Source organism: Nocardia uniformis NBRC 13702 (assembly GCF_001613345.1).
Lineage (GTDB): Bacteria > Actinomycetota > Actinomycetes > Mycobacteriales > Mycobacteriaceae > Nocardia > Nocardia uniformis.
This window is the reverse complement of record NZ_BDCE01000066.1, coordinates 56,205-113,875: the sequence shown is the minus strand read 5'-3', so window position 1 is coordinate 113,875 and position 57,671 is coordinate 56,205. Positions and strand designations below refer to the sequence as shown.

Here is a 57,671-nt window from a genome sequence, read left to right as displayed (position 1 = left end):
TGAAGAAGCGACGGTTCCCGGAGATCGAGTGATGGCTTTCGCGTATCACGTTGTGGCCGCCGCGGCCATGCTCTACGCGATGAGCGGCCATGGCGGGGACCATCTGCACGTTGGCCCCGCTCCGGGCCCAACGCTCGTCCTAGCCGGGCTGTTCACGTTCGATGCGCTCGCCATGGCCCTCCCCACATCGAGAAGGGCACTGCGGCACGTCTTTCCGCACCCGATCGGCACCGCAACCTCCGCGGCGGTCCTGCCACATGTGGTGATGGACCTCGGTACGGCCTACATGCTCATCGCCGCTGTCGCATGAACTCCGTCAACTGACGTCGAGGACGATTTTGCCTCGGGCGCGGCCCTTCTGGCTCAGGCTCAACGCCTCGGCTGCCTCCGCGAGCGGGAGAACCGTGTCGACCGGAACGGTCAGCTTCCCGGCGTCCGCGAGGTCGGCGAGAGCCGTCAGGTCGGCGGCGTCGGGGCGGACCCACACCACGTGGGCACCCTTGGCACGGGCCTCACCATCGGCGATGGAAGCGACGCGGGTCCGGTCGCGCAGTAGTTCCTGGGAGACGTCGATGACGCCGCTCCCAGCGAAGTCCACTGCCGCATCGACGCCTTCGGGAGCCAACGCGCGCACGCGATCACCGAGACCGTCGCCGTAGGTGACCGGTTCGGCACCGAGCGAACGCAGGAAATCATGATTGCGCTCGCTGGCGGTGCCGATTACTCGCGCACCCTGGGCGACCGCGATCTGCACGGCGAGCGAGCCGACACCGCCGGACGCGCCATGCACCAGCACCGTCTCGCCCGAAGCCAATCCGACGCGCTGCAACGACCGATATGCGGTGAGCCCGGCAAGCGGCAATCCCGCCGCCTGCTGCCAGCTCAGCGATGCGGGCTTGCGGGCCAGGGTCCGGGCCGGCGCGGAGACGAATTCGGCATAGGTCCCGTGCTGCACCTCATCGCGCCGCACATACCCCATCACCTCGTCGCCGACCTGGAATTCGGGGACGTCCTCACCCAGCTTCTCGACCACGCCCGCCACATCCCAGCCCGGAACGAGCGGGAAGTGGACGTACATGATCGGGTCGAGGTATCCGGCGAGCACCTTCCAGTCGACGGGATTGACACCCGCCGCCTTCACTCGGATCAGTACCTGGTCCGGCCCGACCTTGGGTTCGGGGAGTTCGCCCAGTTCGAGGCTGCCGGGATCGCCGTAGCTGTTCGCAATGATCGCCTTCACGGTGTGCCCCAACGCGCGATGAGCGTCGAATAATTCCGTCGGGTGAGTGTGCTCACTGCCGGACCTCCGTCATCGGCACCGGCCGCAGCTCGCGCCGCGACAGTTCACACGCCTCGGCGATATAGAACGCCTCGAGTGCCTCGGTCGGCGGGCAGGGGTTGTCCAGGCTACCGTCGACCACCGCCACGAAAGCGGCGAGCTCCTCGGTGTAGGCGCGCCGGAACCGATCCATGAATCCGGGATACGCGGGCAGCGGTGACGGTGGGTAATCCGGTTCCACCGAGTGCAGCGGCGCTCGTTCATCCAGTCCCACAATGGCATTGCCCGCCGACCCGAGCAGTTCGAGTCGCACGTCGTATCCCGCCCCGTTGTATCGAGTCAGCGACACCGTGGCGAGCGCCCCGTCATCCAAGCGCAGCACCACGGCTGCGGTGTCCACATCACCGGCATCGACGAAGAACCGATCCCCGCGATTGGCACCCACCGCGTACACCTCGGTCACCTCCCGCCCGGTCACCCATCGAATAATGTCGAAATCGTGGACGCCGCAATCACGGAAGATCCCCCCGGAGCGCGGAATGTAATCGGCGGGCGGCGGCGTCGGATCGAGGGTGGTGGCCCGCAAAGTGTGCAGCCACCCGAGTTCCCCGGAGGCGACGGCGCTGCGGGCCGCCCGATACCCGGCGTCGAAGCGCCGCTGAAAACCGATCTGCACCGGTACGGGCGATCCCGTCAGGTGCTCGATCACCGCCAGCGTGCCCGTGATGTCGGCGGCGATCGGCTTCTCACAGAACACCGGAAGCCCACGGTCGACAGCCGCTCGAATGAGTTCCGGATGCGAGTCGGTGGCGGTGGTGACCACCAATCCCGCGATGTCGGCGGCGAGCAGACTCTCGATATCCGGGGCGAACTCGACGCCCAGCTTGCGCGCCGCCTCCCGGGCCCGTTCGGCATCGGCATCGGCCACGATCACCGATTCGACACCCGGAAGCGTTTTCAATGTTTCGGCGTGTGAGGTGCCGATGCGGCCGGTCCCGGCCAGTCCCACTCGGATGGGGGTCATGGTTCTCCTGGTTTCAGCTACGAGGTACGGCCGTCGTAGAGCGGACGACCAGCGAGGGTTCGACGCGAGTGCGCACCGGTTCGGTCCGGCCCTCGCGCAATCGTTCGGCGAGCGCTTCCATCGCCAATCGACCGATCCGGGTGCGTGGTTGGTCGATGGTGGTCAGCGCGACCCGCCGCAGCGCGGCTAGCGAGGTGTTGTCATAGCCGACCACCGACACCTCGTCGGGCACACGCAGTCCGGCTTCCTCCAGCGCCGATATCGCGCCGAAGGCGTTGAAATCGTTACCGCAGACCAGCGCGGTGGGAAAGGTGCTGGGGGAGAAGATATTCAATAGTTTGCGCACCGCCGCCGCACCCGCCGCGTCGGTGTGTTCACTGGGTATCACCATCGGCTCGAGGCCGTGCCGCTCCATAGCGCCGGTATAGCCCTTGCGTCGCGGTCCGGCCGCGAAGGCGGCCCCACCGTCGAAATGCACGATCCGCTGATGCCCCAGCGACGCCAGGTGATCCACCGCCAGCGCCGCACCGGTTTCACCGTCGTCATTGACGGTATCCACGCCCGAAATGCTGGAACTCCGCGATACCAGCACGATCGGACACCGCCCCGCCGCATCCCGAATGGCGGCGGCCGGGAGGACGGGGGAGAGCAGGATGATCCCGCCCGGCCGAAACGACAGCAGACTTTCCAAGGCCGCCCGTTCCCGTACGGCACTGCGCCGCCCGGTATTGAGAATCAGTTCGAGCCCGGCCTCCTGCGAGGCCGCATCCATCCCCTCCACCACATCCGCGAAGAAGGCATTGCGCAGATCCGACACCATCACGCCGACAATGTTGGATGTTCGGCTGGCCAGCGATCGAGCCAGGAAATGCGGTTGGTAGCCAAGCTCTTTGGCGGCTTCGAGGACAGCGCGGCGGCGGTGTTCGCTCACCTTCGGGGAGTCTCGCATGACGAGTGAGACCAAGGCGCGGGAGACGCCCGCTCGGGCGGCAACGTCCTCCATCGTCGGTCGCGTCATCATCCCCTCCGTGCTTGGTTCGGCTGTGAGGCACGTTACTGCTTCGCGACCTGCCAATCAATAGAGCGCTCTAATCGGACGATTTCGTAATGTCCGAAAGATGCAATCGCCCAGGGAAAGGCGGTATTTCAAGGCATTTCGTGATCATCCACGCGGCGGAGGGTTCTTGACACGCACGTGATCCAGATTACATAGTTGGAGCGCTCCAACGCGCCGGGCCGCCACTGCGACGACCGCGACGCGATGACTACGACAGGTCCGAGGAAGTTCCGATGACCGATTCGCTTCACCCGCTGCGCATCGCCGCGGCACCGATCTCCTGGGGCGTCTGCGAAGTGCCCGGTTGGGGGCACGTTCTCGATGCGCCGACCGTCCTCGCCGAAATGGCCGCCCTCGGTATCACCGCGACCGAATTCGGTCCGCCCGACTACCTACCCGCCGATCCGCTCGAGACGCGCGAGATGCTCGCGGAACACGGGCTGACCGCCATCGGCGGATTCCTCGCCCTGGCTCTACACCGGGATACCGATCGGGCGCTGACCATGGCCCGCGAGGTGGCGGCGCGCTATGCGAAGGCCGGCGCCGAGGTGCTGATCCTCGCCGCCGCCACCGGGCTGGACGGTTACGACACCCGCCCGGCGCTCACCGACCCCGAGTGGCGCACCCTCGTCAACACCGCCGCGGCCATCGCGGCCATTGCCGCCGAGTACGGCCTGCGCACCACCCTGCATCCGCACGTCGGCACCCACGTGGAGTCCGAACCGGAGGTCGAACGCTTCCTCGCCGACTCCGATCTCACCCTCTGCCTCGATACCGGCCACCTGCTCATCGGCGGCACCGATCCGGTTCGCCTGGCGAAAAGCCATCCCGACCGCATCGGCCACCTTCACCTCAAGGATGTCCGACGTGAACTCGCCGACCAAGTTCGCAGCGGCACACTGGAATACAGCGAAGCCGTACGGCAGGGCCTGTACGTTGCCCTGGGCGAAGGCGATGTCGATATCGACACGCTGGTCCGCGATATCCACCGCGCCGGGTACCGCGGCTGGTATGTGATCGAGCAGGACACGGCGCTGCGGCCGGGCGATACCGCGAGGACGCCGAGCCGTGACGCCGAACGCAGCCTGCGGTACCTGGCGGCCATCGGCTCCGCCCTATCTGCCGCACGGATATAGGTGGAAATGAGGACGACGATGTCTGCAGCACTTCGATCGCGGCCGACCGGAGCACGCCGCATGCGCTGGCGCTGGCTGCCCCTATCGGCGGCGGCGGTGGCGGTACTCGCCGCGTGCACCGGCCCCGGCGCGCAGAATACGGAGAGCACCCGGGCGCCCGTCGAGGTGGGCACCCTCGAATCGGTCGCCTTCGTCACGCACGGCTCACCCGGCGACGCCTTCTGGAACGTCGTGAAGAATGGTGCGGAGGCCGCGGGCGACAAGCTCGGCGTACGAGTCGGATACAACTCCTCCGGCGATCCGAGCCAGCAGGCCAAGCTCATCGACAACGCGGTCGCGCAGCGTGTGGACGGCCTGGTGGTGTCCATGGCGAATCCGGACGCACTGCGGGAATCCGTCGAGAAGGCTGTGGCGGCGGGCATTCCGGTGGTGACCATCAATTCCGGAGAGGCCGAGAGCGCCACCTATGGTGCCATCGGTCATGTCGGGCAGAGCGAACGTCTCGCCGGTGAGTCCGCTGGCACTCGTCTGAAGGATGCCGGAAAGACCAAGATGCTGTGCGTCATTCACGAGGCGGGCAATATCGGCGCGAACGAGCGTTGTGCCGGCGCCACCCAGGGCTTCGGCAATGCCGCGACCCTACAGGTGGATATCAATAACCCGACCGACGCGCAGGCCCGGATCCGGGGTGCGCTGGAGGCCGACCGTTCCATCGATGCGGTGCTGACCCTGAACTCGCAGATCGCCGCGCGCGCGGTCGACGCCGTACGGGAGGCGCGATCGAATGCCGCGATAGCCACCTTCGACCTCAATGCCGATGTGGTGGAAGCGATTACGGCGGGAAGCCTGCTGTTCGCCGTCGATCAGCAGCAGTACACGCAGGGCTACCTACCGGTGGTAATGCTGCAGCTGTACAGGTCGAACCTCAATTCCGTCGGCGGTGGACGTCCGGTGCAGACGGGTCCGGCCTTCGTGGACAAGACCAATGTCGACGCCATTGGCGGCCTCGTCGCCCAGGGCACGCGGTGAGTTCGGGTCAGGAGAATGAAATGACTGTTGTGACAAAGGAACCCACGCCACCCGCGAGTCAGCCGGAATACCTGCCGTCGCTGCGACAGCGGCTCATCGTCCGCCCCGAGCTCGGCGCGGCAATCGGTGCGCTGGTGGTATTCGTCTTCTTCTCGACGATTACCAACGAGTTCCTGAGCCCCGCCGGTGTGGCGAACTGGCTCGATGACGCCTCCACACTGGGCATTATGGCCATCGCGGTGGCGCTGCTCATGATCGGCGGCGAATTCGACCTGTCCGCCGGTGTGATGACGGCGTCGACGGCACTGGTCACCGCCCTGCTGGCGGTCCAGCTCGGCTGGAACGTCTGGTTCGCGCTCGCCGCGTCGCTGGTCTTCGCATTGGCGGTGGGCGCGCTCAACGGCTGGGTCGTCATGCGCACCGGGTTGCCGAGCTTCATCGTCACCCTCGGCACCTTCCTGGCACTGCAGGGCCTGAATCTCGGTGTGACGCGGCTGGTCACCGGCACCGTGCAGGTGTCGGGTATGCGCAGTGCCGACGGGTACGAGTCCGCCGGTTGGGTTTTCGCCTCCACCACCGATATCGGTGACGCCCACATCCAAGCGTCGGTGATCTGGTGGATCGTGCTCACCGCCATCGCCGCACTCGTATTGATGCGCACCAGGTTCGGCAACTGGGTTTTCGCGGTCGGCGGATCGATGCCCAGTGCCCGCGCCGTCGGCGTCCCGGCCATGCGCACCAAGATCCTGCTGTTCATGACCACCGCGTTCGCCGCCTGGGTGGTGGGTGCGTGCACGCTGCTGCGCTTCACCAGTGTGCAGGCGAATCAGGGTGTGGGACTGGAGTTTCAGTACATTATCGCCGCGGTGGTGGGCGGTTGCCTGCTGACCGGCGGCTTCGGCTCGGTGGTGGGCGCGGCCATCGGTGCACTCATCTTCGGTATGGCCCGCCAGGGCATTGTCTACGCCAATTGGAACAGCGACTGGTTCATGTTGTTCCTCGGCATCCTGCTGCTGGCAGCCGTACTCGTCAATAACGCGTTCAAGAAGCAGGCGGAAAGGGTACGCCGATGACCACCCCACTGATCGAAGCCGTCGACCTCGGTAAGAGCTACGGCGGCGTCGTCGCCCTGCGCGATGTGTCCACCGTGGTGCGTGGTGGGGAGGTCACCTGCGTTCTCGGCGACAACGGCGCGGGCAAATCCACCCTCATCAAAATTCTGGCCGGAGTTCATCAGCACGACACCGGCGAGCTGCGCATCGAGGGGGAGTCGGTCCGATTCGCCTCTCCGCGTGAGGCTTTGGACCGAGGGATCGCGACCGTGTACCAAGATCTCGCCGTGGTGCCGCTGATGAGCGTGTGGCGCAATTTCGTCCTCGGTTCCGAGCCCACGCGGCGGTACGGGCCGCTGCGGCTGCTGGACCGGAACAGGGCGCGCGAGATCACCCGAAAAGCCCTCGACGATATGGGAATCGACATTCGAGACCTGGAACAGCCGGTGGGCACACTGTCCGGCGGTCAGCGACAGTGTGTCGCCATCGCCCGCGCCGTGCACTACGGGGCGAAGGTGCTCATTCTCGACGAGCCCACCGCCGCACTCGGGGTAAAGCAGGCGGGGATCGTGCTGCGATATGTGGTGCAGGCGCGCGACCGGGGCCTGGGGGTAGTGCTCATTACGCACAACCCGCACCACGCCTATCCGGTGGGCAATCGCTTCCTGCTGCTCAAACGCGGTGCGATGCTCGGAGCCTACGACAAATCCGAAATCGACGTCTCGGAGCTCACCAGGCAGATGTCGGGCGGTGCGGAACTCGAAGCGCTGCAACACGAATTGGATCGGGTGGTGTCCCCGTGACCGGGCTGGAGGTGCTCACCGTCGGACGGGTCGGCGTCGACCTGTATCCGGAGCAGAGCGGGGTACCCCTCGCCGAGGTGCGCACCTTCGCAAAATTCCTCGGCGGTACGGCCACCAATGTGGCGGTCGCGGCGTCACGGCTGGGTCGCCGGGCGGCGGTGCTCACCAAGGTGGGGCCGGACGGATTCGGCGACTACGTGCGCACCGCGCTGGAAGGATTCGGCGTATCGGCGCGCTACGTGTCGACCGCGCCCGAGCTGCTCACCCCCGTGGTGTTCTGCGAACTGAATCCACCCGCCGACCCACCGCTGCTGTTCTATCGGGCACCCATCGCACCGGATCTGACGCTGACCGAGGATGAGATCCCCTGGGAGGTGGTGGATTCCGTTCCGGTGCTCTGGGTCACCGGCACCGGCGTCAGTGCCGAGCCGGGGCGCTCGACGCAGCGCGAGGTACTGCGCCGACGTGCGCGGCGCGGTCACACCGTGCTCGATCTCGACTACCGGCCCATGTTCTGGCCCGACGAATCCACCGCCCGGACCGAAATCGAGTGGATGCTCGATCACGTGAATGTGGTGGTGGGCAATCGCACCGAGGTCCGGGTGGCGGTCGGCACCGATGATCCGGACGCGGCGGCGGATCGACTGCTGGCGCGCGGGGTACGGCTGGCGGTGATCAAACGCGGGGCCGAGGGCGTCCTGGTCGCCACCGAATCCGAGCGCTCCACGGTGCCGCCGTGCCGGGTCGAGGTCGTCTGCGGCCTCGGGGCGGGCGACGGATTCGGGGGAGCACTGGTCCACGGACTGCTCGCGGGCTGGGAGCCGCATCGAATCGCCACCTACGCCAATGCCGCGGGAGCACTGGTGGCGTCGCGGCTGGCCTGTGCCGACGCCATGCCCACCGCCGCCGAAATCGAGGAGTTGCTGTGCACCTGACCGACGAGCGCTGGCAGCAACTATTGCGCGTGCGCGCCACCGAACCCGAAGCGGTGCAACGCGCCTACGCCGACCGACGTCGCCGACCGCAGCTGCTCTCGGAACGCGGCACGCTGTTCCTGGTGGCGGCGGATCATCCCGCGCGCGGTGCCCTCGGCGTCGGCCCGGACAGCACCGCCATGGCCGACCGTCGCACGCTCCTGGAACGGCTGCTCATCGCCTTGGAGCATCCGGCGGTGGACGGCGTGCTCGGTTCCCCCGACATTGTCGAGGAACTGCTCCTCCTCGACGCCCTGCACGACAAGATCGTCGTCGGCTCCATGAATCGTGGCGGCCTGGCCGGGGCCGAATGGGAGATCGACGACCGCTTCACCGGCTACGACGCCGAATCCTTGGTCAAATTCGGGCTCGATGGCGGCAAAATGCTACTGCGCCTGGTGGATTCGGATTGGGGCACCGCGCCGACGCTGCACGCGTGCGCTCGCGCGGTGTCCTCGCTGGCGGCACACGGGCTGATGGCCATGGTGGAACCGCTGCCCTATCAGCGCGACGATGCCGGTTCCCTGGTGATGTGCAAGGATGCGGCGTCGCTGCAGCGCGCCATTACGGTGGCGGCCGCGCTGGGTATCACCTCCGCGCACACCTGGCTGAAAATTCCAGCGCCCGAAGATATTTCGGTGCTGGAGGCGACGACGCTGCCGGTGGTGGTGCTCGGTGGTGTGCCGTCCGGTGACCCGGCCGCCGATCTCGCCTCGTGGGGTACGGCGCTGTGCCACGAGGTGGTGCGTGGGCTGGTGGTCGGGCGAACGCTGCTCTACCCGCCCGACGGTGATGTGGCCGCCGCCGTGGATGCCGCCGCGAGGACATTGGAGGCGGCGCGATGAAACTGCATCGTCGGGCCGGAAGCCTCGGCACGGGAAGCGATCCCGTCCTGCTCACGCCGCAGACGGCGGGCTGGAACTACACCGGACTGCGGGTGCTGCGCCTCGTGCCAGGGGAAACCCGCACGCTGCGCACCGATGAGTTCGAGGCCTTCGTGCTGCCCTTGGCGGGGTCCTGCACCGTGCGGGTCGATGGGCAGACCTTCGAATTGGACGGCCGGGACTCGGTATTCACCCGGGTCACCGACTTCGTCTACGTGCCGCGTGACGCCGAGGTGGAACTGTCCACCACCGCGGGGCTGGAAGTCGCCCTGCCCATGGCTCGCTGCACTCGACGGCTCACACCGAAATATGGTCCCGCCGAGGATATTCCGGTCGAGGTGCGCGGCGCGGGTAGCGCCACCCGGCAGGTCACCAACTTCGGATCGCCCGGCGTCTGGGAGCATGCCGACAAACTCAATGCCTGCGAACTGATCACCCCGGACGGCAACTGGTCCTCCTACCCACCGCACAAGCACGACGAGGCCAGCGACTGTGAGGTGGTGAACGAGGAGATCTACTACTTCCGCATTGCCGGACGTGACGGCCGCACACCCGCGCCCGAGGGTTTCGGTATGCACCGCACCTACACGGCCGACGGCACCCTGGATGAGAACGTGGTCGTCCGCGACGGTGATGTTTTCCTGGTGCCGCACGGATATCACGGGCCTTGTATCGCCGCGCCGGGGTACCCGATGTACTACCTGAATGTGCTGGCCGGACCGGCACCGGAGCGTTCGATGGCCTTTTGCGACGATCCCGCCCACTCCTGGGTGCGGACCGAATGGCCCGACCAGCCGGCCGATCCACGCTGCCCGGTTACCGACCACAAGGGACGAATCAGATAGGGCGGTCCGCACCGCCGCTCGGCCATCGAAGATGAAGGACGATCCGCATGAAACTCACAACCGCGCAGGCCTTGGTGGCCTGGCTGATCGCTCAGCATTCGGAAACCCTCGACGGCCGTGAAGTGCCCATGTTCCCCGCGGTCTTCGCCATTTTCGGGCACGGCAATGTGCTCGGACTCGGTACCGCGCTGGAGGAGCGGCGCGATGTCATGCCGGTGTGGCGCGGGCATACCGAACAGGGCATGGCGCTCGCCGCGGTCGGCCTTGCCAAGGCCACCCATCGGCGCCAGGTCGGGGTCGCCACCTCGTCGATCGGACCGGGTGCGCTCAATATGGTGACGGCCGCCGGTGTGGCGCATGCCAACCGGCTGCCGCTGCTTCTGCTACCCGGTGACACCTTCACCAGTCGTGCACCGGATCCGGTATTGCAGCAGGTGGAGCATTTCGGCGATCCGACGGTCACGGTCAATGACGCGTTCCGGGCGGTGAGCCGGTACTTCGACCGCATTACCCGGCCCGAACAGCTCCTCGCGACGCTGCCGCAGGTGGCGCGGGTGCTCACCGATCCGGCCGACACCGGTCCGGTCACCCTCGCTCTGCCGCAGGATGTGCAGGCCGAAACCTACGACTTCCCGGATGTGCTGTTCGAACCCGTCGTCCATCGCGTCCCGCGTCCGCGCGCCGACCGGCACAGTCTTGCCGAAGGGGCGGCGGCATTGCGGCGTGCCCACCGGCCGCTCATGGTGCTCGGTGGTGGTGTCCGCTACTCCGGGGCCGGGACGCGGGCGCTGGAATTCGCTGAGCGACACGGTATTCCGGTCACCGAGACGACCGCCGGGCGTACGCTCGTCGCACACGGCAATCCGCTCTACGCCGGACCGCTGGGAGTCACCGGCGCGGCGTCTGCCAATTCCATGGCCGCCGGAGCCGACGCGGTGCTGGCCATCGGCACCCGGCTGCAGGACTTCACCACCGCCTCCTGGACCGTCTTCGACCCCGATGTGCGGCTCATCCATATCAATGCCGCCCGCTTCGACGCGGTGAAACACGGCGCGATCGACCTGGTCGGCGATGCCGACGTCACCCTGGAGGATCTCGCCGCGCATATGACCGGCTGGCGCGCCGATCCCGGCTGGACCGCGCGCGCCGCCACGGTGCGTTCGGAATGGGATACCCATATCGACAAGCTGCGCGCCGCCACCCCTGGCCTGCCGAGTTACGCCCAACTCGTGGGTGTCGTGAACGACCTCAATGCTCCCACCGACTACGTCATGACGGCCTCCGGCGGCCTACCCGGCGAACTCATCGGCGGCTGGCGGGCCACCGGGGGCGAACCCACCATGGATGTCGAATACGGGTTCTCCTGTATGGGATATGAACTCGCGGGCGCCTGGGGCGCGGCCATGACCCACAGCCGAGGCCTGGTCACCACCATGCTCGGTGACGGCTCCTACCTCATGCTCAATTCCGAACTCTTCTCCGCCGCCTTCGCCGGTCACCCCATGGTCGCGGTGGTCTGCGATAACGACGGCTACGCGGTCATCGGCCGCCTACAGCAGAACCAGGGCGGCGAGCCGTACAACAACTTCTACGCCGACTGTCGCACCAACCACCCCCGCCCACCCCGCGTCGATTTCGCCGCCCACGCCCACTCCATGGGTTGTGTGGTGTTCACCGCCGTTGACCTGGTGCAATTCCGCATCGCCTATACCCGCGCCCGCGCCGCCGCCGTTGCCGAACGCCGGCCAGCGGTCGTCATTGTCCGCACCCAGTCCTCGACCTGGACCGAATCGGGCGCGTGGTGGGAAGTCGGCGTGCCCGAGCATCTTTCGGGCCGCACCGCCTACGAGGAGGCCAAGCCGCAACAGGTCCGGCACACACGACCGGCTTGAATCCGGGGCCGGTAGCCCCGGCCACCGGCGCCGATAGCGGTCGATTCGCTCACACTGCCGGGATGCCGGTGCCGGTTTCACCTCCCGCCCCCGCTACCGTTGCAGTGATTGCCTGAAATGCGTCGTCTGCGAGGTGTGGGCGGCGGGGCTGAGGGAGGTGCTGATGGGTTCGCTGTGGCACGGCTTCGCCGATATGGGTGCGGTGGAGCGCGATGGTGCGTTCGTGGTGGCGCGTGGGGAGGGCGCTCAGATCTGGGACGAGGCCGGGAATCGGTATCTCGATGCCACGGCCGGGCTGTGGTTCACCAATGTCGGGCACGGGCGGCGCGAGATCGCCGACGCCGTGGCCAAGCAGTTGGGCGATATCGCCCACTACTCGAACTTCGGTGACCTGGCCTCGCCGGTGCTGCGCGAGCTCGCCGAGCGACTGTCGGCCATCGCGCCGGTACCCGGCAGCAAGATCTTCTTCACCTCCGGCGGCTCCGACGGTATCGACACCGCCGCCAAGATGGCGCGCCGATACTGGCACGAACAGGGCAAGCCGGAAAAGAGCATTATTGTCGGCCGTCAGCGCGCCTACCACGGCATGCATGTCGCGGGCACCGCGCTCGCGGGCATTCCGGTGAACCGCGAGGGCTACGGCGAACTCATGGCCGACGCGCGCACCATCGCCTGGGACGACCCGGCCGCACTGACCGCGCTCATTGCCGACCTCGGCGCGGACCGCATTGCCGCCTTCTTCGCCGAGCCGATTATCGGCGCGGGCGGGGTGTACCTGCCGCCGGACGGCTACCTCACCGAGGTGCGTCGCATCTGCCGTGAGCACAATATTCTGTTCGTGGCCGACGAGGTCGTCACCGGCTTCGGCCGGATCGGCGGATCCTGGTTCGCCTCTTCGCGTTTCGATCTGCAGCCCGACATCATGACCACCGCCAAGGGCCTCACCTCCGGGTACCTGCCGATGGGTGCGGTCTTCGTGGCTCCGCATATCGCCGAACCGTTCTTCGCGGGCGGCGTGTGGTTCCGCCACGGTTACACCTACGGCGGCCATGCCGCGTCCGCGGCGGCGGCCATGGCGAATCTCGACATTATCGAGCGCGAACATTTGCTCGATGCCAGCAAGAACCTGGAATCGCTGCTGCACGAACACTTCTCGCCGCTGGCCGCGCATGCGCGGGTGGCGGAGGTGCGCAGTGGGCTGGGTGCGGTGGCGGCGGTGCAGCTCGCCGATCCTGGCGAGGCGCTGGGTATGGTGAAAACCCTGCGCGCCCACGGTGTCTCGACGCGCGCCGCCGGGCAGGGCGCTTTGCAGATCTCGCCGAGCTTCGTGATTACCGAGCAAGAGGTTGCCGAGATGGCCGTGGCCTTCGGTCACGCGCTCGACAGCTGACGTCCGCTGCGAGGGAATGTGAAACGCCCCGGGCCATTGCGGCCCGGGGCGTTTCGTTTTCCGCTCGGTTATTCGTGGCCGGGCAGGTCTCCGGCCGGGATATGCCGCAGCTTGACGGCGGAGATCGCCGCCAGCACCAGGGCCGCCACGGCGACGATGCCAGCGGTCAGGTGTACGCCGTGGACGAAGGCATCGCGCGCCGCGTCCACGACCGCCGTCGCGAGCTGCTCCGGTAGTGAATCCGCGACCGCCACGGCCCCGCCGAGGGTGTCGCGGACCGATTCGCTCGCCTCGGGCGACAATCCGACGGGCAGATCGGTCAGGTCGCCCCGGTAGATGGCAATACTCAGGCTGCCGAGAATCGAGATACCCAGCGCACCACCGAGTTCCGCGCCGGTCTCGGACAGTCCCGACGCCGCACCGGCCTGCTCCGGCGGAGCCGAACCGACAATCAGCTCGGTGGTGATACCGAATACCGGGGCCAGGCCGAGCGAGATGAGCAGTGACGCCGCCACCGCCAGCGCCGGACCGTCGTTCACCGACGCCTGCGTCAGCATGGCCAATCCGGCAGCCGCGACGGTCATACCGCCACCGATCAGGTAGGCGGGCCGCACGACTCGCACAATGCGTGGCGCCAATTGCGAGCCGACAATGAAACCGATCCCCGACGGAGCCATCGCGATTCCGGCCTGTAATGGCGACATCCCGAGCACCAGCTGGAAGTACTGCGCGATGAACAGGAAGTACCCGAAGGCGACGAAGACGCCGATCACATTGACCGTCAACGCGGTTCGGAACGCACCGAGCCGGAACAGCCGTAGATCGAGCATCGGATCCGGACGCGACAGCTGCCGCCGGACGAACAGCACACCCGTCGCCACGCCGATGGCAAGGGCCACCAGCGCGGAGACACTCACCCCGTCCTGCGCGATCTGTTTCATGGCGAAGACGAGTGCGATCATGGTGAGCACAGACTGCGCCGCACCCAGGAGATCGAGACGCCCGGCATTCGGATCTTTGAACTCCGGCAGTACTTTGGGCCCGAGGACCAGCAGCAGCACCATCGCGGGCACCGCCAGCAGGAATACCGAACCCCACCAGAAGTGCTCCAGCAGTACGCCACCGAACAGCGGCCCGATCGCGCCACCGGCGGAGAACGCGCCCACCCACACACCGACCGCCACCGACCGCTGCCGTGGGTCCCGAAACATGTTGAAGATCAACGAGAGCGTGGACGGCGCGAGCGTCGCACCGGCGATACCGAGCAGCGCGCGGCACAGAATCAGCATCTCGGCGGTCGGGGCGAAGGCCGCGATCACCGACACGATCCCGAATGCGCTGCCGCCGATGAGCAGCAGCCGCCGCCGCCCGATCCGATCGCCGAGCGTGCCCATGGTGATGAGCAGACCGGCGACCATGAATCCGTAGACGTCGATAATCCACAGCAATTGCGAACTGGTCGGGTGCAGCACCGCACTGATCTCCGGAACCGCCAGGTGCAGCACCGTCAGATCCATCGAGTAGACCAGGCACGCCAGTGCCAGAACACTGAGCCCGATCCATTCGCTGCGCCCGGCGCGACTCCTACCGGGTCCCTCTGATGGCGTTGTGCTGACAGCGGTTTCCACGACAGGGATGTCCTTCGCTTCGGGATATTTTCAACTGCCGGTAATGACGGCGTGCGACCAACAATCTCATCGGCCACCGACAGATTCGGCAACTGAATTTCCATCCCCCAGGTCGTGACGCTGCCCAACGCCGCGCCAATGGCCCACCAGCACAACGGCCGTCGCCGCCAGGGTGAACACGGCGCCGCACCACAGCGCCATCGTGGGCTGATCGGTGCGATCGACGACCACACCGGCGGTGGCGGGGCCGAGGACCGCCCCGATATTGAGCGCGGTAGTCGCCAACGCCCCCGCGATTCGCGGCGCGGTGGGTGCGGCGGCCCGCACGATCGAAGCGATCAGCGTCGACCCGACACCGAACGCGACGGCACCGGCGACCACCGCCATGATCGCCAGCCCGATCAGGGTGTGCGCGGTCAGTGCGGCCAGCGTCCAGACCCCGACCAGTACGGCTGTGCCGACCATGACGATCCGCCCTCGATGGTGGTCGCTGTAGCGGCCGGTAAGCGTCACGCCCGCGAACGAACCGATACCGAACAGTGCCAGCACGACCGGAATCCACCGGCCTTCCGTCCCGGTGGTTTCGGCGGTAATCGTGCCGAGATAGGTGAACCCGGCAAACGTTGCGGCGTTGACCAGCGCACCGGCCACAATGGCGGCACGGACCGGCCGTTTACCCAGCACCATCCATTCGCTGCGCATCGACGGTCCGATCGCGCTCACCCGATCGGCCTCGTGCGTACCGCGGGGAACCATCAGCCACACCGGTACCAGGGCCGCCGCGCTGATGACAGCCACTGCCCAGAATGCCGAACGCCATCCCCACACCTGTCCCAGCAGCGTCCCCGCCGGTACTCCGGCGATACAGGCCACGGTCACTCCGGACACGATGACGGCGGTGGCGCGCCCGATCAGAGTCGGCCCGACCAGCCGTGGCAGGGCCGCCAATGCGGTCGCCAGGAATCCGGCATTGGCGACCGCCGCGACGATGCGTGTCACCAGCAGCAGCGTGAAGTCCGTCGCCAGCGCACCGATGATATGGGCGACGCAGAACAGCGCCAGGAACGCCGTCACCGAATATCTGACCGGCAACCGACCCGCCACCATCGCCATTACCGGTGCCCCCACCACCATGCCGATGGCGAAAAGCGAAGTCAGCAGACCCGCGGCGCCGAGCGAAACCCCGACGTCGACGGTGATCTGCCCCAATAATCCCGACACCATGAACTCGGATGTGCCCTGTGCGAACACAGCGACAGCCAATACGAAAACCACAATGGGCATAGGAAAGACAACTTCCGGATACAGGGCGCACCACAGATATCGGCAGCGCCCGGGACAGTCGCGGAATCGGGTGAACCATCACCCGACCGCGAAGAACCAACATCCGGCGTCGCGAAATACTCCCGCCTCCAGTCGCGCAGCGACCGGCGAGAACGTACTCACAACGCCGCCCGACCCACAGGTCGGGCGGCTATCGTCTGGATGCCTCCGGAGAATTCACGCGTACACCCTAACAATCCGTCCCTGGATAGCCAAGGCGGTTTATTGCGACCCCGCTGCCGACAGCGGGTGCGAATCACCTGGTTCCGCAGTCACTTTCAGCAACTTCGGCGGCTTCGGCAGGGTCAGATCACAACCGGATGATCGGCGACGGTCCGGCCGCCCAAGCGCACCCAGCCCTCGGAATCCCATGCCGTGAACATCTGTGAGCCCTGCCCCTGGGTGATGTTGATACTGCGGCGCAGCAGGGCGGTGAGGGCGATGGCCGCCCCGCCGGTGGCCTCGTCCTCGGCGATTCCCCTGGCGGGGGCGAACATTCGGGCGCGCACCGCGCCGCGTGGTTCATTGGTGTACATCCAGGCGTAGTGCGCGCCGGCGGTGAAATCGGCGGGGCCGAGAGCGGCCAGCTCCTCGGCATCGTCGAACTGGTGGAACTCGAACTTGGGGGTCCACTCGGCGCGCGCTCGCACCCAGATGAGGCCGTCGGCAGCTTCGACGGCCACCGGCCCGGCGGGGACCTCGATCACGGTGACCGGCGTCAGCTGCGCATTGAGCCACCATGCGGCGCCGACGGAGGGATGACCGGCGAAGGGCAGTTCGACGGCGGGGGTGTAGATCCGCATCCGGGCGCGGTCATCGATCGGATCCTCCACCACGACGGTTTCGGCGTAGCCCGCGCGAGCGGCCAGGGCCTGGTGGTCGACATCGATGACGTCGGTGGCGCGGGCGATGCCGAGCGGATTGCCGTAACGCCCGGCGGCGTCGGTGAAAACGCGAACCACTTCGATCTGGGTGCCATCGCTTTCCGGAACGGTCATGGAATTCAGGCTACGACCTCACCGAGCGGAGGTGTGGACGCAGGTGTCGAGCATGTCGGTGAGCGCGGACTTCTCCGTGGGTTGCACGGTGAGGTCGTAGCGGGATTTCACGGAGATCCAGCGGCGTGCGTAGTCGCACCAGTACTCCTGCCGGGGCTTCCACTGATCAGGGGTTTTCGCCCCTTTGTCCTGATTGGCCTGCTTCTGTACGGCGAGTAGATTGCCCACGTCGTTGGCGAACTGCCACCGCTGCTCCGGGCTCCACTCCGAGGCGCCGGATCGCCAGGCGTCGCCGAGGGCCACCACATGATCGATCTCGATACCGGAGGCCTTGAACCGGTCGTACGGCAATCGCTCCCCGGTGTACGGATCGATCAGCACTCCCGACAGCACCATGCAGGGATTGCTGCCGGATACGCGCTCATCGCGCAGATCCCGCCGCATGATGTCCTCCCGCGCGGTGCATCCGTTCGCGAGCTTCGCTTCACCGCCGTGACCGGACCAGCCGGGCCCGAAGGCATTGCGCTGGTAGGACTCCCAGTTGCGGTTCCACGTGACGGTCAGCCGATCCAACTCGTCGCGCGCCTGCTGGGTATCGGGGAGTGCGGTTGCGGTGGGATCCGCGAGCGGCGCGGCCGGATGTGCGGGCGGCTCATGGTGTCGCAGCCATAGTGTGAGTCCCGCCGCGGACACCGCGATCAGCACCACGCAGGTAGCGAAGAATTTGCGCCAGCGACGGTGCGAAGTGCCACGCGCACGAGAACCCGAGGGCCGCATGTCCGTGAGTCTAGATGCGCGAATGCGAAAGGCCGCGTACCGAAACGGTACGCGGCCTTTCGTGGCGGTGTTGCGGTACTAGACCGAGGCGGTTGCGAGTGCCTCGGTCGACTCCACGGCCTGACCAACGCCAGCCACGATCGCGGCCACCCGCAGCGACTCGAAGATCACTTCACGCGACACACCCTCCTCACGGAGGGTGTGCTCGTGCGCCTCCAGGCAGTGCTGGCAGCCATTGATCGACGAGACCGCGAACGACCACAGCTCGAAGTCGGCCTTGGCGACGCCCGGCGAACCGATGATCTGCATACGCAGACCGGCCCGCAGATCGTCGTAGCGGCCGCCCAGGAACGCCTTGCCGCGGTAGAACACATTGTTCATACCCATAATGGACGCGGCACCGAGCGCGGCGTTGTACGCCTCGGCCGACAGGGTGTCTGCGGCCTCTTCGGCGATTTCCCGCAGCGTGGTGGCCGATCGGGTGGTGGCCGCCGCGGCGAGCAGGGTGCCCCACAGCTGCTGTTCGGTCAGCACGGTGGTGCGTGCGATCGAGGACAGGTTGAGCTTGAGGTCCTTGGCGTACTCGGGTAGCGAGTTCTTCAGGTTGTCGATGGTCACAGCGCGAAATCCTTTGTCAGACGGACGATTGTCAGACCGAGGCGGTCATGAGCTCGCCGGCCTGGATGGTCGGATCGCCCTTCTTCCAGTTGCAGGCACACAGTTCGTCGGACTGCAGGGCGTCGAGTACGCGCAGCACCTCGTCGACATTGCGGCCCACGGAACCCGCGGTGACAGAGACGAACTGGATCTCATTGTTGGGATCGATGATGAAGGTGGCGCGGTCGGCGACACCGTCGGCATTGAGAACACCGGTGGCGGCGGCCAATTCACGCTTGAGGTCGCTCAGCATCGGAAAGGGCAGGGTCTTGAGCTCGTCGTGCTGGGCACGCCACTGGAAGTGCACGAACTCGTTGTCCACCGAAGCGCCGAGCACCTGAGCGTCGCGGTCGGCGAACTCATCGTTCAGCTTGCCGAAGGCGGCGATCTCGGTGGGGCAGACGAAGGTGAAGTCCTTCGGCCAGAAGAAGACGATGCGCCACTTGCCCGCGTAGTCGTCGCTCGAGATCTGGGTGAAGTAGTCGTCGGGCTGCTGAGCGTTCACCTTCGACAGGTCACCGCCGATGACTGCCTTCAGGTTGTAGGCGGGGAACTGGTCGCCAATGGTCAGCAGGGCCATACTTTGCTCCTCTTGGTAGTCGAAACGATCGTGTCGTGACTGTTGCAAACGATCTTGCCCAAACCTCGGTAAAAGGTAAAGGTGATCGGTCGCACTACACTGATAGGCGTGACTGATCAAACTTATCAGCCGACCCTGTCGCAGCTGCGTGCGTTCGTGGCGATCGCGGAGTATCGCCATTTCGGCACCGCAGCTAATCGGCTGAGCGTGAGCCAGCCCACGTTATCGCAGGCACTGGCATCACTGGAAAACGGACTGGGGCTTCAGCTAATTGAGCGCAGCACCCGCCGGGTCTTGGTCACGCCCGCGGGAAAGCGCTTGCTGCCGCAGGCCATGGCGACCCTGGAGGCGGCCGATCGGTTCGTCGCCTCGGCCGCCGGGTCCGGGCTCGGCGGGGCACTGCGCATGGGCATCATTCCCACTGTCGCCCCGTATGTGTTGCCCGCGCTACTGCCGGAGTTGCGCAAGCAGCTGCCCGCACTGGTGCCGCATGTGATCGAGGATCAAACGGCGCGACTGTTGGACGGGCTGCGGTCAGGGGTACTTGACGTCGCAATGCTGGCGCTACCGACCGACGCCACCGGCCTGGTCGAGATTCCGTTGTATACCGAGGAATTCGTCCTGGTGCTGCCGCGCGGACACGCACTCGCCGGACGTATCGATCTGCGGCCGGGTGACCTGGACGCACTGCCGCTGCTACTGCTCGACGAGGGGCACTGCCTGCGCGATCAGACCCTCGACCTGTGCCGCACCCACGAGGCGCATCCGGGAACGGTCGGCGATACCCGCGCGGCCTCGCTGGCGACCGTAGTGCAGTGTGTGGCAGGCGATCTCGGCGTGACCCTCATTCCGGAAATGGCGGTGGCGGCCGAAACCGCGCGCGGCACTTTGGAAATCGCCCGCTTCGCCGCGCCCACGCCGGGGCGCACCGTGGGCCTGGCCTTCCGGGCGTCCACCGCTCGGACCGAGGATTACGAGATTCTGGCCGCGGTCATCCGCGCGGAGCAGCCACGCTGACCGACCGGTTCGGGTGTTCCAATTGACCGGATCGGTACCGTCTGGGACTCTCGGGCACGTGCGGATTCATCATCTCGACTGCGGGACCATGGCCATGGGCATGGTCGATCACTGTCTGCTCCTCGAAACCAAGCGTGACGGGCTCGTACTCGTCGATACCGGGTACGGAATGGACTGTGTGCGCCGCCCTGGGCAGATGATCGGACCCTTCCGATTCGTGGCGGGTCTGAAACTGCGACCCGAGGCTACCGCCCTGTGGCAGATTCAGGCGCTCGGCTACGACCCGCGCGATGTGCGGCACATCATCCTCACGCATTTGGATCTCGATCACGCCGGTGGACTCTCCGACTTTCCGGAGGCGACGGTACATGTGCACGGGCCGGAGTTCCGGGCGGCCATGGTCGGTCGCGCGCTGGGGGAGCGGATGCGCTACCGGGCACAGCAGTGGGCGCACGGACCCAAGTGGATGGTGAACGAGGTGGAGGGCGGCGAACCCTGGTTCGGGTTCGAGGCGGTACGCGATCTGCCCGGATTGCCGCCCGAGATCCTTTTGGTACCCCTACCCGGACATACTCGCGGACATGTCGGTGTCGCAGTCGATTCCGGCCGCGGTTGGCTGCTGCACGCCGGTGATGCCTTCTTCCTGGGCAGCACCATCGATCCGGTGAACCCGCGGACACCACTGTTCTGGAAGGCCTATGGAATGGGTGCGATCGTGGGTAGCGCGTACCGCGAGAATCAGCGGCGGCTACTGGAATTGAAGCGTGACCACGGGCATGAGATCACCATTGTGAATTCGCACGATGCGGCGCTGTTCACCCCGTTCGCCAGTCCGCGATAGCGGTGCGGTGATGGCGGCGCAAGGGATTCGGCGGCTTCCGGTGGCGAATGATCCGCTCTTTGTCTACGGCACCCTGCGGTTTCCCGAGGTGCTGACCGAATTGATCGGGCGCACACCGGGAATCGAAGCCGCGTGGGTATCGGGACGGCGGACCGCGGCGTTGCCGGAGCGGGTGTACCCGGGACTGGTCGCCGCGGTCGGGGCGATGGCGCACGGTGCGGTGCTGAGCGGTCTGACCGCCGCCGAATGGCGGGTGCTCGATGCCTTCGAGGATGACGAATACGATCTGGTGCCGGTGTTCGTGCACGTGGGGGATCGCGATCTTCCCGCGTGGACCTATGCCTGGACATCGGAGGTGCTGGACCAGGACTGGTCGGCGCGCGAGTTCGCGGCCGAACACCTGCCGAACTACACCGGACGCTGCGCACTGTGGCGCAGTGAGCTGGCCGGGTAAAGGTCCTGTTCAGCGGGACTCTATGGCGCGGGACACATTCCGGTGGTAAACCGTGGTCGCATGGACACAGCAGGCATTGTCGCCGGGGCACGCAGTCAGTCTCTGGGGGATCTGTTGCGGCGCAGTGCCGCACGGCTGCCGGATAAGACCGCACTGGTGTGGCGGGAGCGGCGGGAGAGTTTCGCCGAACTCGACGCGGCGGTGAATCGGGTCGCGCACAGCCTCGCCGATCGCGGTGTGGCGCAGGGGGATCGGATCGCCCTCTACTCGCACAACTGCCGCGAGTTCGTCCTGCTGTATTTCGCGCTGGCCCGCTTGGGCGCGGTGTCGGTGCCCATCAACTTCATGCTGACCGCCGATGAGGTCGCCTACATTCTGGGGCATTCCGGAGCCATCGGCGTGATCGCGGAGGACGCGTTGGCCGCCGAGGCGGAGGCGGCGGTGAAACAGCTGGGCGGCAGTGAGATTCGGCTGTTCGGCTGGATCGGCCTCAATGGGCTGCCGGTGGGTGCGAACTGGGACGATGTGGCGGCCTGGGAGGGTCACAGCGACGCCTCGGAGCCGGAAGTTCTGGTGGCCGACGATGATCCGGTGCAGCTCATGTACACCTCCGGCACCGAATCCCGCCCCAAGGGCGCGATCATGACCAGCCGCGCCCTGATCGCCCAGTACATGAGTGTTATCGTCGATGGCCGGATGAGCGCCGCCGATATCGAGGTGCACGCCCTCCCGCTCTACCACTGCGCCCAATTGCACTGCTTCCTCACACCTGACATCTACCTGGGCGCCACCAGCATTCTGCTCCCCGGCCCCGACCCCGCGACTGTCCTGCGCACCATCGAAACCGAACGCGCCACCAAGCTTTTCTGCCCACCGACGGTCTGGGTCTCCCTGCTCCGCCACCCCGACTTCGACAGCTATGACCTCTCGTCCCTGCGCGCGGGCTACTACGGCGCCAGCATCATGCCGGTCGAGGTCCTACACGAACTCTCCGCTCGCCTCCCCGGCGTCGGCCTCACCAACTTCTACGGCCAAACCGAATTGGCCCCGCTGGCAACCGTACTCGCCCCCGAGGATCAGCTGACCAAGCCCGGTTCGGCCGGACGCCCCGCCCTGAATGTCGAAACCCGCGTAGTCGATGACGATGACACCCCGGTGGCTCCCGGCGTGATCGGCGAAATCGTGCACCGTTCCCCGCAAGCCATGCTCGGCTACTGGAACGACCCCGACAAGACCGCGGATGCCTTCCGCAACGGCTGGTTCCACAGCGGCGACCTCGGCATCATGGATGCCGACGGGTACCTCAGCGTGGTCGACCGTAAGAAGGACATGATCAAATCCGGCGGCGAGAACGTGGCCAGCCGCGAAGTAGAGGAAATCCTCTACCAGCACCCGGACGTCTCCGAAGCCGCGGTGGTCGGGATTCCACACCCGCACTGGATCGAAGCCGTCACCGCGATCATTATCCCGCGCGGCGGAACTCCGCCGACAGCCGAGTCGCTCATCGCGCACTGTAAACAACACCTGGCCGGTTACAAGGTCCCGAAGTACATCACCTTCACCGAGGCCCTGCCCAGGAACCCCAGCGGGAAGATTCTCAAACGCGAATTGCGTTCCGAATACACCAGTCTCGCCGATCAGGACACGTAGTCACCCGATTGTGTCGATATGCGCGATATTGGCGCGATCGCCGGGGTCCTGGCTTGCGGCCCCGGCGAACCAGGCATCCAGAATCTCACCCAACTGTGGCTGCGAGGTGAGCCGCAAACTCAGGGCGAGCACATTCGCGTCATTCCACTTGCGCGCCCCATCGGCCGAATACGCGTCCACACACAGTGCCGCCCGCACCCCGGGGACCTTGTTCGCCGCGATGGACGCACCGGTCCCGGTCCAACAGCACACCACCGCCTGATCCGCCCGACCCTCGGCCACATCCCGAGCCGCTGCCTCGCTGGCCCAAGCCCAGTCGTCCCGCTCCTCCGGTGCCAAGGCCCCGTGCACGGTCACCTCGTGTCCACGCCGGCGTAGCTCCGCCGGAACGGCGGAGGCGACGCCGACGTTCTCGTCCGCGGCTACCGAAATCCTCATGAAAGCAGTATCGCCTGACCGGTCCCGCGGTTGGTGGCGATCGGTTGGCCCGGCCCCCTCATTGTGGCCGGGCCAACCGATCGGCGATCACCGGCGGGCGATCGCTTCGAACACGGTCGGGTCCACCAGGGTGGAGGTGTCGCCGAGTTCGCGGCCCTCGGCGACGTCGCGGAGTAGGCGGCGCATGATCTTGCCGGAGCGGGTCTTGGGCAGCTCGGGCACGACATGGATCTCGCGCGGGCGGGCGATCGGGCTGATCTCCCGCGACACCTCGGCCTTGAGTTCGGCGACGAGCGCGTCACCGGTGTCCTCGGTACCGCCGGTCAGGATGACGAAGGCGACGATGCCCTGACCGGTGGTCGCGTCGGTCGCACCGACAACGGCCGCCTCGGCCACGGCGGAGTGGCCGACGAGGGCGGACTCGACCTCGGCGGTGGAGATGCGGTGTCCGGAGACGTTCATGACGTCATCGACGCGGCCGAGCACCCACAGGTCCCCGTCTTTGTCGAGCTTGGCTCCGTCACCGGCGAAATACCAACCCCGCGTCCCGTACCGCGCCCAGTAGGTGTCCTGATACCGCTCCGGATCACCCCAGATGCCGCGCAGCATCGCGGGCCACGGCTTGTCGAGGACCAGATAGCCGTTGGCCTCGGTTTCTCCGAGTTCGACCGGATTGCCGTCCTCGTCGACGACTTTCGCGGAGATGCCCGGCAGCGGGCGCATGGCCGCGCCCGGTTTGGCGGCGGTGACACCCGGCAGCGGCGAAATCATCATTGCGCCGGTTTCGGTCTGCCACCAGGTATCCACAATCGGTGTCTTGTTGCTACCGATGACTTCTCGGTACCAGCGCCAGGCTTCGGGATTGATCGGCTCACCGACCGACCCGAGCAGCCGGAGGCTCGACAGGTTGTGCGATTCGGGGATCTCACGTCCCCACTTCATGAACGTGCGCACCAGCGTCGGAGCCGTGTAGTAGATGCTTACGCCGTACTTTTCGATGATCTCGAAGTGCCGGTGCTCATTGGGGAAGTTGGGCGTGCCCTCGTACACGACCTGCGTGGCGCGATTCGCGAGCGGCCCGTAGACGATGTAGGAGTGTCCGGTCACCCAGCCGATATCGGCGGTGCACCAGTACACATCTCGACCGGGGTTGTGGTCGAACACGTAATGGTGGGTGTAGGCCGCCTGGGTCAAATACCCGCCGCTGGTGTGCAGAATGCCCTTCGGCTTCCCGGTGGTGCCGGAGGTGTAGAGGATGAACAGCGGATGCTCGGCATCGAAGGCCTCGGCTTCGTGCTCGGCTGAGGCCTGCCCGACGGTTTCGTCCCACCACAGGTCGCGTCCCGCGGTCCACGGCACCTCGATGCCGGTGCGCCGCACCACGAGTACATGTTCGACGCTCGCGGCACCGCCGTCGGCGGACAGCGCCTCATCCACGGCCGCTTTCAACGGAGCCGCCGTACCGCGACGCCACTGCCCATCGGTGGTGATGACCAGTCGCGCCTCGGCATCATCGACCCGCTGTCGCAACGCACTCGGCGAGAATCCGGCGAACACCACCGAATGCGTCAAACCCAGTCGCGCACAGGCCAACATGGACACAATGGCCTCGGGCACCATCGGCATATAGATGGCGACGCGATCCCCGGCCCGCAATCCGAGCGAGGTCAGGGTATTCGCCGCCCGGCATACCTCGGCCAGCAGTTGACCGTAGGTGATATCCCGCGAATCCCCGGGCTCGCCCTCCCAATGGATGGCGACCTGATCGCCGTGCCCGGCATGGACATGCCGATCCACGCAGTTGTAGGCGACATTGAGCTTGCCGTCGACGAACCAGCGCGCCAGCGGTGCGTCATCCCAATCCAGCACCTGCGACCACGGTTGATCCCAATGCAATCGATTGGCCTGTTCGGCCCAAAAGGCGAGCCGATCGGCCTCGGCGCGATCGTAGAGCGCCTCGGTGGCATTGGCCGTCGCCGCGAACTCGGTGCTGGGCGGGTAGATCTCGGAATGACTGACAACGCTGGACAACTGGATACTCCTGGTAGGGAATCGAAAGGGCGAGCGCGGGTTTCGCGGTGACGACTCGATCAGTGCACGACGGCCTTCTCCGCGCCGACGCCGGTGAGCGAGCGCACCTCCATTTCGGCGGCCTTGGCGGGATCTTCGCTATCGCCGCCCACGAAGGTGCCGATAACACCGAGCGCGAAGGCGAGTGGAATCGACACGATGCCCGGATTGGACAGCGGGAACCAGGCGAAATCCATGGTCTTCAGCATGGAAGTCGAGCTGCCGGACACCGCGGGGGAGAACACGATCAGCACGATGGTCGAGATCAGGCCGCCGTACATGCTGTACAGCGCGCCGGTGGTATTGAACCGCTTCCAGAACAGGGAGAACAGAATGGTCGGCAGATTCGCCGCCGCTGCCACCGCGAAGGCCAGTGCGACCAGGAAGGCGATGTTCTGACCGTTGGCCAGAATGCCCAGTCCGATGGCGAGCAGGCCGATGACGACCGCCGTAATACGCGATACCCGAACTTGTTTGAACTCGTCGACCTTTCCGCGCTTGATCACACCGGCATAGATATCGTGCGCGAAGGACGCCGACGCGGTAATGGTCAGACCGGCCACGACCGCGAGGATGGTGGCGAAGGCGACTGCGGAGATAATGCCGAGTAGCAGCACACCTCCGAGTTCGAAGGCCAGCAGCGGAGCCGCGGAGTTCTGCCCACCGGCCGCGCCCAGAATCTTGTCCGGGCCGACAATGGCGGCCGCACCGTAACCGAGCACCAGTGTGAACAGGTAGAACGCGCCGATGAGGGCGATCGCCCACACCACCGAGCGGCGGGCCTCCTTGGCGGTCGGCACGGTGTAGAAGCGCATGAGCACGTGCGGCAGACCGGCGGTGCCGAGTACCAGGGCCAGGCCGAGGGACAGGAAGTTCAGCTTCGACATCTCACTGCCGCCGTACTGCGCGCCGGGGGCGAGAACATCGCGAGAGGCGACGCCCGTGGTGGTGGCCTCGGAGACCTTGCTCTGCGCGGCGCCGAGAATCTCGGACAGGTTGAACCCGAACTTGCTGAACACCAGCACGGTCATCAGGCCCGCACCCGCGATGAGCAGGACGGCCTTGATGATCTGCACCCAGGTGGTGCCCTTCATGCCGCCGACCAGCACGTACACAATCATGAGAATGCCGACCACGGCAATGACGAGCGACTGCCCGGCCCTGGACTGGATATCGAGCAGCAGCGCCACCAGACCACCGGCGCCGGCCATCTGCGCGAGCAGGTAGAACAGCGACACCGTGAGTGTGGAGAGCGCGGCGGCGGTGCGCACCGGACCCTGCTTCAATCGGAAGCTCAGTACGTCGGCCATGGTGAATTTGCCGGTGTTCCTGAGCATTTCGGCCACAAGCAGCAGCGCGACGAGCCAGGCGACGAGGAAGCCGATGGAGTACAGGAAGCCGTCGTAGCCGTAGACGGCGATGGCTCCGGCGATACCGAGGAAGCTGGCCGCCGACAGGTAGTCACCGGCGATGGCGATACCGTTCTGCGGACCGGAGAAGCCGCGTCCACCGGTGAAATAGTCTGCGGCAGTGGAGGTATTGCGACTCGCGCGAATAACCACGACCATGGTCACGGCTACGAAGAGCGCGAAAATGCCGATATTGGCGGCGGGATTGCCCACCGTGCCCTCGGCGGCGTAGTAGCTGATCACGCCTGGTCTCCCTCGAGCTCGTTGCGGATGGCGGCGGCGCGCGGATCGAGTTCGCGATTGGCGAACTTCACGTACAGGCCGGTGATCAGGAAGGTCGAGACGAACTGGGCGAGGCCCAGCAGGAGTCCGACATTGATATTGTCGAAGACCTCGGTGGCCATGAAGTCGTGCGCGTACGCGCCCAGCAGCACGTAGACCAGATACCAGGTCAGGAACAGCACCGCCATCGGGAAGACGAAGCGCCGCAGGCGAGTGCGCAGCTCCTGGAACTCGGGGCTGGCCTGCATGGCGACGAAATCCTCGGCGGTGGCTACCCGCCGCGGCGGTGCGCCGTCGGTGTCGAGATCGATGCTGCTCATCGGAGTCCTAGCGTGTGATGTGGCTTACTCTCCGAGCACCGTATCGGCGGGTAGATGACGAAAACACAGTGTGGCCTGGATCACTCGGTGAAGGCGCGCGATCGTGCGGTGAGCGGTCGGCGCCATGCGATGAGCGGTTGCCTCAGGCTGTCTGTTTCGGGCCTCGACCGGCTGTCTGTTTCGGGCCTCGACCGCTCATGCCGACCGCAGTCCGCGTTCGCGATCGGCGCCCATGCCGAGTCGCTCCGGGGCGTGCATGCGGACGAAGACGCGAGCCACGACGCGGGGGGACTGGCCGCGAGAGAGCTTGCTGCCCAGAATCATCGAGGCGAAGGCGAGCGGGACGCTCACCGCGGCCGGATAGCCGAGGATGGCGGCGGGCCAACCGCCCGCGACCGCGTCGCCGATACCGCCCAGCACCGAGACCGCGGTCGCACCGCCCGCGGTGAGGCCGCCGACGATCAATCCGGCAGCGGCCCCCGTGGCGGTCAGGCCGCGCCACCAGATGCCGAGTACGAGCAGTGGGCAGAGCGTCGACGCGGCCACCGAGAAGGCCAGGCCCACCGAACGCGAGACATCGAGGGTGGCCACGGTGAACGAAAGTCCCAGGGGGACAGCACCGGCGACCAATGCGGCATACCGGAAGTCGCGAATTCGGCCGCGCAGCACATCGGTACTGAGTACGCCCGCGATACTCACCAATAGTCCCGATGAGGTGGACAGGAAGGCGGCGACCGCGCCCGCGGCGGCCAATGCGGCCAGGAGTTTTCCGGCCAGGCCGGACAGGATCGCGCCGGGCAGGAGTAGGACCGCGGCATCGGAGGTGCCGGTAATCAGCAATTGCGGAACGTACAGGCGCGCCAGAATGCCCAGCAGCACCGGGAAGGTATAGAACAGTCCGACCAGGCCGATTACCGAGAGGGCGGTGGAACGGGCCGACCGGCCATCCGGATTCGTATAGAAGCGGACCAGCACGTGCGGTAATCCCATGGCGCCCAGGAAGAGCGCGATAATCAGCGAGTACACCGCGTAGAGCGGATGCGGTCCGCCGAAGCCGCCGCCGGGGGTGAGCCAGTCCGCGCCGTTATCCGGTGCGCCCAGCACCACGGGCACCGCGTCCCCGGCGTCCAGGACCACCGTGGTGCCCGCGCTCAGTTCGTGCTCGCCGGGCGTCACTGTCACGGGGCCGTTCACCTCGCGGCCGTCGATGGTGCCCGTGATCGATATCGACTGCGGGATATCGCCCGCCAATCGCACCCGCACATCGGTGGTGACATCGACGGTGGTCTGCTGGGTGACGGTCGGAGGTGCGGGAGAACCCAATTCGCGGTCATCGGCTAGGAAATGCCCGAGCAGAACCAGGGCCGGGATGGCGAGCGCGGTGAGCTTGAGCCAGTACTGGAAGGCCTGCACAAAGGTAATCGACCGCATACCGCCCGCGGTGACATTGGCGATCACGATGACGCCCACCGCTACCGCGCCCACCCAGTCGGGGACGCCGAGCAGAATCCGTAAAGTCAGGCCCGCGCCCTGGAATTGGGGAATCAGGTACAGCACGCAGACGAGAACGACGACCACTGCCGCCAACCGGCGCATGCGCACCGAACCCAGCCGGAACTGCGCGAAGTCGGGCACGGTATAGGCCCCGGATCGGCGCAGTGGAGCGGCCACGAACAACAGCAGGCCGAGATACCCCGCGGTGAAGCCGACCGGATACCACAGCGCATCGGCCCCGAACTTGGCAATGAGCCCGGCGACACCGAGGAAAGACGCGGCAGACAGGTATTCGCCGGATATGGCGGCGGCATTGAGTCGTGACCCGACACCACGGGAGGCGACCAGGAAGTCGGAGGTGGTGCGCGCCAACCGAACTCCGTGCGCGCCGATGGCGACGGTCGCCACCGCTACCAGCAGCAGGGCGGCCAGGGTGAGGCCGGATGCGGCGTCCACCTCAGTCCTCGGCCAATTCGGTGAAGTCGTGGTCATTGCGATCGGCCAGCCGCAGGTACACCCGACCCGCGGCGTACAGGAACGGTGTCGACGCGACGGCGAGCAGCAGCCAGGGGAGACGAATACCGAATACCACCATCTCCCCGGGCGCACCCAGTGCGAACAGCATTGGCAGCGCGCCCAGGACCGCGACCACCACGAGCCCGACCCGGACCGCGAGCCCGAATTGCGCCCGGATCAGTCCGCCGATCATGGCCGCACCGATCTCGGTCTGCTCGGCCACCTCCACCCGGGTCCGCACCATGCGCGCACCACGCCGCTCGGCCAGCACCACGCGCTGCCGGATCGGACGCTGCGGGCCGGTCATCGCGCGGTCCTGCTGCGAGGTCCGATCAGGCGCTGTTTGAGATCGCGCACCTGGCGGCGGCTGACCGGCAGTTCGACGGCGGCCGAGGCGCCTTCGGCGCGCAGACACACCACGGTGCCGGTGCCGACCGTGCGCAGGCCGGTCACCATACGCAGGGCGATCAGGTAGGAACGGTGAATGCGCACGAAACCCGCGTCCCGCCAGCGTGATTCGAGCTCCGACAGCGGAATACGGATCAGGTGCGAGCCGGTAGCGGTGTGCAGGCGGGCGTAATCTCCATCGGCCTCCACCCAGCTGACCGTGGACCGTTCCACCAGTCGGGTGACACCACCCAGTTCCACCGGCAGTACCTCATCGGGATCCACCGTGGCCGCTCGTTCGGCGCGGGCGGCGGCAATCCGGCGGACGGCCTCCCCGAGGCGGGCCTCGCGCAGTGGTTTGAGCAGGTAGTCGGTGGCGCCGATATCGAAGGCGGCGACGGCGCGATCATCGTGCGCGGTCACGAAGACCACCGCGGGCGGATTGGCGAAGGCGGTCAGGATGCCCGCCAGTTCGATACCGTCGAGCCCCGGCATATTGATATCCAGGAAGACCGCGTCCACCGGATGGGCGCGCAGCAGCCGCAAAGCGGTGGTGGCGTCATCGGCACGGTGGATCTCACCCACATCCGGCTGGGCACGTAGCAGATAGACCAGCTCGTCCAGTGCTGGCTGCTCATCGTCCACGGCGAGCACGCGTAGCGCGCCGGGCCCACTGTCGCTGGTCGTCACAATCGGGTCATGCTATGCCACCACCGGGGCAGGCGGGCGTAGCTCGCAAATCCGACACAACGCGGCCATGGTCGGGGACGCGGAGGTAGGTCGATCGTCCACATCAGACCTGGATGCCCGCGCGAAATTTGGGCACCCGCATGCTGACCTTGGTGCCCGCGCCCCGCGCTGTCTCCACGACCAGGCCGTAATCATTGCCGAAGGCGGCACGCAGGCGGTCGTCGACATTGGCCAGGCCGACATGCGCGGATTCGGGACCGGTGGTGCGGCGGCCGGTTTCGACGGCGTCGAGTGCCCCCGAGCGCAGCAGCTCCGCATCCATGCCTACACCGTCGTCCTCGACGCTGATCACACAGTCGGTGCCCTCGTCGATGGCGATAATGCTGACCGTGCCGCCGCCCGGTCGCGGGGCGAGGCCGTGCCGGACCGCGTTCTCGACCAGGGGTTGCAGCGCGAGGAAGGGCAGCACCACGCTCAGCACCTCGGGCGCGATCTGGAGGCGAACCTGCAGCGCGTCGCCGAACCGGGCGCGTTCGAGCGCGAGATAGCGGTCGATATTGGTCAATTCGTCGGCCAGCACCGTGAACTCACCGGCGGTGCGGAAGGAATAGCGGGTGAAGTCGGCGAATTCGAGGATGAGTTCGCGGGCTCGGCTGGGATCGGTGCGGACGAACGACGCGATCGTATTGAGGGCGTTGTAGATGAAATGCGGGCTGATCTGAGCGCGCAGTGCCCGCACCTCGGCGCGATCGAGGCGCGCCCGGGAGGCGTCCAGCTCCGCCAATTCGAGCTGGCCGACCACATAGCGCGCCACCTCGGCGAGCGCGCCGAGCATGCCCGGCTCCGGCTGACCGATCACCACAATGCCCAGTACCCCGACGGCGCCGGTGTCGATCAGCAGCGGTTGGGCGATGAGAATGCGACGCGAATTCGCCCCGGTGTCGGTATCCAACACTCGCCGCTCACCGTCGACCGCGCGCTGTGCGGCCGCGGTCAAACGGTCGGCCAGATCGCCGTGTGCTCCGTCCCAGGCGAGGAGTTCGCCCTCGGGATCGGTGATTCCGAGGGCCTCCGCGCCGGTGAGAATGCGCAGGTGCGGTGCGGCTTCCTCGGCCGATTCCTCGGTGAGTCCACCGCGCAGCGGTATCGCCGCCAGTGAGGCGGTGTGCAGCGTCGTATGTACGGCGCGTTCGGCCGGAGTCGTGACCGTGCGCCGCGTGCGTGGCCACGCCAATACCGCCCCGGCGATCAGCGCTCCGGCAATGATCACCGCCACCGCTGTCGCCGTCACCGGTCCTGCCTCGGCTCACCCATGGGGCCGATTATTGCCGCCGGCCGTGCGATCGCAGCGCGTGACATCACGATGTCGCCCCTCGACCCGGCACCCATCGTCCGGAATGACGGGGGATAGAAAGCACGCCGGGAGGACTGGGATAGCGCTGCTCAGTTTGCCGCCGAATTCAGCCAGGCGATATCGCGCAGGATCTCCGAGGCGGTGACCTCGTCCAGATCCGCGAATGTGATGCTGCCGCTGGTCGATCGGGTCTGGCGGAGGTAGACGCCGAAGCTTTGCGGATTGGACGCGCTGAGGTTGTAGGCCGCCAGGCCGGGATCGGCCGAGATAACGAGGTAGCGCCCGTGCGGGAGCGGTTTCTCGAAGGTGTAGATGTGTCCGCCGTCGTCGGTCTCCGGGGGGAGCCAGCCGCGTGCGGCGAGGCTCAGGAAGCGCGGGCCGTCGGCTTTGTCGCCGGCATGGACGATCTTGGAGGCGTGCAGGAGTTCATCCGGGACGGTGTAGACCTCCCGGCCCATCTGCGGGAAGGGTTGCAGCAATTCGTAATCGGCGAATATCTCACCCCACCCGGTGACCTCGTTCGGGAACTGGATGGGGTGGGCGACGCCGAGCACAGTGTCATCGGGGAGGGACACGGTGTCGTCGGTACTGTCGGCGAAGGTGCGGTCCTCGGCGATACGTACAGTGCCCGTGAGGGTTTCGCCATCGTAGACACCCCACACCAGGCGTCGGGTCACATGCCAGCGCAAGGGATGCGCGATGAACAGCGTGCGCAACTCGTCGACGGTGAAGCGGCGCTGCGTGACCATGGCCCGCTCCAGCCGCTTGATCTGGTCGGCGGCCACCGCGCGGGCGTCCTTCTTCAGCCTTCGGAATACCTTGTGCGCGGCCTCGGCTCGCTCGGCGTCATCGCGCACGCCAGGTTTGGGCAGTGCCTTCAGCCGATCGCCGTCGGTGGTCGCGATGGTCGGGCGTAATTGTTCGTCGAAGCCGACCACGAACCGACGCGGTCCGAAATCCAGGAGCGTGGTGCCGTCGGCGCGCAATCCGAGATCGGGGACGAGACGGTCCGCCAATTGATCGGCGGTGAGCCCCAAGCGATCAGCGACCGCCTCGATGCGTTCCTTCGCGCCGACCCGCACCCGCGTCGTCCGCACTTTCTCGCTGATGAACTTCAACGCCAGCAGTGCGGCATCGGAACCGATGGCGACGAAGGCGTCGAGGGCGGTCACCGAGCGGGCATCGGAGCGGTTGGCGCGCACATGCTCCAGTAGGGATTCCACCGTGGTGTCGTCACCGAATGAGCCCAGTGCCTCATAGACCCAGCTGTGCCGGGTGGGCGCGCCCGCACGTTGCCACTGCGCGAACAGCTCCCACGACAGATCGGCCAGTGAGGCCGGATCGCAGTCGCGACGCACCTGCGCCACACCGGCATACGGTTCGCCGGGAACGGCGAGCATGAGCATGATGAGCAGGTTCTCGACGCCGGTGGCCGAAAGAGGTTCGCCGTCGGTGGCGCGCACCTGGGGGAGTGCGGCCACATTCACCCAGTCCGGGACCGACGGCATGCGGGTGGGCAGCAGCACAAGTGGATCGGCATCCACTACGGCAGTCATCGCGGTGGCCGCTGCGGGGCCGTATTCCTGTGCGGCGGAGCGGATATCGTCGCCATACCCCAGGCCGTCGAGCAGCCGTAGCACGCGGGTCGCGAGGCGACGGTCCTTCGCCGTCGGCCCGACGGCACGTGGAATCAGCACCTGCGCCACGAACCGAGCATGCCGACGCAGATAGCGCAGGGCTCCCGGTCGCAGAGTGCGCCGATCCAGCCGTGCCGCTGCCAGATCAACCAGTTCGACACCCGCGTAGGGCAGGACGACATCCTCCATATCCCGGGGTTGTTCACGCGCCGCGTCCACCATCATCGGGTAGGCGGCGGTTTCGAATACGGCGATGGCGGCCCGCACCTCGGGGCACTGGTCGTCGACCCACAGCAGTCGCGCGGTCGGCAAGAGCGGCAGTGCTCGCTCCGGGCCCGCCACCACGAGCGCACCCAGCGCGTATGTGGTGAGTTCCGTGTTCGTGCTGCGGGCGAGGGCGTCGCCGTGGCCCTCGTAAGCCTCGGCGCGCACGAGCCCGCGCCATTCCTCCCGCTCCCCGGGCAGCCAGGCACAGTGCGGCTCGGTGGGCGGAACGAGACCGGCCACTGTCGGGAGCTTGGTGCGTTTGCGGTTCTCCCACGGTGGATTTCGCAGAATGCCGGGTGAGGCTCCCGCACCACTGCTCTGGGTCGTTACCCGGCTCAGTTCGTCGGCGACGAAGGTCGCGGTCGTGGTCGGCAGGTCGGCCAGCTGTTCACGGGCGAGATCGGCATTGCCGTGTACGTGTTCGCGCAATATGGCGGAGTGGTCGGCCGGATTCAGCAGTCGCAGTGCTCGGCTCGGAAAACGTTGGGCGGCTTGGCGTAACGCGGTCGAAGCGGGCGGGTGATTCGACCGGGTGGCGAGCGCGGCGAACGCCGTATCGGTGGGTATCACGGCGAGCGCTTCCGCGATCGGAATGCGCAGTGCCTGTGTGATATCCCAGTGGTCGAACCAGCCGGTGAGTACCTCTACGACTTCGAACCCGACGCCGTCGACCACGGTTATAGCCATGGCGGCCGTATCGATGGCCACGCCATTGCCGTCCTGCCAATGGGCTGCGAACAGCGTATTCAACAGTCGCAACTGGTCCACCGTGCCCGCTGCGTCGACCAATAGCCGAGCCTGTGTGCGATCCCCGCCCGCCACCGCCTCCGAGATATCCGTGGCCACCCAATCCCGTTGCGACGGAAGCAGACACGAAGCGACGACGCGGGCATGCCGGGAAACTCCGCGGTACCGCTCGAACAGTGCGATCACCGGCGGCAGTTCATCATCCGAACACGCCGCGAGCCTATTGCGCAGCACACCGAGAACGGCCCGCATCGAGTCGTACTCACCGCGCGAATGCCAGTACTCCGGTGCCACCCACAGCGGTTCGGTCACCGCCCGCAACAACACCTCGGCGGCAAAGGCGAGACCGCGCATGACAGTCCAATGATCAAGCAGCGCAGCCACATCCGCCAGCGACCGCCGCCGCTCCCCGGCGGTGAGGAAGTACGGCATCTCGGTGCGCGTAGTCAACAGCGCCGCGGCCATATCGACCGGCAACTCGGCCACCGCCCCCGGCTCCCCGGACAACACCCGCCCCACCCGCGGTTCCCGCTCATTGAGCCGCTCAACCGCCACCCCGTAATGCTGCGCACACGCCTGCGCCTGCTCCGCCACCACCTCGACATCGATCACCATCGACGGCGGTGTCAACAGCCCATCCCGCCGATACAGCAGCTTTCGACGCTGCTTGGCCGTCGGCTCGAAGAGCGATTCGACGTCCACCCCGTCCTCCCCGGCCGTGCGACGCTGTTCGGCTACCGTCATCGATTCCCTCATGTCGTACTTGATGATTCGTGACCGACTGTAGTCATCCGTACCGACAGGGCCGGTGAACGGCCATTTCACGACAGCGGAGGGGAATTCAGATCGCGCGGCGGCGGGAGGAATTCGAGGTCGCTGACGGCCTGCTACGCCCGATGTCGAGGTGCAATCTGTACGGGGGTGTAAAGCTTGACCGGGAGACCTGCCAGCGCGGCGACAATCAGCCCGCTCATCACGCCACCGCCCACAAGTGGCTGTAGCAGACCGCCCACAAGAACGATCAGCGCCACCATGCCCCAGCACAGCATGAGCTCGCGGCGACGGTATCGGACCGAATGCTTGGCTTTGCTCATTATCGAACCTCTCGCTATCGAGTGGGTGAGATCGGGAAGTCGAAAAGCAGCCTGTATCGGTGCATTTCATGAAATAGCGTCGGGGTGACCAGGGCTGGCGAGCCGCGTTTCGCACAGCGGGAGGTACGGGTTCCGGCGAGTGAATACAACCTGCTCGGAATGTTCGGCGGCCCGCATCGAACTGATTCGATACCGCTGCTCTCCCCACAGCACGATCTCGCTATCGGTAATTTCCTTGATCCTGGCCCGATTGAGCACAATTCCCCGAGTCTGCGAAAGCTCGACAACCTTGCCACCGGGTTTGGCCCAGGACGGAAGATTATTTGCGGGTGGCATAGCCCACCATCCCGCTCCAGCAGCATCCGGAGATCCATCCGGATGGAACCGGAGGAGGGGTCGGTCCGGGTCCTCTCTCGCGGGCAGCCAGCACCGCTTTGGCCTGGACCTTTCTCGGGCACACCGCAATCGGGCACGAGTGATGGGCATCCAAGTCGTGTCTGGCACGCTCCACCGTCATCTCCACCGTCGGGAGTTCTGAGTGGTCGAGCTGCGCGGCAACGGTGCTCATGAGCATCTCCCGGTCTGCTTCTTGGGGTTTGGAGTTTCCGATGGCTAGTCCGCTCTCCAATGTTGCGGGACCTCCGGCTTATGAATGCAGAACGAGTACACTCGAATTCACGCTCGGTTGGAATCACCAGACCACCCATTCCCCAATAGTTTTGCCAGCCTTCCATTGCGGGTGCCCCCGTCCTGGAGGCTTCCAGAATCCACGTCATCCGATAGTGAGGCTAACGAGATGGTGACCGGATCAACGCTCGCGCGGCGGGCACTTGGACGCGAGTTGCACAATCTCCGAGAAGCGGCCGGGTTGAATCAGACTGCGGCGGGACGGATTATCGGGGTTTCCCCACAGACAATCGGTCGAATGGAGGACGGGCTACCGACCAAAGTGTCTGACCTCTACATCAATGCCTTGTGCGACGGATACAAAGCGACTGACGGCAAACGGGTTGTATTGCTGGACTTGGCTCGTGAGGTGCGTGATGCCCAACGATCGGGCGGCGGTTGGTGGCGTGCCTACGCCGACGAGATGCGGGCGGGATTCGACCATTATCTCGGTCTGGAGGAAGCTGCCCGAAGGCTGACGGCGTGGAAAGTCGCCATTGTTCCTGGTCTGCTTCAGACGCCTGGGTATCGGCGCGCCATCGAATGGACCCAACACCCCAACATGCCACCAGAGCAGGTTGATAAGCGTGTCGAGGTGGCCATCCGAAGGCAAGCCCGCTTGGAGGACATTGATTTTCGAGTGGACGTCATCCTCTGGGAGGCGGTGCTTCGTGATCAGGTGGGCGGAACTGCCGTAATGGTCGAGCAACTCCGGCGGCTTGCGGATGTGGGGAAGCTTCCCAACGTCTCGATCCGAGCGATCCCGTTCAACGCCTCAGCGCACCTCGGTCCCACTGTCGGCTCGTTCGTACTGCTGTCATTCCCCAAACTCCCCGCAACCGGATTGATCGAGCCCCCTATTGTTTTCGTGGAGGAATATGCCGGTGACCTGTACCTCGAACGAGAGGCTGAGGTAGAGCGTTACAAGGATGCGTTTGCCGAGATCAGCCGTGTAGCGTTGGATTCGGAAGAGACCAGGCAACTTGTGCTGGCGATAGCGAAGGAGTACGGCGAGTGAGCATCGACCTGTCCGAGGCTAAGTGGTTCAAGTCGAGTCGCAGCACTGCGGGAGGGGAGTGCGTGGAAGCTGCTCACCTTGCGACGGGCATGGTCGGCGTGCGGGACTCGAAGAACCCCGATGGCCCGGCGCTGGTTTTCGGTGGCGCGGTGTGGGACTCGTTCGTCGGGGATATCCAGGCCGGAAAGTTGGACCGCTAGAGCCGACCAACCCCGTGGAGCGTTATCGGGAGGGAATGTGGCCCGGTCCGACAGCCGCCGAGGCGAGCGACGCCGTTTCGGCACCGCGATGGCGACCAGCGGACCGCCAGAGTGAACTCGACGACCGTGGATGTCGCTCCGCTACCGTCGGATACGCGGCCGTCGGCGTGGATTTCGGTACCGGCTCGGATACTCGGAGCTCGCGCACCCGAGCCGGTCGTGACCTACTTCCCGGCTACCCGGGCAAGCCCCTCCGGGTAGCGAGCTCCCGCAATGGCATCGGTGGGGGCGGCGGCCTCGATGCGCGCGAGATCGGCTGCTGTCAAGGTGATGTCGAGTGAACCGACATTCTGCTCCAGATAGGTGCGGCGCTTGGTCCCCGGAATCGGTACCACATCATCGCCGCGACTCTGCACCCAGGCCAACGCGAGTTGCCCTGCGGTGACACCCTTTTCGTCGGCCAGCTCACGCAGGGCGGCGACAATGGCCAGATTGCTGTCGATATTGCCGTCGGCGAAGCGGGGGAGTCGGCGACGCATATCGTCGGCGGGCAGATCGGTGGTGGCGGTGATCGCACCGGTCAGGAATCCACGACCCAGCGGCGAGAAGGGCACGATGCCGATCCCCAATTCCCGGCAGGTGGGCGCGATTTCGGCCTCGATATCGCGAGTCCACAGCGACCACTCACTCTGCAGCGCCGTCACCGGATGTACGGCGTGCGCGCGTCGAATCGTGTCCGCCGACGCCTCGGAGATACCGAGGTAGCGAACCTTCCCCGCCGCCACCAACTCCGAGAGCGCACCCCAGGTCTCCTCGACCGGGACGTTCGGATCCACGCGATGCTGGTAGTAGAGATCGATGTGATCGACCCCGAGCCGTTCCAGGGACGCATCGCAGGACTGCTTCACATAGGTGGCGTCACCACGCGCACCCATCGACCCGTCCGCACCCCAGACAATGCCGAACTTGGTGGCCAGCACCACCTCATCGCGCCGCCCGGCGATAGCCCGCCCGATCAGCCGCTCATTGGTCTCCGGCCCATACACATTCGCCGTATCCAGCAGCGTGATACCCGAATCCAATGCCCGCTGAACGGTGGCGATCGACTCATCATCATTGTCGCGCACCCCATAGGCCGAACTCATCCCCATGCAGCCCAGCCCCTGCGCACCAACAGTCAGTTCGCCGAGTTTCCTGGTCGCGATCATGCGGGAGTCCTCCTTGGTGAATACCGGAATTCGATGGTGAGCGAGGCTCACGATGCTCGACGCTACGACCTGGAGTGCGCTCCAAGTCAAGCCCGCGGCAGCGACTGGCCGAGGATGCCCGCTTCGGTCAACTTGTCCAAGGCTCGATCGGAAATCACACCGCTGGTACCGACGATCTGCAATTGCCGGTCGGCAAGATGAAGTCAGCCGAACCACTGGAGGCGAAGGATATGGACTTCCCGTCGGCCGTCGTCGATTAGGTAGATCACTTGCCCGGATCCATGCGGCCAGGTGAACACCCAACAGCGGACCGCGCCGTCTGGGTTGTTGGGATGCTGAGGCTTCCCGTTCCACGGCGCGACTTCGAGGGTGGCGATGAGTTCGGTATAGGAGTCGAGAGAGTCCGTGGGCAAGGCTGCGAGCTGCGGGTACGTCTCCTCGTCGTGGACGATGCGGTACAAAGCGTCAGCTCGTCTGCTGTCGTCGCTGCGCAATCAGTTCCCGAACATCCTCGATAGAGCGGCCGGCGGGGTTGCCGCCACGCGCTTCGATCTCGGCGGCCTTGGCCAGGACCCGGAAATAGATGCCGGGGTCCTGTGCCTCATCGGCGGCGATGAATCGCCATTTGGTGACGAGATCGTTTACCTCGGTGAGGGATCTGGATTCCTTGGCGACGTCCATGACGTAGGCCCATTCGCTGTCGAATACGGCGCGGAGGGTGGGGGTGAGAGACGCGCGTAGAGCTGCCGGTTCCGTGGGGGGCGCCGCTGGACCAGTGGGGTTGGGGTGTTGAGCGGGGGCAGCCATGGAATTCACGATAACCGGTGGCGGTGACAATGTCGCCGGTCTAGCGGCGCCGTGACGGGATGACCGGTGCAAGACTGAGCGGTGCTCAGGTCGTCAGCCCGAGAGATGCCGAAAGCGCTTCCAACTCTTCGTGGTACAGCATCGCGGGATTGGAGATCTGGGGTCGCAGTACGCCGTCGATCTCCAGGGTCACCAGCCCGTGCATTCGGCCCCAAATGCGTAGTGCGAGTGCGAGAGTTGTGGGTTGCAGATCCGGGAATCGTTCACGTGCGATGGCGGTGAACTCCATGTTCATATCGGACCAGTCGTAGCTGTGACCCCCTTCGGCTGGACGGGCGGTGGCCGCTAAACCGACCAAGCCGAGACAGAGGTCGTAGTCGCCGGTGGCGTCGGCGTGCTGGGCGGCGGCGCTGAAGATCAGTCGAAATTCGTTCGGATGAGTCAGTGCCCACTCGCGGTACGCCGTCCCGTGCGCGAGCAGCTCCCCGTGGGCATCGGCGGCGGTGGCGCGGGCATCGGCCAGGCCGCGCGCCAGGTCGGCGCGCAGGTCGACGGCGACGGCTGCCAGCAGGGCCTCGCGGGTCTCGAAGTAGTTGTACGCCGAGCCGGAGGCCATGCCCAGGTCGCGGGCGATGGCCCGCAGGGAGACGGCGTCGACGCCGTCGGCGATCAGGTGTCGCAGTGCGGTGGCCTTGATCTCGGCGATGGTTTCGATTCGACGGCGGTCGCGGCGGGTGGCGGGCGGCATGGCGTGATCATACAGTGCCCATATTATGAGCATCGATTGAAAAATGAGCAGTGCTCATATAACATCGGGAGGGTCATTGGCTTGTTCGAAAGAGTTGAGAGGTCATCGTGGATATTCGTGGGTACGAGCTCGGTCCGATCGCGGCGGACGCCGCATTCACCTCCGACTTCGCCGTCGCCCCTGAGGTGTCGATGAGCGATCTGGTCGATAAGCAGGAGATCGAGCGCCGAGTCATGGACGACCGGACGGGAATGCTCATGAAGTACATGCCGACTCGGTACGACGCGGTCACCGGGGAGGTGCTCACCGGTGGTCGGTACTTGTTCGATACGTGGGCGAATGTGGAAGAGTACCGGCGTTTTACGGCCGAGGAGTTGGAGTTCGAGCCCGGTGTGAAGTTCTGGAGTCGGCCGTTCTTCCTGGGGGTTGATCGGCATATCTGGCGGGTCGCGGGCGCGCACAACTTCACCCCGCTCGCCGAGCACGCCGTGGACCGGTTCGAGCGCTTCACCTTCGAGGGCGGGAATCCGCGTGCGATGCTCGAGGAGGTGTGGCCCGCGGTGCGTGACTCCGCGCGGGCCGAGGGACTGGGCGCGGCGTGGCTGCTCTATCAACCGGAGGAGAGGCAGATCGCCATCCACACCGTCGCGAGCCGGATCGCCGATGATGATCCGGTCGACTCCGCCGAAGCGTCGATACGAGCGATCGCCACGATGCCGTCATTGGGCAACCTGCTGCCCGCGCAGTTGCGGGCGCGCAAGGTCTTCGACCGCAGCGCGATGATCATCTCGATGTGGCTGCCGAAATCACGGGTGGCGGGCGGGATTCCGACCGCCAACCCGATGACCCCGCCACTTCCGGCCTGGACCGTCGAACCTCAGCTGGTCTGAACACCCCGGAAATGTGAGGCGCCCCGCACGACGTGGAGATTCGTGCGGGACGCTTCGCGAAATCTGTTGCGGTTAACCGACGTTCGCGCCGACGCGCAGGGCGTGCGGTTCGATCGCGCCGCGGATGATGGCGCGCTCGTCGATGGTCTCGGCCCGGTACGGCAGGGTCGAGAGGGTGGTGGTCATCTTCGCGACCGGATCCTCGATCGCCTTCGGGGTACCGAAGATGAAGGTCCACTCGTGCTCGTCGCTGACGTAGGGCACGACGGTCTCGAAGAGATTGTGGAAGCGGGTCCACGAACGCTTGAGAGTTTCGTTGCGCCACATGGTCTGACAACCGGCCTGTGCCGCGAGGACGCCACCGTCGGCGAGAATCGCCTTGCAGCGGTTGAGGAAATCATCCTCGTACAGGCGGTTGTGCTGCGCGTCCTCGACCCGCTCGTCGGGCAGGTCGATACAGATCATGTCGTAGCGCACGCCGGTCGCTTCCGCATTGGCCAGGAAGTCCCAGCCGTCGGCGTAGTGCATCTTGATCGGGCCGGTCTGCGCGACCGCCTCGGCCAGATCGGCCGAGGTGTAGCCGTAGGGGAGGTGCTGCGCGCACAGCTCCACCTCGAGCTGGTCGATATCGACGTGATCGACGAGCGTCGCGCCCGCCGCCGCCGACATCTGCGAGGCGACGCCCTCACCGGAACCGATAATGAGCACCTTGTCCAGCTTCTCGGCCAGCGCATAACCCGGGACCAGCATGGCCTCGTGGTAGGTGAGCTGGGAGAACTCGGTGGACTGGCGGTCCTCATCGGAGAACAGGCTGATGCCCTGTTCGGTCTTCGCGATGACCATGTGTTGGTACGGGGTGTTCGTATCGACGATCACCTCCGACATATCCCACACCCGGGTCAGGCCCTCGCCCACCGGCTCATGGATCCGGCGCGACGTGTGGCCGCGCTGGATGACCTCCATATTCACCGATCCGGGCGACAGCTCCCGCTGCAATAGTTCGACGGCCTGGGTGGCGCCGGCACCGATACTGCCGCAAGTGAATACGTCGACGAAGATATCGCCGGATTCGGGATAGGTGTGGATGGAGGCATGCGACTCCGCCAGCAGCGCCAGAATGGTGACGCCCTGCGGCTCGAACTGCTTGTGCACCACATCGCAAATGGTCACCCCCGCGGCGACCAACGATTTTCGGAGCGCAGCTTCGAGTCGTTCGAGGTCGTCACACAGCTGTGGGTCGACACCACCGAACTCGGCCAGCACGTGCCAGCCGGTGAATTCTGCCGTCATGGGCAAACTCACTCTCGCTCAGCGCCGATGACATGAACAGTCAAAGGCGGAAAACCGTTGAAGGACACTGACGAATAGCTCGCCGTATAGGCGCCGGTATCGAGGATCCGAACGGGATCACCGGCTCGCAACGTGGTCGGAAGGAGGACACGCGTGCGTTGATACAGTACATCGTCGCCATCGCAGGTTGGTCCGGCGACCACCGCTTCAGCCATCGGATCACCGTCCCGATCGGTTCGCAGGCGGTAGGCGATGTACTCGTTCTCGGTCTCGGCCATACCGTTGTAGCGGCCGATATCGAGGTATACCCAGCGCCGACCATCCGGCGCGACACGAACATTCACCACTTCGGCGTGGATCACGCCGGTATTGCCCACCAGGGCGCGACCGGGTTCCACCACCAGATCGGTGTGTTCGGGGAGATGTTGCGCCGCGGCCGCGGCAATCACGGAACCGAGTTCGGACAACCCCGGAGCCGGATCGACATACGAAATCGGGAGTCCGCCACCGATATTCACCGATGACACCGGAATATCCTTGACCGCAAGGGCTTCCGCGATGGCTGCGGCCTGCTCGATCCCGATACGCCACGCGCTCGGATCGAGCTGCTGCGAACCCACATGGAAGTACGGGCCCACCACGGTCAGACCCAGATCGCGGGCGCGCACCAGCAGGTGCACGGCCTCACCCGGCGCGCAGCCGAATTTGGTGCCGAACGGCGTCTGCGACTGCGGCGCCGACGCCAGGAATCGGCACTCCACCTCCGAACCCGGGGCGTACTCGGCGATGCGAGCCAGATCGTCCTCGGTATCGAAGGCGTACCGGCGTACCCCGGCCGCGTAGGCGGCGGCGATATGCGCGGACTTCTTGATCGGATTCCCGTAGCACATGACGGCCGGGTCGACGCCCTGCGCCAGCGCCAGCTCGATCTCGCCGATACTGGCGACGTCGAACTCAGCGCCCTCGTCGTTCAGTAGCCGAATGATCTCCGGCACGGGACTGGCCTTGACGGCGAAGCGGATGCGCGCCGTCGGGAGGGCGGCATGCAGGGCGCGGTAGTTCGCGCGCACCTTGTCCAGATCAATGACGAGACAAGGCGACTCGGGCGTGTTTGAATCTGTCAATCTAAGGGAACTCTCCGTGGTCCGAGGCTGCGAGGCGCATTTGGGCAACAGTGCGCGAGAATAGCAGCGGTCTGCCTCGAGAAACGAACTGGCGGCGGATCGACTACGTCACCTTAACGCCGGATTCGGATATCGAACCCGGCGCGGCACCTTACGAGAGTGTGACGCCGATCAGCCCGCGGCCACCGTGACCTCGTCGAACACCACTTCACCTGCGGCATCGGACTCCGCCAGATCCACAATGGCGTCGAGTGACCAGCCGTGGTCACCGGCCGGATCGTCGAGAACCTGACGGACATGCCAGAAGCCAGGGCGTTGCTCGATCTGGAAGAGCTTCGGCCCGCGCGCGTTGGGACCGGTGCCGATCTCGGTGTATTCGGCGTAGTACGGCTCGAGCTCGGCCTCCCAATCCAGGCCGTCGTCCAGCTCGTCGAGGGCATTCCAGCGGCGCAGGGCCGCCATTTCGATGCGGCGGAACATGGCATTGCGGACCAGCACCCGGAAGGAACGCTCATTGGCGGAGATGGGGCGCGGCACGTCGGCCCCGAACGCCACCTCCTCGGTATCGGCTTCCGCGCCCGGATTGGTGAGCTGCTCCCATTCGTCGAGCAGGCTGGAGTCGACTCCGCGCACGAGTTCGCCCAGCCATTCGGTGATGTCGTCGAGCTCCTCGGTGCGGGCCTGGTCGGGCACCGTCCGGCGCAGCGCGCGATAGGCGTCGGCGAGGTAGCGCAGCACCACGCCCTCGGAGCGGGCCAGCTCGTAGTTCGATACCAGTTCCGCGAAGGTGAGCGAGCGTTCGATCATCTCGCGCACCACCGATTTGGGGGAGGGCTCGAATTCCGACACCCACGGATGCCCGCCCTTATAGGTCTCGAACGCGGGGTAGATGAGTTCCTCGGCGAGCGGTTTGGGCCAGGTGACCTCCTCGAGGAGCTCCATTCGCTCCTCGTATTCGATGCCGTCGGCCTTCATCTCCGCGACCGCCGCACCGCGCGCCTTGTGCTGCTGGGCCATGAGCAGCTGGCGCGGATCCTCGAGGGTCGCCTCGAGCAGCGAGATGAGGTCGAGGGTGTAGGTGGGTGACTCCTTGTCGAGGAGTTCGAAGGTAGCCAGCGCGAACGGCGACAGCGGCTGGTCGAGGGCGAAATCGCGTTGCAGATCGACGGTGAGACGGGCGCGGCGACCGAACTCGTCGGGTTCGTCGAGCTGCTGCACCACACCCGCGCCGCGCAGTGCGCGGTAGAGCCGGATGGCACGCAGGATGTGTTTGCGCTGCGCCGGACGCGGCTCGTGGTTCTCCTCCAGCAGATGACGCATGGCGTCGAAGCAATTGCCCTTGCGCGCGATGACATTGAGCAGCATGGAGTTGGTGACAGTGAAGCGCGACATCATCGGTTCGGGGGTCGCGCCGACGAGCCGGTCGAAGGTCTCCTCGGACCAGGAGACGAAACCCTCAGGAGGCTTACGCTTCTGAACCTTCTTGAGCTTCTTCGGATCATCACCGGCCCGGGCGATGAGCCGGGCATTCTCCACCTCGTGCTCGGGGGCCTGCACCACCACGGTGCCCATGGTGTCGTAGCCCGCACGGCCCGCGCGGCCCGAAATCTGGTGGAATTCACGGGCATTGAGGCGGCGGGTGCGCACCCCGTCGTATTTGGTGAGTCCGGTCAGCAGCACGGTGCGAATCGGCACATTGATACCGACGCCGAGGGTGTCGGTGCCGCAGACCACTTTGAGCAGACCGTCCTGGGCGAGCTTTTCGACCAGGCGGCGGTACTTGGGCAGCATGCCCGCGTGATGGACGCCGATACCGTGGCGAATGAAGCGCGACAGGGTTTTTCCGAACCCGGTGGCGAAGCGGAAGTCGCCGATCCCCTCGGCGATCGCGTCCTTCTCGGCCTTGGAGGCGAAATTGACGCTCATCAGCGCCTGCGCCCGCTCGATGGCGGACGCCTGTGTGAAGTGCACGACGTAGACCGGGGCGAGGCTGGTGGTGACCAGATCCTCGAGCGTTTCGGTAATGGGCGTGCGCACATAGGAAAAGCTCAGCGGCACCGGGCGTTCCGAGCCGGACACAATGGCGGTATCGCGACCGGTGCGGCGCTTCAGATCCTCGGCGAAGAAGTCGACCTCACCGAGAGTGGCCGACATGAGCAGGAATTGGACGTCCGGCAGTTCGATGAGCGGCACCTGCCACGCCCACCCGCGATCCGGATCGGAGTAGTAGTGGAATTCGTCCATGATGACCTGACCCACCGCGGCGGCGGCGCCCTCGCGCAGTGCCAGGTTGGCCAGGATCTCCGCGGTCGCGCAAATGATCGGCGCATCCGGGTTCACCGCAGCGTCACCGGTGACCATGCCGACCTTGTCCGCGCCGAATACCTCGCACAGGGCGAAGAACTTCTCGCTGACCAGGGCTTTGATCGGCGCGGTGTAGTAGCTGCGCTGACCGCGGTTGAGCGCCGCGAAATGCGCGCCGATCGCGACCATGGACTTACCGGATCCGGTGGGGGTGGCCAGAATCACATTCGCGCCGGTGAACAGTTCGAGCAGCGCCTCTTCCTGCGCCGGGTACAGCGTCAGGCCCTGATCGAGAGTCCATTCGGCGAAGGTTTCGTACAGCCAATCCGGGTCCACATCGGGTACGGCCTGGTCGGGGACGAGTTCGGATAGCTGCACGGCCACCACGTTACTGGGAGCGTCTCCTACCGCTGTGCCCACGGCGGCCTTCGTGGGTCGGGACCCGCCGCCGCCGTCCCCGCGCTACGGGCGGTCGCCGCCGTCGGTCGCGTCGCCCTCGCTGAACCCGGACTGCTCGGCCAGGAAGCGTTCGAACTCCGCGCCCAGCTCATCGCCGGTCGGCAATTCGTTCTCGCTGGCGAGCAGACTCGATTGCCGTTCCTGTGCGGTGACGAAACTGTCGTACTGCCGCTCGAGCGCCTCGACGACCGTCTCCACCTCGGAGTTACCGGAGATGTGCTCGTTGACCTGCTCTCGCACCCGCGCCGCGGCCTCGCCCAGTGCTGCCAGCGGCAGTTCCAGGCCCGCGTTCTCGGCGACACTCTCGAGCAGCGTCTGCGCGGCTTCCGGGTAGGCGGTCTGGGTCAGGTAGTGCGGCACATGCACCGAGAAACCGACCGATTCGTGTCCGTGCTGAGCCATTCGGTATTCCAGCAGCGAGGACGCGCTCGCCGGAACCTGCAGCTCACCTGGCCACCGCTGGTTGTCGCCGATCAGATCGCGGTCACTGGCGTGCGCGGTCATCCCGAGCGGTCGGGTATGCGGGATCGCCATGGGGATCGCGCTCAGGCCAATGGTCCGGCGCACGCCCAGCTGTTCGGAGAGCAGGCGCACCGCGGCCACGAACTTTTCCCAGCGCAGATCCGGTTCGAGTCCGGCGAGCAGCAGGAACGGGGTGCCCTGAGTGTCCTTGAGCGCCCATAGATTCAGTTCCGGCTCGGTGTAATCCGAGAAGTGATCGGTCTTGAACATCATGAGCGGGCGACGCGAGCGGTAGTCGAGCAGCTCGTCCATATCGAACGAGGCGACGAGTTCCGCCTCCAGGCTCTCCCGCAAATGGGTGGTGGCCAGGCGGACGGCGTGACCGGCGTCGGTGAACCCCTCCAGTCCGTGTACCAGCACCGGACCTGCGCCATCAGCGGAGGACAACTGTGGCGCAGGGAACTCCAACTCGTACATATTCGACTTATCGTCCATCGCGTACTCCTTCCTGCATGGTCTCCACCGGCACGGTCCGGCGGAACTCGGCGGCACGCCTGCCGCGGTTCATTCGCCTGACGGGCAGTACTGGGACCATCCACATTGTCCCTCATGGCGTTGCGGGTATGTGCCCCCTGGGTGGGATGCCCGCTACCGCTCGTGCAACACGCCCAACGGTGAGGCGCATTCCCCCAGGTTTGCTGCGCGGCCGATTCCCGGCGTGGCATCCCGGATGAACAGCGGATATTCGGCATAGTGGACGGGTGATCGTGCCGGATTCGTCGGGTCGGCGGCAGCCCCCCGTAGGTGGAAATCAGCGCCGTAAACCCTCAGTTCTCGCAATTGTCCTACTCGGCTGTGTGCTCACCGCTTGCGGAACGACGGTATCGGGTCACCCCAGCGCGTCACATGGTCATGTGCCGACTACCGGCCGGCCCGAATCGGAACTGACTCGGCTGCTGCCGAATCCGTCACAATTTCCGTCGCCCTACGCGGCCGTCTCGCTGTCACCGGATGCGGCCGGACAGGCCGCCCGCGATCTCGACGGCATCCTGCCCGGATCCCAGGTCGATCCCGGCGACTGTGCGCCGTCGGCTCCCGTCTCCGACCCCGCCGTCGCGGTCGGCACCGATAACAGCACCCGCGCCACCATGACCGTCGAACTCGTGCGCACCGATCAGACGCTCACCACCCTGCAGGAGCAAGTCGAACGCTGCGGGACGGTGCGCGTCACACACAGCGGCACCAGCGCGACGGTCACCACCGAAATCCTGCCGCCACCGCCACTGGACGCGGACGAGACCGTGGCGCTGCGTCGCACGGTTCGCTCCGAAACGAGTGGCGCGGGACTCACCCGCACCATGCAGACCCTGCTGGGTCAGGTCGGTGATGTGCGAATCAATGTCACCTACATGTCTTTCGGTGACGAGCGCCCCGATGGCGAAGCTCTCGATTCACTGTTCACCACCGCGTTGAGCAAGGTGCGCAAGGGCTGACCGCGCCCGGTGGGAGGAGCCGGTCCTGCCCGATCCGGCTCCCGGACAACCGAATCAGCAGGCGGAACCGCTAGCCGACCCACTGCCTGCCGAACCGCTGCCCGCGGATCCCGTACCTGCCGACCCACTGCCTGCCGAGCCGCTGTCGGCCGAGCCGGAGTCGGCCGAGCCGCTACCGGCGGAACCGGTGCCCGAACCGGTGGGGAACCAGCCACAGCCGGAGCTGTGCTGTGTCACGGTGTAGACGATGGTGGACATGTTTTGTCCCTGACGAGCGCTGACGGTGTACGTGCCCGCCCTGGTCGGATGCCATTCGAGGGTGGCGGAGATGGCTCCGGTGCTGTCTCGGATCGGTGTCGCGGTGCCGATGGCGGTGTAGTCCACCAGGAAGTCGACGGGGGTCGTCCGATCGTCGGTGAGGGTGGCGCGGATAGCGCAGCCCGTCGATATCGAGCACTGCTGCCCAGCTGTCGCGCCGAGCACTCGGAGGTCGTTGATATCGGCGGCGGCGGGGGCGGCCAGTAGCGCGGGGGCGGCCACGGCGATGAGCGCGGCAATCGCTCTCGTTCCCACGGGTGTGTGGTGTGTTCTCGTCATTGTCACTGTTCCTTCCGACACCTGCGGTGGTGTCGGGCGGAATGTAGCAGCGATAACCCGTTGTGTGCGTCGAAATCCTAAGTGCTGCAACATAATTCGGTATGCACATAATAAACAGGTCATGCGGGGGTAGGGGAGTGGGACCCTGCCCGGCCCGACTCCCGGTCGGCCGTGGATCAGCCCGCTGATCCGGAAGGCAGTAGCCCGCCGAAGGATCCGGTTCCGCCCGGGCTCTTGATATCCCAGGTGAGCACGCCGGAGGTGGTGCCCTGTTTGGCGGTGATGTGGTAGCTGCCGTAATCGTTGGGGTTCCAGACGACCTCGGCGCTGCCGCGGTTGGCATCCCACTGATCCTGTTGCGGCCAGGCGTAACCCACGATCTGTCCGTTCACGGTGACGGCCACCTCGTCGAGACGGTTCTTACCGACCGTTCTGACCCGGATGACGCAGCCACCCGACTTGCCGCAGGTCTCGCCGGAGACGCGCGCGTCCACGCGGATGGTCTCGACATCCGCCGTGGCGGGCGGGGCGAGCAGCACCGGCAGGGCGGCCGCGGCCGCCACGGTGACCGCGAGGCCGCCGAATGTACTTCTCTTCATTGCTGATACGAACTTCCTTCCGGCACCGTCGGTGGTGCCGAGCCGGACTCTAACAGCGTGGCGGGGCCCATTCGGGTGAAATGAAACGCGGTGGGTTCAGATTGTGTCCGAGGGTCGCCGACGGTGTGCCCGCACGGCTGGCCGGAGCGCGACGATAGCAGGGGACACCGACAGGTCCACGGCTGGCGACCGGTCCGGCGGCGGATCTCTCCACAGCCGAACTCGCTACTCACACACCTGGTGAAAGCCCAGGTCGGCCCTACGGCAGTGGCCATGCCACCGCGCATTCTCGATGCCATGACGACTCCCACGGAACCCATTCCCCCGCAACCCGACACCGCGCTCGGCTTCACCCGGCACGGTGGTTGCCATGCGCCGTCCGACCCCGGCTGCTACGGGGCCCGCGCGCTGTCGAACGATCGCGGTCACCCACCTCGCGGTGGGTCCGCTTCCGATTCCGGTGGGCCCCCCGAACTGCCTGCCAGCGGGCGGCCCGAACCTTCGCCCGGCCTCGCGTGGGGCTCGGGCGGTGCGGCGGCCCGGAGCGCCACGGATCGCGGTGTGGCCGATCGCAGCGCCGCAGCGCCGCCGCCACCTGTCGGTAACCCATTGGCCGGAGCCGGATTCGATGCGCTGGCGGGGGATTCCGTGGTCGTGCGGCCACAGCATCTGCATGAGCCGGGTGGTTTCATCGTGGCCGTGCCCGCCATGCTCGGGTTCACGCCCGTGCGATCGCTGGTGGTGGCGGTGTTGCGGGCGGCGCCGGGGGTCGCGGGTATGACGGCGGTCGATGTGGTGGCTCGGCTGGATTTCGATAGTCCGGGGCGGATCGAAACCGGGCAGGTGGTGGAGCGGGTGGCGGGGATCTGTGTGCGGCACAATGCCGTCGCGGTACTCGCGCTGATCGTCGACGATCGGGCAACCGCACCGACCGCACACCATCGGGGTGTGCGCGGACGTCGGCATCGAGAACTCGTCGAGGCGCTCGAACGGCGGTTGGCTGCCGAGACGGTGCCGCTGGCGGGGGCGTGGGCGGTGGCGGGGATCGCGCCCGAGCTGATGTGGTGGAGCCTGCTGGAGCCGAGGCGAACGGGCACACAACCGGATCCGGCGGCCTCGCTGATCACCCTCGGACATGTACTCGACGGTCGCCCGGTGCGCGGATCTCGGGAGGAACTCACCGCCGTCGTCGAGGTGGACGCCGTCGAACTCGCCGCGGTGGCGCAGGTATTCGATGCGGCGGTGGCCGCGGCGCAGCAACGGCTCGCGGCGGCGGTACGGCGCGGGGAATCGGGCTCCTACAGTCGCGCCGCACTGCGAAAGGTGCTGTGGCAGATCGCCAATGTGGAATCCGGGGCGGAGCTCGAGGCCTCCGAGCTCGCGGAACTGGCGGTGGCGCTGCGGGATCCGGCGGTGCGCGATGTCATGTTCGCGCTGGCCCCGGGCGACCACGCGATCGCCGCTGAAGCGCTGTGGGTGCGGTTGACCCGCTGTCTGCCCGATCCGGATCGTGCCGAAACGGCCGCGCTCCTGGGCTATAGCGCCTACGCGCGCGGTGACGGTTCGCTCGCCGGAGTCGCGCTGCGGGCGGCCCTGGCATCGGATCCCGAGCACACCATGGCCCAGCTCCTCGATACCGCCCTGCAGTCCGGCATGCGGCCCGAACAGCTGTGCCAACTCGCCGCTACCGGCCGTGACACGGCCGCGGACCTCGGTGTCGATCTCGGTGGGGAGCAGTCGTGAGGTGCGGGGCGACGACGGGATATCGGCCGCGAGGTGATGTGCGACGCGCCGCGCCCCGACACCTCGGCGCGAGGCTGAGGTGTCGGGGCGCGACGAGGAAAGCGTGGTCGGCGGGCGCGGTAGCTATCCCAGCGTCTACCTCAGCGTGCGCTGTGCGCGCGGTCGCCGAGCGACTGGATGAATGTCCAGGCGTCGGAGACGATGTCATCGAGATCGGTGTGCCGCGGCTGCCAGCCGAGTTCGGTGATGGCGCGGTCGCTGGAAGCGATGAGCACCGCCGGGTCACCGGCGCGGCGCGGCGCGTCCACCGAGCGGATGGGCAGGCCGGTGACTCGCTCACAGGCCGAAATGATTTCGCGCACCGAGAACCCGGTGCCGCTGCCGAGATTGAAGATGCGGTGCGTCCCGGGCCGCGACTGGGCGAGCGCCAACAGATGCGCCTGCGCGAGATCGCGAATGTGAATGTAATCGCGGATCGCGGTGCCGTCGGACGTCGGGTAGTCGGTGCCGAATACCGAGATCGAGTCGCGATGGCCGAGTGCCGTCTGCAGCACCAGGGGAATGAGATGGGTTTCCACGACCCGGTTTTCACCGAGCCCGGCGTACGCGCCCGCCACATTGAAGTAGCGCAGACTGGTCGCCGCCAGCCCGTGCGCCGCCGCATAGGAGGTAATGGCGTAGTCGATGGAAAGCTTCGACGCCCCATACGGATTGGTGGGCCGGGTGGGTGCGTCCTCCACGATCGGCACCTGCTCCGGCTCGCCGTACACGGCGGCGGTGGAGGAGAACACCAGTCGCGGGGTACCCGCTGCCCGCATGGCCTCCAGCATGGCAAGGGTCTTCACCACATTGCCGTACCAGTACTTCTCCGGCTGCTGCACGGATTCGCCGACCAGCGATTGCGCCGCGAAATGCAACACACCGTCGAAGGACTCGGCGGCAATGAGCTCGGTAGCGACCGTGGCGATATCGCCCTCGACGAACTTCGCCCCGCTGGGAACGCCATCGGCATTACCCGTCGAGATATCGTCCACCACGACCACCTCGTGGCCGTCCTCGAGCAATACCTGTGCGCAGACGCCGCCGACGTAGCCCGCGCCTCCCGTGACCAGAAGTTTCACGCCTCAGACCAGCTTGACCTGGACGGCGTGCGACATCTCGTCGGAGAGCTCGTAGCCCTCGTGTCCCGGCACCAGAATGATGACCGCGCCGGGCTTGGTCTCCACCGTCACGCGGGCATCGGGCACCACGCCCGCCTCCCGCAGCTGGTTGATGACCTCCGGATCGGTCTGGATGTGTTCCGACAGTCGCCGGACCACCACCGCCACGGACTGACCGGTGGGCAGATCCGAGAGCCGGACCAGCTTCTCGTCGGTGCTGACCGCCCCCTCGACACCCAGTTCGTCCAACCCGGGGATCGGATTGCCGTACGGGGAGGTGGTGGGGTGGTTGAGCACCTCGACGAGGCGGCGTTCCACCTCTTCGCTCATCACATGTTCCCAGCGGCACGCCTCGGCGTGCACATTCTGCCAGTCCAGGCCGATGATATCGACCAGCAACCGCTCAGCCAGCCGGTGCTTGCGCATCACGGCCACCGCCATGGCGCGGCCCTTATCGGTCAGTTCCAGGTGGCGGTCGCCAGCGACGGACAACAAGCCATCGCGTTCCATACGCGCCACGGTCTGGCTCACCGTGGGGCCGCTTTGTTCGAGGCGCTCGGCAATGCGAGCGCGCAGGGGCGTGACGCCCTCCTCCTCGAGGTCGTAGATGGTACGGAGGTACATCTCCGTGGTATCGACCAGATCCTTCACCTGTTTAACCCCTTACGTCGTGCACGAATTCTACCCATGCGCGGCGGCTGCACCGGGCGCCAGCTTATTTCGCGAACGCAGTGTGAACACCCAGGGCGCGCTGCGTGTTCCCTGCGGGTTTCTGCGGTCACACGGCGCGCCGTCGGATCGGCACCGCCCATCTTGTCGTCATCAGTAGCGACAGTGTCTCCAGCCTACGAAGCGCGGCGACGCACTAGCGTGGCAGGTATGCCTGGCCGTGCGCGCAGTGACGGAACCGTTGTCTGGACCGATCAGTTCCTCGACTACAAGTGGACGCCGGAGCATCCGATGCGCCCGGTACGGCTGAAGTTCACCATGGCGCTGGCCGAGACCCTCGGACTGTTCGAGGGAGTCGAGGCGATCTCGCCGCAGGCCGCGACCGAGGGCGAACTGCTGCGTATCCACACCCACGACTACATCGAGGCGGTCAAGCACGCGCAGCAGCCACCCGGGGAGCCGCCCCTGGCACCGCCGTACGGACTCGGATCGTCCGATAATCCGGTATTCCCGCACATGCACGAGGCGGCCTCGGTAATTGTCGGCGGCACCCTGGCCGCGGCGCGCGAGATCGCCGCCGGGCGCACCCGGCGCGCGGTGAGCATCGGCGGCGGTATGCACCACGCCATGCCGAATTCCGCGGCCGGATTTTGCGTGTACAACGATGCGGCGGTGGCCATTTCGTGGCTGCTCGACCATGGATTCGACCGCATCGCCTACCTTGATGTGGATGTCCACCACGGCGACGGTGTGCAGCGGGCCTTCTATGGCGATCCGCGGGTGCTGACCATGTCGATCCATCAGCATCCGGCGACCCTGTGGCCCAATACCGGATGGGCGGAGGAGACCGGCGCGGGTAAAGCCGAGGGCACGGCGCTCAACCTCGCTATCATGCCGGGCACCCGGGATGGGCTGTGGCTGCGCGGTTTCCATGCCGTGGCGTCGGGGGCGCTCGCGGCCTTCCGGCCCCAGATCGTGGTGAGTCAGTGCGGTGTCGATACCCATCGCGAGGATCCGCTCGCCGATCTGGAGCTATCGGTGGACGGTCAGCGCGCGGCCTTCCTGGCCATGCGGGAGCTGGCCGACCGATACGCCGAGGGTCGCTGGCTGGCCATCGGCGGCGGCGGATACGGGCTGATCAGGGTGGTGCCGCGGGCCTGGACTCATCTGCTGGCCGCCGCCCTGGATCGCGATATCGACCCGGCCACCCCCATTCCGCAGGAGTGGACCGATCTCGCCACCGCCTACGCACCGAATATCGCCCCACCCGCCACCATGGGCGACGGCGCGGATGTGACCTTCGAACCCTGGGACGGCCCCGGCGGCGGCCGCGAAACCGGCGACGATCGCGTCGACCGCGCTCGCCGCGCCCTCGACACATCTGTATTAGCAACGCGCCGAGCGACTTTCGGTCTGCTCGGCCTGGATCCGGAGGATCCCCGTGACTGACCCCACCGACCCCGGTACCCCGCCCCCGACGGCCGCGCCGCTGGTACCCGACAGCCCCGGCACGCCCGCCACGCCACCGCCCCCGCCCGAGCACTGGTTCGCCGACGTACTCGCCTCCGACGGTGGGGTGGTGCGGTTGCGGCCGATCACCCCCGATGACGCCGAGCCCATGCAGCAGTTCCACAATCGGCTCTCCGATCGCACCCGGTACCTGCGCTACTTCGGCCCGTACCCGCGGATGACGCCGAAGGATCTGTACCGGACCACCCATGTCGACTATCACGATCGGGTCGGGCTGGTCGTCGAGCTCGGTGACGACATCATCGCGGTCGGGCGGTACGAATTCCTGGCCGAACGGCAGGGCCCCAGGGCCGCCGAGGTGGCGTTCGTGGTCGCCGACGAACATCAGGGGCGCGGGCTGGGATCGATCCTGCTGGAGCATCTGGCGGGTGCGGCGGCCGAGCACGCCATCGCGACCTTCGTCGCCGAGGTCCTCGCCGAGAACAACGCCATGGTGACGGTATTCCGCGAGGCCGGATATCAGGTTCAGCGCAGCCGAGACGGCTCGGTACTGCACCTGGAATTCGCCATCGACCCGTCCGAAGCCCTGCTGACGGTGCGCGATTCGCGCGAACGCGCCTCCGAGGCGCGCAGCGTCGGGAATCTGCTCTCGCCGAAATCGGTGGCGGTAATCGGCGCGACGCCGTCCACCGCCCGGGTGGGCGGCGCGGTACTGGCCAATCTGTTGTCGGGGACATTCCAGGGGACGGTGTTCCCGGTCAACCGCAATCGGGCCGCGGTGCGCGGAGTGCGGGCGTACCCGACCGTGCGCGATATCCCCGATGAGGTGGACCTGGCGGTCATCGCCGTGCCCGCCGCCGAGATCGGTTCGGTACTCGACGACTGTATGGCCAAGGGCGTCAAGGGCCTGGTGGTACTGACCGCGGGTTTCTCCGAGACCGGCCCGCGTGGCTACGCCGCCGAACGCGAGCTGGTCGACGCCGCCCGCGCACACGGTATGCGGGTGGTCGGCCCGAGCGCGCTCGGTATCGCCAATACCGACCCGGCCATTGCCCTCAACGCCACGCTCGCGCCGATCCTGCCCGGTCGCGGGCGCATCGGCTTCTTCTGCCAGTCCGGTCCACTCGGCGGGGCCATTCTCGGCGAGGCGGCGGCCCGGCAGCTGGGGCTGTCCACCTTCGTCTCCGCCGGTAATCGCGCCGACGTCTCCGGCAACGACCTGCTCCAGTACTGGGACAACGACCCGGATACCGATGTGGTGCTGCTGTATCTGGAGACCTTCGGCAATCCGCGCAAGTTCTCCCGCATTGCCCGGCGGGTGGCGCGCACGAAACCCATTGTGGCCGTGAACAGTGGCCGCAATACCGTACAGGTCGAGGGGCAGCGTGATCTCGACCGTTCACTGGTGCGCAATCTGTTCGCGCAGGCGGGCATCATCCAGGTCGACTCCATTGCCGAACTGTTCGACTGCGCCATGCTGCTGGGCTATCAGCCGCTGCCGGAGGGGCAGCGTTTGGCGGTGATCGGCAATAGCGCCGCCCTCGAATGGCTGGCGATCGACGCCGCTCGCGGCGAGGGCCTCGAGGTCGGCGAACCCATTGATCTGGGTCCGCAGGCCGGTCCCGCCGACTATCTCACCGCCGTAGCTGCGGCGGTGACCGACAGCGCGGTGGACGCCGTCATCGTCATCTTCTCGCCACCGATCGCCACCGGTGTCGCCGCCTACGCCGAGGCCATCCGCGCGGGCGCGCAATCCGGTTCCGCCACACCGGTACTCACCACCTTCGTCGCCGAACACGGCATGCCCAATCTACTGGCCACCCGGGGCGCGGGCGGTTCGCTGGAACGCGGCTCCATTCCGTCCTACCCCGATCCCGAGCGTGCCGCACGAGCGCTGGCCCGGGTACGCCGCTACGCCGACTGGCGCACCCGGCCCGTATCGCCGGTGGCGCGGCCCGCCGGAGCCGATACCGCCCGTGCCCGCGAGTTGGTGGCCGAGTGGATGGATGACGGCACCGGCCGCTGGCTCACCGATCTACAAGCCGTGGAACTGTTGGGCTGCTACGGAATCGGCATTGTCGAATTCCGTGAGATACACGATGCCGACGGCGCGGTCGTGGCCGCCGAGGAACTCGGCTACCCGGTCGCGGCCAAAGCCACCGGCGAGCTGTGGCGTAACCGCCCCGACCTCGACGGGGTCCGCCTGGACCTGTGGCGACCCGACGCGGTGCGCAAGGGCTACACGGATCTGGCCGAGATTTCCGGCAATCCGGTCGTGCATATTCAGCGCATGGCCACCAAGGGCGTCGGCTGTACATTCCGCGTGCAGGATGACCCGTCCTTCGGTTCGGTCATCAGCTTCGGGCTCTCCGGCACCATCATCGACCTGCTCGGTGACCGCGTGTACCGGGCGCTTCCGCTCACCGAGGCCGAATCGGCGGAGCTCATTGCCGCACCACGCGCCGCACCCCTGCTCTCCGGCACCGTCGCCGGACGCAGTAATGGCAAACCGGTGGACCGCGAGGCCCTCGCCGAAATCGCCCAACGCATTTCGGCGCTCTGCGATGACCTACCGGAGGTGCGCGAACTGCTGTGCGAACCGATCCTGGCCTCGCCCGACGGGGCAGCGGTGCTCTACGGCCGGGTCCGCATCGGACCGGAGCCGAGCCGTTTCGATATCGGACCACGCCGCTTGGCCTGACCCGTGCGGTCGCGACCGGGAAGGTGGGGACCACCATGCGTTGCACCCTCACCGCGGGCGGCGACACG

Annotated in this window: 53 protein-coding genes (2 of these 53 cut by a window edge); 23 read left to right on the top strand and 30 right to left on the bottom strand. The window is 66.4% G+C overall.

The window, feature by feature from the left end:
- Nucleotides 1-310, top strand: the 3' portion of a protein-coding gene (locus tag NU1_RS24785; RefSeq protein WP_067524710.1) for a DUF5134 domain-containing protein. The gene continues 275 nt to the left of window position 1, outside the view; 310 of the gene's 585 nt are visible here — the last part of the coding sequence; the start codon falls outside the window, past its left edge; its stop codon occupies nt 308-310.
- A gap of 6 nt (nt 311-316) precedes the next feature.
- Here the strand turns inward: NU1_RS24785 and NU1_RS24780 are convergent, their stop codons facing one another.
- The 3 genes from NU1_RS24780 to NU1_RS24770 are packed head-to-tail and all read right to left on the bottom strand — an operon-like array spanning nt 317 to nt 3,321.
- Nucleotides 317-1,240, bottom strand: a complete 924-nt coding sequence (locus tag NU1_RS24780) for an NADP-dependent oxidoreductase (protein ID WP_067524762.1) — start codon at nt 1,238-1,240, stop codon at nt 317-319.
- Nucleotides 1,241-1,292: 52 nt separating this feature from the next.
- Entirely contained in the window at nt 1,293-2,303 is a 1,011-nt protein-coding gene (locus NU1_RS24775; RefSeq protein ID WP_157552977.1) for a Gfo/Idh/MocA family protein, read from the bottom strand.
- Between the two features lie 13 nt (nt 2,304-2,316).
- Nucleotides 2,317-3,321, bottom strand: coding sequence for a LacI family DNA-binding transcriptional regulator (locus NU1_RS24770; RefSeq protein ID WP_067524756.1), 1,005 nt, complete (start codon nt 3,319-3,321; stop codon nt 2,317-2,319).
- A gap of 272 nt (nt 3,322-3,593) precedes the next feature.
- On the opposite strand from NU1_RS24770, the gene NU1_RS24765 reads away from it, so the two are divergent.
- From NU1_RS24765 to NU1_RS24725, 9 genes are all read left to right on the top strand, one after another.
- Entirely contained in the window at nt 3,594-4,496 is a 903-nt protein-coding gene (locus tag NU1_RS24765; protein ID WP_067524708.1) for a sugar phosphate isomerase/epimerase family protein, read from the top strand.
- A gap of 18 nt (nt 4,497-4,514) precedes the next feature.
- The gene (locus NU1_RS24760; protein WP_084521775.1) at nt 4,515-5,525 is read left to right on the top strand and encodes a sugar ABC transporter substrate-binding protein; all 1,011 of its coding nucleotides are present in this window, start codon (nt 4,515-4,517) and stop codon (nt 5,523-5,525) included.
- Between the two features lie 20 nt (nt 5,526-5,545).
- Nucleotides 5,546-6,598, top strand: coding sequence for an ABC transporter permease (locus tag NU1_RS24755; RefSeq protein WP_067524751.1), 1,053 nt, complete (start codon nt 5,546-5,548; stop codon nt 6,596-6,598).
- Entirely contained in the window at nt 6,595-7,380 is a 786-nt protein-coding gene (locus NU1_RS24750; RefSeq protein WP_067524704.1) for an ATP-binding cassette domain-containing protein, read from the top strand. The genes NU1_RS24755 and NU1_RS24750 overlap by 4 nt, the downstream gene beginning before the upstream one ends.
- Nucleotides 7,377-8,315 (top strand): 5-dehydro-2-deoxygluconokinase, encoded by a 939-nt coding sequence (iolC, locus tag NU1_RS24745; protein WP_067524702.1) that lies wholly within the window; start codon nt 7,377-7,379, stop codon nt 8,313-8,315. Before NU1_RS24750 ends, iolC begins: the two co-directional genes overlap by 4 nt.
- Nucleotides 8,306-9,199 carry a Cgl0159 family (beta/alpha)8-fold protein gene (locus NU1_RS24740; protein ID WP_067524700.1) on the top strand — a complete coding sequence of 298 codons (894 nt, stop codon included), beginning with the start codon at nt 8,306-8,308 and terminating at the stop codon, nt 9,197-9,199. Before iolC ends, NU1_RS24740 begins: the two co-directional genes overlap by 10 nt.
- Nucleotides 9,196-10,083 carry a 5-deoxy-glucuronate isomerase gene (gene iolB / locus NU1_RS24735; protein ID WP_067524698.1) on the top strand — a complete coding sequence of 296 codons (888 nt, stop codon included), beginning with the start codon at nt 9,196-9,198 and terminating at the stop codon, nt 10,081-10,083. Before NU1_RS24740 ends, iolB begins: the two co-directional genes overlap by 4 nt.
- A gap of 47 nt (nt 10,084-10,130) precedes the next feature.
- Nucleotides 10,131-11,975, top strand: coding sequence for a 3D-(3,5/4)-trihydroxycyclohexane-1,2-dione acylhydrolase (decyclizing) (iolD, locus tag NU1_RS24730; RefSeq protein ID WP_067524696.1), 1,845 nt, complete (start codon nt 10,131-10,133; stop codon nt 11,973-11,975).
- 163 nt (nt 11,976-12,138) lie between these two features.
- Nucleotides 12,139-13,365, top strand: a complete 1,227-nt coding sequence (locus NU1_RS24725) for an aminotransferase family protein (protein ID WP_067524749.1) — start codon at nt 12,139-12,141, stop codon at nt 13,363-13,365.
- A gap of 68 nt (nt 13,366-13,433) precedes the next feature.
- Here NU1_RS24725 and NU1_RS24720 read toward each other — a convergent pair whose 3' ends face one another.
- The 6 genes from NU1_RS24720 to NU1_RS24695 form a co-directional block, all read right to left on the bottom strand.
- On the bottom strand, nt 13,434-14,993 hold the full coding sequence (locus tag NU1_RS24720; RefSeq protein ID WP_067524694.1) for an MFS transporter: 1,560 nt from the start codon (nt 14,991-14,993) through the stop codon (nt 13,434-13,436).
- A 66-nt stretch (nt 14,994-15,059) separates the two neighbouring features.
- Nucleotides 15,060-16,277 (bottom strand): Cmx/CmrA family chloramphenicol efflux MFS transporter, encoded by a 1,218-nt coding sequence (locus NU1_RS24715; protein WP_067524691.1) that lies wholly within the window; start codon nt 16,275-16,277, stop codon nt 15,060-15,062.
- A gap of 344 nt (nt 16,278-16,621) precedes the next feature.
- Nucleotides 16,622-17,314, bottom strand: a complete 693-nt coding sequence (locus tag NU1_RS24710) for a PhzF family phenazine biosynthesis protein (protein ID WP_067524689.1) — start codon at nt 17,312-17,314, stop codon at nt 16,622-16,624.
- An 18-nt stretch (nt 17,315-17,332) separates the two neighbouring features.
- Entirely contained in the window at nt 17,333-18,091 is a 759-nt protein-coding gene (locus NU1_RS24705; protein ID WP_084521770.1) for an HNH endonuclease family protein, read from the bottom strand.
- A 78-nt stretch (nt 18,092-18,169) separates the two neighbouring features.
- Entirely contained in the window at nt 18,170-18,709 is a 540-nt protein-coding gene (gene ahpD / locus NU1_RS24700) for an alkylhydroperoxidase, AhpD family (RefSeq protein WP_067524684.1), read from the bottom strand.
- Between the two features lie 31 nt (nt 18,710-18,740).
- Nucleotides 18,741-19,328 (bottom strand): peroxiredoxin, encoded by a 588-nt coding sequence (locus NU1_RS24695; RefSeq protein ID WP_067524681.1) that lies wholly within the window; start codon nt 19,326-19,328, stop codon nt 18,741-18,743.
- 108 nt (nt 19,329-19,436) lie between these two features.
- On the opposite strand from NU1_RS24695, the gene NU1_RS24690 reads away from it, so the two are divergent.
- From NU1_RS24690 to NU1_RS24675, 4 genes are read left to right on the top strand one after another with little or no spacing between them, the layout of a single operon-like run.
- Nucleotides 19,437-20,345, top strand: coding sequence for a hydrogen peroxide-inducible genes activator (locus NU1_RS24690; RefSeq protein WP_067524678.1), 909 nt, complete (start codon nt 19,437-19,439; stop codon nt 20,343-20,345).
- 58 nt (nt 20,346-20,403) lie between these two features.
- Entirely contained in the window at nt 20,404-21,186 is a 783-nt protein-coding gene (locus tag NU1_RS24685; RefSeq protein WP_067524675.1) for an MBL fold metallo-hydrolase, read from the top strand.
- 40 nt (nt 21,187-21,226) lie between these two features.
- Nucleotides 21,227-21,640: a gamma-glutamylcyclotransferase family protein gene (locus tag NU1_RS24680; protein WP_212761542.1), complete on the top strand. Its 414-nt coding sequence runs from the start codon at nt 21,227-21,229 to the stop codon at nt 21,638-21,640.
- Nucleotides 21,641-21,700: 60 nt separating this feature from the next.
- The gene (locus tag NU1_RS24675) at nt 21,701-23,290 is read left to right on the top strand and encodes an acyl-CoA synthetase (protein ID WP_067524666.1); all 1,590 of its coding nucleotides are present in this window, start codon (nt 21,701-21,703) and stop codon (nt 23,288-23,290) included.
- Here the strand turns inward: NU1_RS24675 and NU1_RS24670 are convergent, their stop codons facing one another.
- From NU1_RS24670 to NU1_RS24625, 10 genes are all read right to left on the bottom strand, one after another.
- Nucleotides 23,291-23,728 carry an RpiB/LacA/LacB family sugar-phosphate isomerase gene (locus tag NU1_RS24670; RefSeq protein ID WP_067524664.1) on the bottom strand — a complete coding sequence of 146 codons (438 nt, stop codon included), beginning with the start codon at nt 23,726-23,728 and terminating at the stop codon, nt 23,291-23,293.
- Between the two features lie 87 nt (nt 23,729-23,815).
- A complete protein-coding gene (gene acs / locus NU1_RS24665; protein ID WP_170264230.1) occupies nt 23,816-25,759 on the bottom strand; it encodes an acetate--CoA ligase in 1,944 nt (647 codons plus the stop codon).
- Nucleotides 25,760-25,818: 59 nt separating this feature from the next.
- Complete coding sequence (locus NU1_RS24660; RefSeq protein ID WP_170264238.1) at nt 25,819-27,447, bottom strand: monocarboxylic acid transporter; 1,629 nt, start codon at nt 27,445-27,447, stop codon at nt 25,819-25,821.
- Nucleotides 27,447-27,809: a DUF485 domain-containing protein gene (locus NU1_RS24655; protein ID WP_067524656.1), complete on the bottom strand. Its 363-nt coding sequence runs from the start codon at nt 27,807-27,809 to the stop codon at nt 27,447-27,449. The genes NU1_RS24660 and NU1_RS24655 overlap by 1 nt, the downstream gene beginning before the upstream one ends.
- Nucleotides 27,810-28,004: 195 nt before the next feature.
- A complete protein-coding gene (locus NU1_RS24650) occupies nt 28,005-29,759 on the bottom strand; it encodes a sodium/solute symporter (RefSeq protein ID WP_245720292.1) in 1,755 nt (584 codons plus the stop codon).
- 1 nt (nt 29,760) lies between these two features.
- A complete protein-coding gene (locus NU1_RS24645) occupies nt 29,761-30,126 on the bottom strand; it encodes a hypothetical protein (RefSeq protein ID WP_067524652.1) in 366 nt (121 codons plus the stop codon).
- A complete protein-coding gene (locus NU1_RS24640) occupies nt 30,123-30,896 on the bottom strand; it encodes a LytR/AlgR family response regulator transcription factor (RefSeq protein WP_245720291.1) in 774 nt (257 codons plus the stop codon). Before NU1_RS24640 ends, NU1_RS24645 begins: the two co-directional genes overlap by 4 nt.
- A gap of 103 nt (nt 30,897-30,999) precedes the next feature.
- Nucleotides 31,000-32,187: a sensor histidine kinase gene (locus NU1_RS24635; protein WP_067524648.1), complete on the bottom strand. Its 1,188-nt coding sequence runs from the start codon at nt 32,185-32,187 to the stop codon at nt 31,000-31,002.
- A 152-nt stretch (nt 32,188-32,339) separates the two neighbouring features.
- Nucleotides 32,340-35,645 (bottom strand): DUF4132 domain-containing protein, encoded by a 3,306-nt coding sequence (locus tag NU1_RS24630; RefSeq protein WP_157552974.1) that lies wholly within the window; start codon nt 35,643-35,645, stop codon nt 32,340-32,342.
- Nucleotides 35,646-35,788: 143 nt separating this feature from the next.
- Entirely contained in the window at nt 35,789-35,995 is a 207-nt protein-coding gene (locus NU1_RS24625; RefSeq protein WP_067524643.1) for a hypothetical protein, read from the bottom strand.
- A gap of 652 nt (nt 35,996-36,647) precedes the next feature.
- On the opposite strand from NU1_RS24625, the gene NU1_RS24615 reads away from it, so the two are divergent.
- Together NU1_RS24615 and NU1_RS24610 are read left to right on the top strand one after the other, a co-directional pair.
- A complete protein-coding gene (locus NU1_RS24615; RefSeq protein WP_307644750.1) occupies nt 36,648-37,679 on the top strand; it encodes a helix-turn-helix domain-containing protein in 1,032 nt (343 codons plus the stop codon).
- Entirely contained in the window at nt 37,676-37,879 is a 204-nt protein-coding gene (locus NU1_RS24610) for a DUF397 domain-containing protein (protein ID WP_067524636.1), read from the top strand. The genes NU1_RS24615 and NU1_RS24610 overlap by 4 nt, the downstream gene beginning before the upstream one ends.
- A 224-nt stretch (nt 37,880-38,103) precedes the next feature.
- Here the strand turns inward: NU1_RS24610 and NU1_RS24605 are convergent, their stop codons facing one another.
- A complete protein-coding gene (locus tag NU1_RS24605; protein ID WP_067524634.1) occupies nt 38,104-39,087 on the bottom strand; it encodes an aldo/keto reductase in 984 nt (327 codons plus the stop codon).
- Between the two features lie 74 nt (nt 39,088-39,161).
- Between NU1_RS24605 and NU1_RS41735 the strand changes: the two genes are divergently transcribed.
- Nucleotides 39,162-39,347, top strand: a complete 186-nt coding sequence (locus NU1_RS41735) for a hypothetical protein (protein WP_157552971.1) — start codon at nt 39,162-39,164, stop codon at nt 39,345-39,347.
- 205 nt (nt 39,348-39,552) lie between these two features.
- Here the strand turns inward: NU1_RS41735 and NU1_RS24595 are convergent, their stop codons facing one another.
- Nucleotides 39,553-39,894: a DUF6247 family protein gene (locus tag NU1_RS24595; RefSeq protein ID WP_067524629.1), complete on the bottom strand. Its 342-nt coding sequence runs from the start codon at nt 39,892-39,894 to the stop codon at nt 39,553-39,555.
- Nucleotides 39,895-39,979: 85 nt separating this feature from the next.
- Nucleotides 39,980-40,642 (bottom strand): TetR/AcrR family transcriptional regulator, encoded by a 663-nt coding sequence (locus tag NU1_RS24590; RefSeq protein ID WP_067524627.1) that lies wholly within the window; start codon nt 40,640-40,642, stop codon nt 39,980-39,982.
- A 107-nt stretch (nt 40,643-40,749) separates the two neighbouring features.
- Between NU1_RS24590 and NU1_RS24585 the strand changes: the two genes are divergently transcribed.
- Nucleotides 40,750-41,532, top strand: a complete 783-nt coding sequence (locus NU1_RS24585; RefSeq protein ID WP_084521768.1) for a hypothetical protein — start codon at nt 40,750-40,752, stop codon at nt 41,530-41,532.
- Between the two features lie 72 nt (nt 41,533-41,604).
- Here NU1_RS24585 and speD read toward each other — a convergent pair whose 3' ends face one another.
- The 4 genes from speD to NU1_RS24565 all read right to left on the bottom strand — a co-directional run bounded on the left by speD (nt 41,605) and on the right by NU1_RS24565 (nt 47,666).
- On the bottom strand, nt 41,605-42,822 hold the full coding sequence (gene speD / locus NU1_RS24580; RefSeq protein ID WP_067524622.1) for an adenosylmethionine decarboxylase: 1,218 nt from the start codon (nt 42,820-42,822) through the stop codon (nt 41,605-41,607).
- 8 nt (nt 42,823-42,830) lie between these two features.
- Nucleotides 42,831-43,946 (bottom strand): type III PLP-dependent enzyme, encoded by a 1,116-nt coding sequence (locus tag NU1_RS24575; RefSeq protein ID WP_157552968.1) that lies wholly within the window; start codon nt 43,944-43,946, stop codon nt 42,831-42,833.
- A 171-nt stretch (nt 43,947-44,117) separates the two neighbouring features.
- A complete protein-coding gene (locus NU1_RS24570) occupies nt 44,118-46,628 on the bottom strand; it encodes a DEAD/DEAH box helicase (protein WP_067524746.1) in 2,511 nt (836 codons plus the stop codon).
- Nucleotides 46,629-46,712: 84 nt separating this feature from the next.
- On the bottom strand, nt 46,713-47,666 hold the full coding sequence (locus NU1_RS24565) for a PAC2 family protein (RefSeq protein WP_067524618.1): 954 nt from the start codon (nt 47,664-47,666) through the stop codon (nt 46,713-46,715).
- A 419-nt stretch (nt 47,667-48,085) separates the two neighbouring features.
- Between NU1_RS24565 and NU1_RS24560 the strand changes: the two genes are divergently transcribed.
- The gene (locus tag NU1_RS24560) at nt 48,086-48,664 is read left to right on the top strand and encodes a DUF5642 family protein (RefSeq protein ID WP_245720290.1); all 579 of its coding nucleotides are present in this window, start codon (nt 48,086-48,088) and stop codon (nt 48,662-48,664) included.
- 54 nt (nt 48,665-48,718) lie between these two features.
- Here NU1_RS24560 and NU1_RS24555 read toward each other — a convergent pair whose 3' ends face one another.
- Together NU1_RS24555 and NU1_RS24550 are read right to left on the bottom strand one after the other, a co-directional pair.
- A complete protein-coding gene (locus NU1_RS24555; RefSeq protein WP_157552965.1) occupies nt 48,719-49,237 on the bottom strand; it encodes a hypothetical protein in 519 nt (172 codons plus the stop codon).
- Between the two features lie 200 nt (nt 49,238-49,437).
- On the bottom strand, nt 49,438-49,860 hold the full coding sequence (locus NU1_RS24550) for a hypothetical protein (protein ID WP_067524614.1): 423 nt from the start codon (nt 49,858-49,860) through the stop codon (nt 49,438-49,440).
- Between the two features lie 297 nt (nt 49,861-50,157).
- Between NU1_RS24550 and NU1_RS24545 the strand changes: the two genes are divergently transcribed.
- Nucleotides 50,158-51,603, top strand: coding sequence for a DUF4192 domain-containing protein (locus NU1_RS24545; RefSeq protein ID WP_084521774.1), 1,446 nt, complete (start codon nt 50,158-50,160; stop codon nt 51,601-51,603).
- 140 nt (nt 51,604-51,743) lie between these two features.
- Here NU1_RS24545 and galE read toward each other — a convergent pair whose 3' ends face one another.
- The gene (galE, locus tag NU1_RS24540; protein WP_067524612.1) at nt 51,744-52,724 is read right to left on the bottom strand and encodes a UDP-glucose 4-epimerase GalE; all 981 of its coding nucleotides are present in this window, start codon (nt 52,722-52,724) and stop codon (nt 51,744-51,746) included.
- A gap of 3 nt (nt 52,725-52,727) precedes the next feature.
- Entirely contained in the window at nt 52,728-53,414 is a 687-nt protein-coding gene (locus NU1_RS24535) for an iron-dependent transcriptional repressor DtxR (protein WP_067524610.1), read from the bottom strand.
- 228 nt (nt 53,415-53,642) lie between these two features.
- Between NU1_RS24535 and NU1_RS24530 the strand changes: the two genes are divergently transcribed.
- The 3 genes in view from NU1_RS24530 to NU1_RS44070 are tightly spaced (each overlapping or abutting the next) and all read left to right on the top strand, a layout consistent with a single transcriptional unit that may run on beyond the window.
- The gene (locus NU1_RS24530; RefSeq protein ID WP_067524608.1) at nt 53,643-54,881 is read left to right on the top strand and encodes an acetoin utilization protein AcuC; all 1,239 of its coding nucleotides are present in this window, start codon (nt 53,643-53,645) and stop codon (nt 54,879-54,881) included.
- Nucleotides 54,874-57,603, top strand: a complete 2,730-nt coding sequence (locus tag NU1_RS24525; RefSeq protein WP_371859835.1) for a bifunctional acetate--CoA ligase family protein/GNAT family N-acetyltransferase — start codon at nt 54,874-54,876, stop codon at nt 57,601-57,603. The genes NU1_RS24530 and NU1_RS24525 overlap by 8 nt, the downstream gene beginning before the upstream one ends.
- Nucleotides 57,495-57,671: the 5' portion of a DUF4333 domain-containing protein gene (locus tag NU1_RS44070; protein WP_307644745.1), read on the top strand. Its footprint extends 75 nt past the window's final position; 177 of the gene's 252 nt are visible here — the first part of the coding sequence; the start codon lies at nt 57,495-57,497; its stop codon lies beyond the right edge, outside the window. Before NU1_RS24525 ends, NU1_RS44070 begins: the two co-directional genes overlap by 109 nt.

What these genes read in the sequence shown, in the direction of transcription:
- NU1_RS24755 (WP_067524751.1), top strand. Translation starts at nt 5,546, where the DNA reads ATGACTGTTGTGACAAAGGAACCCACGCCACCCGCGAGTCAGCCGGAA.
- NU1_RS24710 (WP_067524689.1), bottom strand. Translation starts at nt 17,314, where the DNA reads ATGACCGTTCCGGAAAGCGATGGCACCCAGATCGAAGTGGTTCGCGTT.
- NU1_RS24765 (WP_067524708.1), top strand. Translation starts at nt 3,594, where the DNA reads ATGACCGATTCGCTTCACCCGCTGCGCATCGCCGCGGCACCGATCTCC.
- NU1_RS24695 (WP_067524681.1), bottom strand. Translation starts at nt 19,328, where the DNA reads ATGGCCCTGCTGACCATTGGCGACCAGTTCCCCGCCTACAACCTGAAG.
- NU1_RS24655 (WP_067524656.1), bottom strand. Translation starts at nt 27,809, where the DNA reads ATGAGCAGCATCGATCTCGACACCGACGGCGCACCGCCGCGGCGGGTA.
- NU1_RS24715 (WP_067524691.1), bottom strand. Translation starts at nt 16,277, where the DNA reads ATGCCCATTGTGGTTTTCGTATTGGCTGTCGCTGTGTTCGCACAGGGC.
- NU1_RS24725 (WP_067524749.1), top strand. Translation starts at nt 12,139, where the DNA reads ATGGGTTCGCTGTGGCACGGCTTCGCCGATATGGGTGCGGTGGAGCGC.
- NU1_RS24645 (WP_067524652.1), bottom strand. Translation starts at nt 30,126, where the DNA reads ATGACCGGCCCGCAGCGTCCGATCCGGCAGCGCGTGGTGCTGGCCGAG.
- NU1_RS24545 (WP_084521774.1), top strand. Translation starts at nt 50,158, where the DNA reads ATGACGACTCCCACGGAACCCATTCCCCCGCAACCCGACACCGCGCTC.
- NU1_RS24625 (WP_067524643.1), bottom strand. Translation starts at nt 35,995, where the DNA reads ATGAGCAAAGCCAAGCATTCGGTCCGATACCGTCGCCGCGAGCTCATG.
- iolB (WP_067524698.1), top strand. Translation starts at nt 9,196, where the DNA reads ATGAAACTGCATCGTCGGGCCGGAAGCCTCGGCACGGGAAGCGATCCC.
- NU1_RS24760 (WP_084521775.1), top strand. Translation starts at nt 4,515, where the DNA reads ATGTCTGCAGCACTTCGATCGCGGCCGACCGGAGCACGCCGCATGCGC.
- NU1_RS24705 (WP_084521770.1), bottom strand. Translation starts at nt 18,091, where the DNA reads ATGCGGCCCTCGGGTTCTCGTGCGCGTGGCACTTCGCACCGTCGCTGG.
- iolD (WP_067524696.1), top strand. Translation starts at nt 10,131, where the DNA reads ATGAAACTCACAACCGCGCAGGCCTTGGTGGCCTGGCTGATCGCTCAG.
- NU1_RS24770 (WP_067524756.1), bottom strand. Translation starts at nt 3,321, where the DNA reads ATGACGCGACCGACGATGGAGGACGTTGCCGCCCGAGCGGGCGTCTCC.
- NU1_RS24630 (WP_157552974.1), bottom strand. Translation starts at nt 35,645, where the DNA reads ATGACGGTAGCCGAACAGCGTCGCACGGCCGGGGAGGACGGGGTGGAC.
- NU1_RS24775 (WP_157552977.1), bottom strand. Translation starts at nt 2,303, where the DNA reads ATGACCCCCATCCGAGTGGGACTGGCCGGGACCGGCCGCATCGGCACC.
- NU1_RS24590 (WP_067524627.1), bottom strand. Translation starts at nt 40,642, where the DNA reads ATGCCGCCCGCCACCCGCCGCGACCGCCGTCGAATCGAAACCATCGCC.
- NU1_RS24670 (WP_067524664.1), bottom strand. Translation starts at nt 23,728, where the DNA reads ATGAGGATTTCGGTAGCCGCGGACGAGAACGTCGGCGTCGCCTCCGCC.
- NU1_RS24530 (WP_067524608.1), top strand. Translation starts at nt 53,643, where the DNA reads ATGCCTGGCCGTGCGCGCAGTGACGGAACCGTTGTCTGGACCGATCAG.
- NU1_RS24750 (WP_067524704.1), top strand. Translation starts at nt 6,595, where the DNA reads ATGACCACCCCACTGATCGAAGCCGTCGACCTCGGTAAGAGCTACGGC.
- NU1_RS24615 (WP_307644750.1), top strand. Translation starts at nt 36,648, where the DNA reads ATGCAGAACGAGTACACTCGAATTCACGCTCGGTTGGAATCACCAGAC.
- speD (WP_067524622.1), bottom strand. Translation starts at nt 42,822, where the DNA reads ATGACGGCAGAATTCACCGGCTGGCACGTGCTGGCCGAGTTCGGTGGT.
- NU1_RS24565 (WP_067524618.1), bottom strand. Translation starts at nt 47,666, where the DNA reads ATGGACGATAAGTCGAATATGTACGAGTTGGAGTTCCCTGCGCCACAG.
- NU1_RS24595 (WP_067524629.1), bottom strand. Translation starts at nt 39,894, where the DNA reads ATGGCTGCCCCCGCTCAACACCCCAACCCCACTGGTCCAGCGGCGCCC.
- NU1_RS24675 (WP_067524666.1), top strand. Translation starts at nt 21,701, where the DNA reads ATGGACACAGCAGGCATTGTCGCCGGGGCACGCAGTCAGTCTCTGGGG.
- NU1_RS24605 (WP_067524634.1), bottom strand. Translation starts at nt 39,087, where the DNA reads ATGATCGCGACCAGGAAACTCGGCGAACTGACTGTTGGTGCGCAGGGG.
- NU1_RS24550 (WP_067524614.1), bottom strand. Translation starts at nt 49,860, where the DNA reads ATGAAGAGAAGTACATTCGGCGGCCTCGCGGTCACCGTGGCGGCCGCG.